Genomic DNA, 56,235 nt, shown 5'->3' with positions numbered 1-56,235 from the left:
AAACCGCAATCTCGGCCCTCTGGCGGCCGGCGCTGGTGCAAGCCTTCGTCAAGCTCGACCCACGCCAATTGCAGCGTGCGCCGGTGATGCTGGTGGTCGAACTGACGGCCATCCTGACCACTGTGCTGTGCTTCATTCCCGACAGCAGCGTGCCGACCTTTGTCGCCGCGCAAATCGCCTTGTGGCTGTGGTTCACCGTGCTATTCGCCAACTTCGCCGAAGCCTTGGCCGAAGGTCGCGGCAAGGCCCGCGCCGACAGCCTCAAGGCCGGCAGCGAAGGCTTGAGCGCCCGTCGTAAAACCAGCAACGGCACATTCCAGGTCGTGCCGGCCACGAATCTGCGCAAGGGCGATGTGGTGCGCGTCGAAGCGGGGGAAATGATCCCCGGTGACGGCGAGGTCATTGAAGGCATCGCGGCAGTCAACGAAGCGGCGATTACCGGTGAATCCGCACCGGTGATTCGTGAGTCCGGGGGTGACCGCTCGGCCGTCACCGGCAACACTCGCCTGGTGTCCGACTGGTTGCTGGTGAAGATCACTGCCAACCCCGGCGAGTCGACGCTGGACCGTATGATCGCGTTGGTCGAAGGCGCCAAACGCCAGAAGACACCCAACGAAGTCGCGCTCGATATTTTGCTGATCGGCCTGACCCTGATCTTTCTGCTGGTGGTCGTCACCCTGCAACCGTTCGCCCACTTTGCCAATGGCAGCCTGCCGCTGGTATTCCTCGTGGCGTTATTGGTCACGCTGATCCCGACCACCATTGGCGGTTTGCTGTCCGCCATCGGCATCGCCGGGATGGACCGTCTGGTGCGCTTGAACGTGATCGCCAAGTCCGGTCGGGCCGTGGAAGCGGCGGGGGACGTGCACGTCCTGTTGCTGGACAAGACCGGCACCATCACCTTCGGCAACCGTCGTTGCACGGCGGTGCATCCGGCACCGGGTGTCAACGCCAGGGAACTGGCCGAGGGCGCGTTGTTCGCCTCGCTGGCCGATGACACGGCCGAAGGTAAATCCATCGTCGAGTACCTGCGCGGCACTCAGCCTCAACCTGAACCCGCCACCGAATTGCTGACGGCCGTACCGTTCAGCGCTGAAACCCGCTTGTCCGGTGTCGACTATCAGGGCCGCGTGTATCGCAAGGGCGCGGTGGATTCGCTGCTGGCGTTCCTCGGTCTGAAACGCGCCGACCTGGCCGCGCCGCTGTCCCGGGAAATCGACAAAATCGCGCAGAGCGGCGGCACCCCGTTGCTGGTCTGTGCCGACGGTAAATTGCTCGGGGTGATTCACCTCAAAGACGTGGTTAAACCCGGCATCCGTGAGCGTTTCGCCGAGCTGCGCAAACTGGGGATTCGCACGGTCATGGTGACCGGCGACAACCCGCTGACCGCCGCCGCGATTGCCGCCGAAGCAGGCGTCGATGACGTGTTGGCCGAAGCCACACCGGAGAAAAACTCGCGCGAATCCGCCATGAGCAAAACGACGGTCGCCTGGTCGCCATGTGCGGTGACGGTGCCAACGACGCCCCGGCCTTGGCCCAGGCGGACGTTGGTATGGCGATGAACGACGGCACACAAGCGGCGCGCGAAGCGGCGAATATGGTCGACCTCGACAGCGACCCGACCAAGCTGCTGGACGTGGTGCAGATCGGCATGGAATTGCTGGTGACGCGCGGTGCGCTGACGACGTTTTCCATTGCCAACGACGTGGCCAAATACTTCGCGATTTTGCCGGCGCTGTTTGCCTCGATCTATCCGCAACTGGGTGTGCTGAACGTCATGCACCTGACCAGTCCGCAGAGCGCGATTCTGTCGGCCATCGTATTCAACGCCCTGATCATCGTGGTGCTGATTCCTCTGGCATTGCGCGGCGTACGCGTGCAGGCGGCCAGTGCGGCGGCGTTGCTGCGACGCAATCTGCTGATTTATGGGCTGGGCGGGATCGTGGTGCCGTTCGTGGGCATCAAGGCGATCGACATGCTGCTGACGGCGTTGCATCTGGTTTGACCGTGGCGAGCGCTTCGCGCTCGATCGCGAGCAAGCCTTGCACCTGCGACGCCAACCCGTAGGAGCAAAGCTTGCTCGCGATGAATGCACCTCGGTGCACCTGACTGAACGTTGTATTTGTTCTGCGAATTCGAGGATTTTGAAATGACCACAATGATACGTCCGGCCTTGAGCCTGCTGGTGCTGATGACCCTGATTGCCGGCGTTGCCTACCCATTGGTTGTCACCGGCGTCGCGCAGGTCGCGTTCCCGGATCAAGCCAATGGCAGTCTGGTGCGCGATGCCGACGGCAAGGTCCGGGGTTCGTCGCTGATTGCCCAGGACTTTGTCGGTGACGCCTGGTTCCACCCGCGTCCATCGGCCGGTGCCTTTGCCACGGTGTCGAGCGGCGCCAGCAACCTGTCGCCGAGCAATCCGGCGCTGGCCACTCGGGTGATCGACGAGGCCAACAAGCTTCTGGTGCCAGGGCAGGGACCCGTACCGTTGGCCTTGTTGACCACCTCGGGCAGCGGCCTCGATCCGCACTTGCCACCGGCCGCGATTGCCTATCAACTGGCGCGAGTTGCCGCAGCGCGTAATCTGCCGGTGTCTACGCTGCAACAATTGTTGGACGCGCACATTGAACAGCCGTTGGTGGGGCCGCCGGTGGTGAACGTGTTGGCGCTGAATATTGCGCTGGAAAAGTTGTAAATCGGTGGCGCTGTCAATCGCAGGCAAGCCCGCTCCCACATTGGAATGTATACCCTTTTTGTGGGAGCGGGCTTGCCCGCGATGACGGTAGAAAGGTCACCCCATCAACACCTGAATAAAGAGAGCAAGCATGAGTGACTCCGGCCGCGCCGACCGTGCTGTTAGCAGACCTGCCCCGCGATGGTCGAGGCCGGCTCAAGGTCTTCCTCGGCGCCGCGCCCGGGGTCGGCAAAACCTACGCCATGCTGCAAGCGGCACACACTCAATTGCGCCAGGGTGTGAAGGTCATGGCCGGTGTGGTCGAAACCCATGGCCGCGCCGAAACCGAAGCGCTGCTCGGCGGTTTGCCGCAGCAGCCGTTGGTGCGCTCGGAATACCGTGGGGTGATGCTCGAAGAAATGGACCTCGACGGTTTGCTCGCTGCCAAACCGAAACTGGTGCTGGTCGATGAGCTGGCCCACAGCAACGCCCCCGGCAGCCGCCATACCAAACGCTGGCAAGACATTCAGGAATTGCTCGCCGCCGGCATCGATGTCTTCACCACGGTCAACGTCCAGCACCTCGAAAGTCTCAATGACCAGGTCCGTGGCATCACCGGCGTACAGGTTCGTGAAACCCTGCCGGACTGGGTGCTGCAAGAGGCCTACGAACTGCTGCTGATCGACCTGCCTCCGCGCGAGCTGCTTGAGCGCTTGCGTGACGGCAAAGTCTACGTGCCGGAGCAGGCGCGAGCGGCCATCGATGCGTTTTTTACCCAGACCAACCTGACCGCCCTGCGCGAAATGGCGATGCAAACCGCCGCCGCCCAGGTCGACAACGACCTGGCCCAGGGTTATCGCCAACTCGGTCAGGCGGCGCCAGCGGTGCGTGGGCGATTATTGGTCGGCGTCGATGGCGATGCACAGGCCGAGCGCCTGGTGCGCCACGCCAGCCGCGTTGCCCAGCGCCGGCATTTACCGTGGAGCCTGGTGCATGTCGACAACGGCAGCGTGCGCGACGAGCAATCGCGCCTGCGTCTGCAAAGCGCCCAGCAATTGGCCGAACGCCTCGGGGGCGAGGTGGTGTTGTTGCGGGCAGGCGAGGTCGCAAAAACGCTGATCCAGCACGCCGCCGAACGCCGCGCCAGCCTGGTGTTGGTTGGCCAGTCCCGGCAACGTTTACGTCGGCGGTTGTTCGGCGGCGGCTTGGCGTCACGCCTGCTGCGTGATGCGCGCGGGCTGGAAATCAACGTCCTCGACAGTGCTCACACACCGCATCAGCCGCGCCAGCGGTCGGCGCAGACGCTGGTGTGGTTCGACTACGCGCTGGCGATGGTGGCGACGGTGTTGGCCAGCGCCTTGGCCTGGGGTGTGGCGAGTGTTTTGCCGCTGCCCAATATCTCGCTGGTGTTTCTCGCCGCCGTATTGCTGGTGGCGGTGCGCAGCAGCCTCGGCCCGGCGCTGGCCTGTGCGGCGCTGTCGTTTTTGACCTATGACTTCCTGTTCATACCACCGAACTTTTCCTTCAGCATCCAGCGCGAAGAAGACGTGCTGACGTTGCTGTTCTTCCTGTTGATGGCGGCGCTTACCGGCAACCTCGCGGCCCGGCAACGGCGGCAATTGCAGGCGCTGCGTGACACTCAGGAAGAGACCACCGAACTGCTCGACCTGTCGCGCAAGCTGACCGCCGCCACTGACCGCCAAGCCGTGGTCAGTGCCGCCGCACAACACCTCAATGGCTGGAGTGATCTGCAATTGTGCCTGCTCAATCAAGACGGGCAGGGTGGCTGGAAAGTTGAAACCGGCGGCCCGCTGGAGTTTTCCGAAGCCGAGCGCGCGGCCGCCGATTGGGCCTGGCAGCACGATCAACCCGCCGGTGCAGGCACCGGAACATTGCCAATGGGGCGTTGGTGGTGGTGGCCGTTGTCGGTGGAAGACGGGCCGTTGGCGTTGCTCGGCGTGTGCGCCAAAGAAGGCCAGACTTTAAGTGGCCAACGTCGGCGTTTGTTGACCGCGTTGAGCCAGCCGCTGGCGCAGGCGCTGGCCCGTGCGCAACTGGCCGAGGACCTCGAAGCGGCGCGACTGCATGGCGAAACCGAGCAACTGCGCAGTGCGCTGTTGGCCTCGGTGTCCCACGATTTGCGCACACCGCTGACGTCCATGCGCGGTAGCATCGACAGCCTGTTGGCCCTCGGTGAAGCCATTCCACTGGAGGATCGCCAGGAATTGCTCGAAGGCACCCGCGACGAAGCCGAGCGCCTGGATCGCTATATCCAGAACTTGCTGGACATGACCCGCCTCGGTCACGGCGCGCTGAAACTGGCGCGCGATTGGGTGTCACCGGCCGACATTGTCGGCAGTTCGCTCAATCGACTGCGCGCAGTGCTGACGCCATTGCAGGTCAGCACTGAAGTGCCGGCAGAGTTGCCATTGCTGTTCGTCCACGCGGCGCTGATCGAACAGGCACTGGTCAACGTATTGGAAAACGCTGCACGATTTTCACCGGCGCATGGGCGTTTGCAGTTGCGCGCCGGGGCCGACGACAGTGAGCTGTTTTTCTCGGTGAGTGATGAAGGGCCGGGGATTCCGCAGGAAGAGCGGGCGAAGATTTTCGACATGTTCTACACCGCCGCGCGCGGTGATCGGGGCGGGCAGGGCACCGGGCTGGGGCTGGCGATTTGTCAGGGGATGGTGGGAGCGCATGGTGGGCGCATCAGCGTCGGCGATGGCATCGATGGGCGTGGGACCTGCATCACCCTTCACTTGCCGTTGCAGGAACAGCCTGCATTTGAGGGTGAGCGATGAAAGTGAAGCCTGATACCCTTTGGACATCTTCACGCCGTGATCAGAAACCATGAGCCAGACCGCGACCATTTTGGTCATCGACGATGAGCCGCAAATCCGTAAATTCCTGCGTATCAGCCTGGTCTCCCAAGGCTATAAAGTGCTGGAAGCCGGCACCGGCACCGAAGGCCTGGCGCAAGCCGCGCTGAACAAACCGGACTTGCTGGTACTCGACCTCGGTCTGCCCGACATGGACGGCCAGCAAGTGCTGCGCGAGTTTCGCGAATGGTCGACAGTGCCGGTGCTGGTGCTGTCGGTACGCGCCAGTGAAGGGCAGAAAGTCGAGGCACTGGATGGCGGTGCCAATGACTACGTGACCAAGCCGTTTGGTATTCAAGAGTTTCTGGCACGGGTGCGCGCCTTGTTGCGTCAGGCACCGGTCGGGGAGGCTCAGCAAGCGGCGTTGACGTTCGGCCCGTTGACCGTAGACCTGGCGTATCGACGGGTGCTGCTCGATGGCAGCGAAGTCGCGTTGACCCGCAAGGAGTACGCAGTGCTGGCGCAGCTGGCGCGACATCCGGGGCGGGTGATTACGCAGCAGCAGTTACTCAAGGATATCTGGGGGCCGACCCATACCGAGGACAGTCATTACCTGCGGATTGTGGTGGGGCATTTACGCCAGAAGCTGGCGGATGATCCAACACAACCGCGGTTTATCGTGACCGAGGCGGGGGTTGGGTATCGGTTGCTTGATACCTGATCGCTGATCGTTCCCACGCAGCGCGTGAGAACAATCCTCAGAATCTCAGGGCTCGCGCTCATTCTCATAGCGGTCCAGCGTATCCCGCGCAATCTCCCGTCCCAGCGCGATCAGCTCCGGCGCCTTGTAGAACTCGAAAAACCGGCAGACCCGCTTCGGCACGTTGATCAGAATATCCGGCGGGTAACCGGCGATCTTGTACTGCGCCAGCGACGTTTGCATCACCTCGAAACTCTGGTTGATCAGGTCAAGCAGCGAGGCGGGGCCGACGTTGTCGATGATGAATGAGCCGGTGGCCGATTTCGGCGCACCGTCGCGTTCAGGGGCCGCGGCCGGTTGCTGCGCTGCGGGCTCGGCAGATTCGACCCAAGGGGTTGATCTCGGCCGCTTCTGCCATCAGAGCTTCCTTCTCCAGCAGCAGCAATTGTTCGGCCTGTTTGCGGCGGAAGGGCAATTTGGAACCCAGCGAATTGATCAAGCTGTCGAAGCGGGTCTTGAACGCCGCCGGGCGCTGAATGACCGGCAGTTGATAATGGCGCTGGTTGGTGGAGTTGAGATTGACCGCGATGATCAGGTCGCAATGACTCGACACCACCGGCACGATCGGTAAAGGGTTGAGAATGCCGCCATCGACCAGCATCCGGTTGCCCTGCATCACCGGGGTGAAGAGGCTGGGGATCGCCGCCGAGGCGCGCATGGCCTGGTGCAGGCAGCCTTCCTGGAACCAGATTTCCTGCTGGTTGGTCAGGTCCGTGGCCACGGCCGTGTAAGGAATGCGCAGGTCTTCGATATTGATCTCGCCGACGATCTTGCGGATCTGCCCGAAGACCTTCTCACCGCGAATCGCGCCAAGCCGAAAGCTGACGTCCACCAGGCGCAACACATCGAGGTAATCCAGGCTTTCGATCCAGTTGCGATACTCGTCAAGTTTGCCAGCGGCATAAATCCCGCCGACCACCGCGCCCATGGAACAACCGGCGATGCAGGCGATGTCGTAGCCACGCCGTTCGATCTCTTCAATGACACCGATATGGGCATAGCCTCGGGCTCCACCTGAGCCCAGTACCAGTGCGATACGCTTTTTCATGAATCGCCCTCGTCTGACAAGGTTCAACAATGCACCCATTGAAGGGCGGGCTTCAATCGCCAAGGTCGCTCGATGGGCCGGGCGCGTCGTTTTTTCGACACTCCGTGGCGGCACATGGCTATTCTTCGCACGCTATAGTTTTGTTTGCCTTGTGTGGCCAAGGCACTTTTCACGTGCCGGACCGTCATACCTGCACGACTGTTGACCTATCTTGAGGTGGTATTGATGAAAGCCTGGATTTGCGTACCTTTGATTGCATTGGCGCTCGCCGGTTGTGCCGGTAAAACGGCTTACCGCGAAAGCTGTGGAAGCCAGATCGATGCGGCGTGGCATGAGCTAGACTTGGCCAAGGCCGAAGGTTTCGCCGGGACCGTCAGCTACTCCAAGGCTCTGTCGTTGCTGACCGGTGCCAAGACCCAGCAACAATTCGAAGCTTACGAAGGCTGTGCCAGCAAGGCCCAGAAAGCACGGTTCTATATTCGTGAGTCTCGTGCCGGCCGTTGAAGGCATGACGTAGGCAAGAGGGGAAGTTCGACTCAGGGAGCAAGCGATGTCTGATTTGGTTGATCGGTTGGTGGCTCATGTCCTGGGCCTTGAAGTCCGCTTGTTGGCCTGTCAGGCACGCTTGAGTGCTCGCACTGACCCTGAAGCGTTACACGACCTGCGCACCACGGTTCGCCATTTGCGCAGCCTGTTGCGACCCTTGCGTGGGCTGCCCGGCGTCGAGCAGGTAGAGGCAGCGGCGGCGCGGGTCGGCGAACTGACCACGCCGTTGCGCGATCGTGAAGTACTGGCGGCCTATTTGCTTGAACACGGTCAATCCGAAGCCGCACATTGGCGGTTGGCGCAAATGGTCGAGGCTTATCCGGCGGTGGCGGTCAGCCCCGAGCTGGCGCAGTTGCTGATGATTTTCGACGCCTTTCCGCGTTTTTACGCGCGTCCCAGCGTCAGGGTTTGCTCAAGGGTTTGCGCAAGCGCATCGAAAAACGCTTGGGCAAACAGTGGAAGAAACTGGACGTGGCGTTGCACGATCCGGCCCATGACCGACACCGTTTGCGCCTGTTGATCAAGCGTGTGCGCTATGGCATCGAAGCCTATCCCGAGCTCGACCGTTTGCCGAAGTCCGCGTTGTCCCGATTGAAGTCGGCGCAGAGTGCCTTGGGTGATTGGCACGACAGCTGGCAATGGCTGGCCAGGGCGCAAGAGGAAGCTGATTTGCAGCCGTGTGTCGCCGTCTGGAAAACCACCTTGGCCGAGGCCGAAAGCCGCGCCGATCGCGTTCTCGACAAACTAAGCGCCCGCTGTTTCAAATCCTGAAAGCACAACCGATCAAAAATGTGGGAGCGGGCTTGCCCGCGATGGCGGCAGCACAGACACCTTAATAGTGACTGTCAGACCGCTATCGCGGGCAAGCCCGCTCCCACATTTGTTTTGTGTTGGGTGTGCAATCCGTGTTCGCACCAGTCACGGCCCTTCTGTCAGTGCTTTTGGCCGGAATAAGTGCTGTATCCACGTCGCTGGCTGGTTAAGATCCTCTCTACTTTTTTCCGTCTCTGAGGTTTTCATGCGCTTTTGCGATCTGCTCGACGCCGTCCGCCGGCAACCGCTGGAGCTGTCTATTCCGGCCGGATGGGCGCAGGGGCGTGCCAGTTTCGGTGGCCTGGTGGCGGCGTTGCAATACGAAGCCATGCGCGCAAAGTCCCGGCAGACCGGCCGGTGCGTTCGCTGGCGATCACCTTTGTCGGCCCTGTTGAGCCTGAAGTGCCTGTCAGCTTTGAAGTCGATGTATTGCGCGAAGGTAAGGCTGTCAGCCAGGTGCTCGGCCGGGCGATGCAGAAGGGGGAAGTGGTGACGTTGATTCAGGGCAGCTTTGGTGCCTCGCGGCCTTCCGAAGTGGCGATCGCGGCAAAACCGGCACCCGACATGAAGCACTGGGACGAATGCCAGGAGTTGCCCTTCATTCCCGGCGTGATTCCAGAGTTCATGCAGCATCTGGCGATGCGCTGGGCGGTAGGTGGCATGCCGTTCACCGGCAACGACTCTCGCGAAATGGGCGGCTGGGTGCGTTTGCGTGGGGACGTGAAGGAGGAGGCTGTCACTGAGTCACATATTCTCGCGCTGGTGGATGCCTGGCCGCCGTCCTTGTTGCCTCATTTGAAAAAGCCGGCAATGGGCAGCACGCTGACCTGGACCATCGAATTCGTCCAGCCATTGCTGCCATTGAGCACGCTGGACTGGTGTAAATACCGGGTGGAAACCGAGCACGGCGCAGACGGCTACGGCCATGCGGCTGCAAAACTCTGGAGCGCGGACGGTCAGTTGATCGCCATGAGCCGGCAGACGGTCACGATTTTCGCCTGATCAGTGCCGACGGTGGCGCTCACGCCAGGCGCGCCACCAGCCACCGCTCAGAAAAAACCGTGGGAACGTCAGGAACTGCTCGACCAGCAAGCGTGACACCGCGTCTTTGCGATCACTGAACGGCTCGGAGGCTTGCGCCTCCAGACGGTGACCGTGACGTTGCAGGGCCAGGGCCGCGAACAGGCCGACCACACCGATGGCGATGTTTGCCAGGCTCAGGTTGAACACGCCGGAAACAATCAATAGAAACGCCACAATGAACAGCGGCACGGCAATCAGGTGCAGCACCAGGTTGGTCGGGTGCTGATGATTGTTGGGGTACGCTCGCCATTGCCAGGCGGGTAGGTTGGGGTGACGTTTGCCCATGTTGGAATTCCTCAATCCGTGTTGACCATATGATTGAAGAATAGGCGGGGGGAGGACGGTCGGCGAATCGAGGTTGGCTATAGGGTTAATAGGTGGGCATGGCCAGGTTTGATGTGCCCCGGCTGACGCTATCGTCGGATCGCCGCCCGGACCAGGGCCCGCTCCCACTGTGTATGTGTGTTGTCACCTAACGAGTGGTCACTGAAATCACATGTGAGAGCGGGCGTGCCCGCGATGGGGCCCTTACAATTTGAGCTGTCCGATCGCCTTACTCAATTCCCCGGCCAACGCCGCCAGTTCATGACTGGTGGTGGCTGAGGTTATGGTCTGCTGCACGGTGTTCTCCGTCACATCCCGAATACTCACCACCGCCCGGTTCATCTCTTCCGCCACATGGCTCTGCTGTTCGGCTGCCACCGCAATCTGCGTGTTGCTTTCACGCATCTGCGCCACGGCGCCGGTGATCTCCGCCAGCGCGGCGCCGGCCTCTTGAGCCTGCTGCACGCAGTCGTCGGCCTTGAAGGAGCTTTCCTGCATGAAGTCCACCGCGTCCCGGGTCCCGGCCTGCAAGGCGGACACCATCAAGGTGATCTCGTCGGTGGAGGTCTGGACGCTTTTGGCCAGGTTGCGCACCTCATCGGCGACAACGGCAAAGCCCCGGCCCATTTCACCGGCCCGTGCCGCCTCGATGGCCGCATTCAGGGCCAGCAGGTTTGTTTGCTCGGCGATGCTGTGAATCACGCTGACCACACCGTTGATTTTCTGGCTGTCCTCGGCCAGACGTTGAATCATCTCGGCCGTCTGCTGCACGCCGCTGGACAGCCCGGCAATCGACTTCTGTACCCTGATGACCACTTCCTGCCCGCTGCCGGCCAGGGTGTCGGCGGTTTGCGAGAGGTCGCGGGTCGCGCCGGCATGCTGGGCGATGTGGTGGACCGTCGCGGTCATTTCGTTGATCGCCGTGGCGGCCTGATCGGTTTCGCTTTGCTGGCCGAGCATGCCGTGGCGCACGTCGTTCATGCTTGAGGCCAGGCGTGCGGCGCCGATATCCAATTGCCGAGCCGTGCTGGCGACGGTGGTTACCACCCGTTGGTAACCGGCCTGCATCGCGTTGAAGGCATGCGCCATCTGCCCGACTTCGTCCTTGCTAGCCAGTGGCACACGGGCTGACAGGTCGCCGGTTTTCTCGACGTGAAGCATCACATCTTTCAGGGTGTTGAGCTGACTCAGCAGGAAGCGGATGAGCAGTTGCGACGCCCCCAGCATTGCCAGCATCAGGATAAAAACGGCGACTGCGTAGTGGGTGAATCGCTCGCTGAATACCTGGTTCAGGCTCGGGCCAAAAGCGAGCAGCGCCACTTGTTGGCCATCGGGACGAGCGAACACTTCGGCGCCCATCAACGGGTTATCACCGAACAGCGGCATTGAGTTGATCTCGACCCAGCCATGGCTATCCGTCAGTTCCAGCAGCGGCTGACCGTTCAGCAGCGGCGCCTGCCCGCGCCCGAAGGTCAACAGGTTGTCGGCCTTGGGCAGCGGTTGCTCGGATGGCCAGGCGCTGAGCAATCGCACTTGCGCCTGAGCGCTCGCCTGAGCGGCATGACTGCGCGCCTGTTGTTCGAGCTGCACGGCGTACAGCACCAGCAACAGGGTCGTGAAGAAGGCAACCGCGTTGACCGCCCAAAATTTGTATTTCAGCGAGATGTTGCTAAGCCAGGCACCCATGGAGGTCTTCTCTGATAGCGGAAACAGCATTGGCAAGGTGCCAGCATTGTGTCGCTATCGAGGGGTTCTGCATTTGATATGGATCAACAACCCTCACCGTCCCCTGTAGGAGTGGTGGTTACTGGGCGATGGTGGGCAGACCGAAGAATGCTCGTGCACAGGCGGTGCTGTGGGCGGCGAGATCTTCTTCGCTTTCCCCGCGATGCAACGCCACTTCCCGTAAAACTTCAGTCAAATACGCCGGTTCATTACGTCCATTTTTTGGCTTGGGCCGCAGGCTGCGTGGCAGCAGATACGGAGCATCGCTCTCCAGCATCAAGCGTCCGCGCTTGATCTCCTTCACCAACGGATGCAGGTGCGTGCCGCGGCGTTCATCGCAGATCCAGCCGGTGATGCCGATGTGCAAATCCAGATCGAGGTAGCTGAACAAGGCTTTCTTTTCGCCGGTGAAGCAATGCACCACGGCGGCCGGCAATTGGTCACGGTAATCACGCAGGATTTCCAGCAGTCGCTGACTGGCGTCGCGCTCATGCAGGAACACCGGCAACTGCAACTCGACTGCCATCGCCAGGTGTTCTTCCAGGACTTTTTCCTGCTGTGGGCGGGGCGAGAAATCACGATTGAAATCCAGCCCGCATTCACCCACGGCCACCACGTTCGGCTCCTTGAGCAAACTGCGTAGACGCTGCGCGCTGTCAGCATTCCAGTCAGTCGCCGCATGGGGGTGAATGCCAGCAGTGGCGAACAGCCGTTGAGCTGTTTCGTCCAGTTGTTGGCACAGCTCCAGGGCTTGTTCACTGCCCTCGACATTGGTGCCGGTCAGTACCAATTGGCAGACCCCCGCGGCATACGCGCGGTCGAGTACGGCCTGGTGTTTGTCGGCAAAACTGGGGTTGGTCAGGTTGACGCCGATATCGATGAGTTGCATGGTGCTACCTCCGGACCAAAGGCCGGAAAGCATATCAGAGCTGTAGATTTATAAGAAAAGCCAAGAACTACAACGAGTTGAAGCTGTCTCTTGATGCCGCGAGACAGGTCAGGGTGGTCAAGGTGCCATCACTGTGCCAGTCTTTCGCACTTTGCCAGCGCTCATGGCGCTCTGTTTCTGTCGTTCGATTCCATGAAACTTGAGGAGTCGGCCCAGTATTCTTTCCGGAGAGTGGATGATACGTCCCTCGATATTGCTATTGCTGTGCTGTTCGTTGCTGCTGCCGATGCCGGCGGTTGCGCGTCTGGCCGGGCCGCTGCAAGCCGTGCCGGCGGCGCAGGTGCGCGACCTGGCAGAAATACGCAGCAGCCGCATATTGCGGGTGCTGGTCAACCAGAGCCGCAACAGCTCCGGCGAAGTCCAGGGCCAGGCCATCGGTGTCGAATACCACCGCTTGCGCGCCTTCGAGCAATACCTCAACGGCCATGCCCGTGACGGTCAGGAAGTCACCCTCAAGATCATCCCCAAAGCCAAGGATCAATTGCTCGGTGCCCTGCACGCGCGGAGAGGGGATCTGGTCGCTCCGGGGGAGTTGCTCGATTTACAGCCGGGCCACGCAGTCAGCAGCAGTGAGCCGATCGCCAGCAATATCCCGTTGGTGCTGGTGGGGATTAAAGGCGAGCGTCGCTACACCAAGGTCGAACAACTCTCCGGCAAAACCCTGGCGTTGCCCACGGGCAGTGCGGCCGGGGATGCGGTGAGCCAGATCAATTCCAAACTCGCACTGCACAAGCTGGCACCGATTACGATCGAGTGGGTCGATCCCAGTCTTGCCGTCGAAGATGTGCTGGAGATGGTTCAAGGCGGGATCTTTCACCTGACCATCGTCGAGCAACCGATTGCCGAGCGCTGGGGCAAGATCCTGCCCAAATTGCGCTTCGACAAACAGGTGCTGATCAGCGACCCGGGCGAAGAGTTCTGGTTTGTGCGCCGCGATGCGGCGATGCTGCGGGCGAGCATCGATCGGTTTTTGACGACGTACAAGAAGCCTTCAGACCAGGACGTGGCGTTTCTGCGGATCTATCGGCGTCTGTACCAAGTGCACTATCCACTGGCCAAGGCCGATCGCCAACGCCTGGAAAAACTGCGGCCGGTGCTGCAGAAACACGCCGATGCCCAAGGCATGGACTGGTTGAACCTGGCGGCGCTGGCGTTCAAGGAGTCAGCCTTGCAGCCCAATGCCCGCGGCAGTGGCGGTCCCACCGGCCTGATGCAAATCACCCCGTCCGCCGCGCAGCGGGTCGGGGTCAACAACATTCAGGAGCTCGACGCCAATGTCCAGGCCGGTGCCAAGTACCTGGCCATGATCCGTCGCAAGTTCTTCGCCAGCCCCAAACTCAACGAACGTGAGCGCATGGCGTTTGTACTGGCGGCCTACAACATTGGCCCGGAGCGGGTTCAGGGAATGCGCGCCGAAGCCCGGCGGCGTGGACTTAACCCTAATCAATGGTTTTTCCAGGTCGAGCGCATTGCCATGGAGCAGGTGGGAATGGGACCCGTCAGCTACGTTAATAGCGTCAACAAGTACTACTTGGCATTCGATCGTGAGAGGGAATCGCTGGAGCCGCAGGGGCAAAAAGTTGTTTCTCGTAAATGATCGACTACAGCTGATTGTTATGGTGCAATTATTGCGCTTTTAGCATTCGTTTTTATCGATTAATATGGCGCCCAACGAACACACACTGACAATGGATGACACAGCATGAGCTCACTGATCAACAAGGTACTGTTTACCCGCGCCGGTTTCGGCCTGACCGCCATACGGATCGTTGTCGGGATCATTTTTGCGGCTCATGGCGCACAGAAGCTCTTCGGCATGTTTGGTGGCTACGGCATCGCCGGCACCGCGCAATACATGGAAAGCGTGGGCCTTGCACCGGGTCATCTGATGGCGATTCTGGCCGGGGGGACGGAGTTCTTTGGCGGTCTGGCCCTGATTATCGGTCTGCTGACACGTCCTGCGGCACTGGGGCTGAGCATCCTCTCGCTGGTTGCGATTTTCTCCGTGCATATCCATAACGGCTTGTTCATGGCCAACAACGGCTATGAATTCGCCCTGGCCCTGCTCGGAGGCAGTATCGCGGTATTGATCGAAGGTGCCGGCAAGCTGTCGCTGGACGGTGCCATCACCGACTGACCGCTCTGGCTCAACTAAAAGGCTCGCACTGCGCGGGCCTTTTTTGTTGCTGCGTGATTCTTGACACTGCTGTGTCAGCTTCTCTAGGGATGCTGCTCATGCGCCGATTTAAACAGCTACTTGCGGGGCGCCAGGTGACTCATTCAGTTGCCGATAGAAGCTTGAAACAGGCTTCGAAATACCGCTAAAGCGCTTGAGTTCGGTGTTGCCTCTCACCTGCCATCGCAGACTTTTGAGGCAGAGACACGACTCGATGAACGCACTTAGCCCTGTTGTACGTCCCGCGCCGATCACGGCACATCTCACCCAGCGCAATCCAAAAATCCTGCTTGGCGGTCAACATCAGCCGACACTTCTGCGTTATCTCGATGGCTGGCCACGCCGTACCGGCGGCCCTGCGGCATTTCTGATCCAGTTTGTCGAAGACGGTGAATCGCTGGCTCGATTTTGCCAACGACAGCTTTGATCTGGCAGTGATTCAATCGCCGAGTCTTGAAGATGCCCCTGAAGTGATCAGGCAACTGACCCGCGTTGCCCGGCGAGGTTTGATTACCCGACGCTAAGGTTCAACAGGTACTCAATCGCCACGATATACACGCATTGCTCACCGGTAGGTGTCTGGACGCGAACTTCGGCGTCCAGCGCCTTGCCGATCAGCGCGCGAGCGAGCGGTGAGTCGATGCTGATCAGCCCCAGTTTCAGGTCTAGCTCGTCCGGGCCGACGATGCGGTAGCGCGACTCTTTGCCGTCCTCGTCTTCGATGGTGACCCAGGCGCCAAAATAGACTTTGTTCGGGTCGCTGGGTTTCTCGCTAACCACTTTGAGCGCTTCCAGCCGTTTGGTGAGGAAGCGCACACGGCTGTCTATTTCACGCAGCATTTTTTTGCCGTAGGTGTATTCCGCGTTCTCGGAGCGATCACCCTGAGCCGCGGCCTCGCTCACAGACTGCGTTACTTGCGGTCGCCGTACATGCCAAAGTTCGTGAAACTCGGCCCGCATCCGCGCTTCCCCTTCGGGGGTGATCAGCGCGGTGCCAGCGGTGCGGGGAGGGCGATAGCGGCTCATGACAACTTCTTGTGATGGAGAAGCCTTGAGTCTATCAACCCTCGCGCAACACTGTCAGTGGGCTGGCGTTCAAGGCCTCGACGCGTACCGAACACACCGGCGCCGCCAATCAGCACTGCGCCGATCAATGGCAGCACCAACAACCACGGATGCGGATGCCACGGCAGGTCGAAGGCATAGCGGTAGAGCACCAGGCTCACCAGTTCCGACCCCAGTGCTGCCAATAGCCCGCTGACTGCGCCGAGTAATCCGAACTCGATCCGTCGGGCTTTCCACCAGCAATTGCCGTTCGGCCCCCAGTGCTCGTAACAGGGCGCCTTGGCGAATGCGTTCATCGAGTGTTGCCTGCAAGCCGGAAAACAACACCGCCATCCCCGCTGCCAGTACAAACAGCAACACATATTCCACCGCCAGCGTGACTTGGGCGAGGATGCCGCGTAGCTGCTGCAGCAGGCTTCGACTTGCAGAATGGTGACCGCCGGGAAGCTGCGCGACAGGTCGACAATCTGCTGATCATGCCCGGCCGCCAGATAGAAACTGGTCAGGTAAGTCGCCGGCAAATCCTTCAGAGTGCCGGGCTGGAAGATCATGAAAAAGTTTGGCTGGAAGTTGTCCCAGTTGATGTCTCGCAGGCTGGTGACTTTCGCTTCACGGTTGACCCCGCCCACGGTAAACACCATGTGATCGCCGAGCTTGAGCTTTAGGCTTTCGGCGACTTTGCCAGTTTCAACAGAAACGCCAGGTACGTGCTTCGGGTGCCTGTTCGCTCCACCAGTTGCCCGCCGTCAGTTTGTTACCTGCCGGCAAGTCGGCCGCCCAGGTCAGGCTCAGGTCGCGCTGAATCGCTCGATCACCTGCCGAATCCTTGCTGACGATGTCTTGCACGGGCACGTCATTGATGCTGATCAGTCTCCCTGGCACCACGGGATAGAGCGGCGCGGACTGCGCCGACAGTTCGATCAGGCGATCAGTAAAGGCCTGTTTGTCCGCCGGCAGAATGTTCAGCGCAAAATAGTTCGGCGCATTTTTCGGCAGTTGATTTTGCCAGGTATCCAGCAGTTCGCCCCGCAGCAACGCGATCAGCGCCATGGACAGTAGAATCAGGCCGAAAGCCAAGGCTTGTCCCGCGGCCGCCAATGGATGACGCAGCAGTTGGCCGAGCCCCAGGCGCCAGGGTAGCGAAGCACGGGCCAGCAGCCGCCGTAGGCTTTTCAGCAGCAGCAGGAGCAAGCCGCCGAGCACCAGGGCGGCGATCACGCCACCGCCGAGCAGAGCGAAGGTCAGCACCAGGTCGAGGCTCAGGCGCCACATGATCAGGCCTAGGGCACCCAACGCAGCGCCATAAACCATCCAGGTGCTGGAGGGGATCGGCAGCATGTCCCGACGCAGCACCCGCAGCGGTGGCACGCGACCGAGTGCGGCGAGCGGCGGCAAGGCGAAACCGGCCAGCGCCACCAGCCCTGTACCGATCCCGGCGATGGCCGGCAGCAGACCTCCCGGTGGCACATCGGTCGGTAACAAGTCATGCAGCAGTGCAAACAGCCCAAGCTGTGCCAGCCAGCCCAGGAGAGCGCCACTGAGGCTGGCGAGCAGTCCCACGTATCGTCAACTGCAAACTGAACAGCACCATGGTTTCCCGGCGCGAGAGGCCCAGGCAGCGCAGCAAGGCACTGGCATCGAATCGGCGGGTAGCGAAGCGTGTTGCCGACAGTGCGACTGCCACGCCGGACAAAAGAACGGCCACCAGGCTCGCCATGTTGAGGTAGCGCTCGGCCTTGCCCAATGCGCCGCCAATCTGTCGGTTGCCGTCGCGGGCATCCTGCAGCCGCTGGTTGGCGGCCAATCCTGGCTTGATCAATTGACGATAGGTTTCCAGCGCCTCGGCTTTGCCGCGCCAGAGTTCGCGGTAGCTGACCCGGCTACCCGGTTGCACCACACCGGTGGCGGTTGGAGGTCGTCGAGGTTGATCAGCACGCGCATGGTGTCAGGCTGTAGAAGTTGCCCGCCCGGTCGGGTTCGTAGGTCAGCACCCGTGCCAGCTTCAGGGTTTTCAGGCCGACGTCGATGCTGTCGCCGATCTTCAGGTCCAGTGCTGTCAGCAAGCGTGCTTCGACCCAGGCTTCACCGGGTTTCGGTCCGCCACCGGGTTCTTCCGGGGCAAAGGGTGTCGGGGCGCTTTTCAGTTCGCCGCGCAGTGGGTAGACCGCGTCGGCCGCCTTGATGCTGGACAGTTGAATGCCATTGTCGGTGGCGATGACGCTGGAGAACTCCACCACTTGAGCGTGTTCGAGCCCCAATTCCAGGCCACTGTTGATCTGTTCGGGACGCGCCGGTGAACTGCCTTCGAGCAGCAGGTCGGCACCGAGAAACTCGGTGGCACGCAACATCATGGCGCCGTTCAGGCGGGCGCCGAAGTAACCGATGGCGGTGCTCGCCGCCACGGCCACCAGCAAGGCGAAGAACAACACCCGCAATTCACCGGCGCGGGCGTCGCGCAGCAGTTGGCGGATGGCAAGGCTGAACAGGCGCAACAGCGGCAGGCGTGCCATCAAGGCTCCAGAGGGGCGACCAGCAGGCCGGCTTCAAGGCGGATCAGACGCCGGCAGCGATGTGCCAGGCGTTCGTCGTGCGTCACCAGCACCAGCGTCGTGCCGCGTTCCTGATTGAGTTCGAACAACAGATCGCTGATGCGCTCGCCGGTGTGGCTGTCGAGGTTGCCGGTGGGTTCATCGGCAAACAGCACGTCGGGTTCGGCGGCAAACGCCCGGGCAATCGCCACACGTTGCTGTTCACCCCCGAGAGCTGGCGCGGCGAGTGCGTGAGGCGCTGGCCCAGGCCGACCCGTTGCAGCAATTCGGTGGCGCGCTCGCGGGCGTCTTTTCGGCCATCGAGTTCCAGCGGCAACATGACGTTTTCCAGCGCGTTGAGGCTGTCGAGCAACTGAAAGGACTGGAAAACAAAACCGATCATGCTCGGCCCGGATGCGTGCACGTTGATCCTCGTCGAGTGTGCTCAGCCCTTGCCCGGCCAGCGTGACTTCGCCGCTGCTGGGCAGGTCGAGGACCGGCCAGCAGGCCGAGGAGGGTGGATTTGCCGGAACCGGAGGGCGCCGACGATGGCCAGGCTGTCGCCCTTGTTCAGTTCCAGGCTGAGTTCGTGCAGGATAGTCAGTTCACCTTCCGCGCTGGGGACCACTTTGCTGAGGTTCTTCGCGGTGAGAATGCTTGCGCCCATGGAGAATCCGATGCGTGTGTGGTTTTTGAGTGCTGGCCTGGCCTTGATGTGCATGGCCCAGAACGCAGCGGCGGGTACTGTCCTGATCGTTGGCGATAGTATCAGCGCCGGTTTCGGGCTGGATACCCGGTTGGGGTGGGTCTCACTGCTTGAACAACGGCTCAAGCGCGAAGGTTTCGACGACAAAGTGATCAATGCGTCCATCAGCGGCGACACCAGTGCCGGAGGCCAGGCACGCCTGCCCGCGCTGCTTGCAGAGCATAAGCCTGAGTTGGTCATCCTTGAGTTGGGCGGCAATGACGGTCTGCGTGGATTGCTTCCGACGCAATTGCAACAAAACCTTGCGGCGATGATCGACAGCTCTCAGGACAGCGGTGCCAAGGTGTTGCTGTTGGGCATGCAATTGCCACCCAATTACGGCGTTCGATACACCGGAGGCCTTTGCCAAGGTCTACAGCAACCTGGCCAACGAAGAAAATCCGCTGGTGCCGTTTTTCTCGACGGTGTGGGCGGTCATCCAGACCTGATGCAGGCCGACGGCATACACCCGGCGGCCGGGGCTCCAGGACAAGTTGCTGGAAAATGTCTGGCCTACGCTAAAACCGCTGTTATGAGACTTTTCTAGAAGCAGGCTTTCGGCTAAGGTGGCGCCCCGATTTGGAGCCCCCGATGCCGCGTCCCGCCTGGTCACTTTTTGCCTACCAACTGATCGAGCCTGACGAACAGCTGGATCTGTTCGCCTGCCAGGAAGTGCGGGTGCATCTGGTGACGCGTCAGCTGGAACTGGGCGGCTCGGCGGACCGAACCTTGTGCGGCAGCCTGTTGCCGGCACAGCCACGCTGGTCGAGCGTCGACCGTCGTGTGTTTCAGGATCAGCGACTGTGCTCGCTGTGCCGAGCCATTCTGGAATCGCAAAAGCGCGGCACTTCGCCCATCTGGCCAGAGCTGCGATTCGAGCTCTAAGGCGTCAAGGATAGCTTGCTATCGACCAACTCCCGAATTTACGGGCGGCGGTGCACAATCGCGCTTTTACCCTAGTCGACCTGCGAAGGACTTTCCGGATGTTGCCGCGTTTTCCTGCCGTTACCCGCTGCCTGACTCTTGCTGCGTTGTTTGCGGCCGGTCCAGTTGCAGCATTGGAGTTTCCCCCTGCCACCGCCCGGTGAAGACATCATCGGTCAGGTGCAAGTGATCAAGGCCAAATACGAAGATACCTTCGCCGACCTTGGTACCGCCTACGACCTGGGTTACACGGAAATGGTCGCGGCCAACCCGGGAGTTGATGCATGGTTGCCTGGCGCCGGCACCGAAATCATTCTGCCAACACGTTTCATCCTGCCACCGGGACCGCGTGAAGGCATCGTGATCAACCTGGCCGAGTACCGCCTCTACTACTACCCGAAAGGCAAGAACGTGGTGTACACGTTCCCGTTGGGTATCGGTCGTGAGGGCTGGGGTTCGCCGATTGCCCACACCAGCATCACCGCGAAGACGCCGAACCCGACCTGGACGCCTCCAGCGTCGATCAAGGCCGAGCACGCCGCCGACGGCGATCCGCTGCCTAATGTGGTGCCGGCAGGCCCAGACAACCCTCTGGGGCCGTTCAAGTTCACTCTGGGTACACCGGGCTACCTGATCCACGGCTCTAACAAGAAGTTTGGCATCGGCATGCGTACCAGTCATGGCTGCTTCCGCATGTTCAACAACAACGTGCTGGAAATGGCTGGCATGGTGCCAGTCGGTACGTCGGTGCGGATCATCAACGACCCGTACAAGTTCGGTGTGAGTGCCGGCAAGGTTTATCTGGAAGCGCACACGCCACTGGATGACAAGGGCAACCCTTCGGTGGTCGACAAGCACACTGCGGTTATCAACGCGATGCTCAAGCGTGAAGACATCACTAACAACCTACGTATGAATTGGGATGTGGTGCGCGACGTGGTCGCCGCTGAAGATGGCCTGCCGGTGGAAATCGCTGTGCCGAACGGGGCTGCGCCAATGATGTCGAGTGCACCGCTCGATCCATTGCAGTAAGGCTTGAAAGAAACCCGCCGACGCAGGTTGCGTCGGCGGGTTTTTTATTGCCGGAAGAAAACACCCGGCAACAAAAAAGCCGACCCATAAAATGGGTCGGCTTGATAACAATCCCGAGGGATTATTACTTGCGGCTAGCTTTGTCCAGCATGCGCAGAGCACGCTCGTTAGCTTCGTCAGCAGTCTGTTGTGCTTTTTGAGCAGCAGCCAGAGCTTCATCAGCTTTACGGTAAGCTTCGTCTGCACGAGCTTGGGAGCGAGCTGCTGCGTCTTCAGTAGCGGTCAGACGTGCTTCTGTTTCTTTCGATGCGCTGCTGCAACCGGTAGCCAGAACTGCGGCCAGAGCCAGAGCAGAGAATTTCAGAACGTTGTTCATCGTGTTCCCCTTCAAGGACTTTCAATTAAGTAGCTGTCTCCTCAGAGTGAGGAAATAGCCGGCGTACATACTACCCATTACTACTCGTAAGTAAACTGACGTAAAGCAAGAAGCAAAAAAAATTGTAGGCGTTGATTCTTTTTCGAGCAACTTTTAACTGCATTGTTTAAAAAATATCCAGCTACGAGGCCCGAGCCTGAGCGAATCGTCGAGGAAAAGTTCCCGGCACTCACGGCGTTTTTTTTCAGTCTTGGCTAAAGTCTGGCTAGATGAACTCGTCCATACTTTCGTTCGAATTTTGCGCAGCGGCCCTCATAATCTTTATCCATGTAGAGGTGACTTTAAAATCGCGGGTTCGTCTTAAGTCTCAACATCCGGCAATGTTCAGGCTTTCGACCCGCAAAGACCGCCGGTCGAGCCGTCCCTGCGTTCCCTGAAGCAGCACCCGCCAGTTGAGCATGATGACGAGCGTACCTTGAGCATTTTTGCCAATGGTGCCTACTATTTGATACGTGCTCGGTTGCGCGAGATCGGTGCAGTTCTTCTCGGTGTCCATTGGCACGGGGTGGCGTAGATGTTCCTTCGCCGGAAAAACATCGGTAAGGTAGGGGTCAGAATTCAAGACCCGCGAGGAGTAGTGATGAGCGAGGCGTTGTCCATCCACCATGACCAGGCTGGTCATCAGTTCGAGACCAGTGTGGACGGTCATCGTGCCTACCTGACCTATATGGATCTGGGGAAACAGACCCTGGATATCTATCGCACATTCGTGCCCAACGCATTGCGGGGACGCGGCATTGCAGCAGCCTTGACCGAGAAGGCGTTGGAGTACGCAGACGAAATGGGTTACACCGTCATTCCATCGTGCTCCTACGTTGAGCGCTACATGGAGCGTCACCAACGGCACGCTGCCAAGCTGTGATCAAAACGAACGCATAAAAAAACGCCAGGTTTAAGCCTGGCGTTTTTGTGTGCGCTAAACGTTGATCAGTTGCGGTCACGTTTTGGCAGCACGTCCTTGAGCTTGGCATGCATGCTGCGCAAGGTGTTTTCGGTGGCGGACCAGTCGATGCAGGCGTCGGTGATCGATACGCCGTATTGCAGGTCGGCGAGGTCTTTCGGGATGGCCTGGCAGCCCCAGTTCAGGTGACTCTCGACCATCAAGCCGATGATCGACTTGTTGCCTTCCAGAATCTGGTTGGCGACGTTCTCCATCACCAGTGGTTGCAGGGCCGGGTCCTTGTTGGAGTTGGCGTGGCTGCAATCAACCATGATGTTTGGCTTGATCTTCGCCTTGTTCAGCGCTTGCTCGCAGAGCGCGACGCTGACCGAGTCATAGTTCGGCTTGCCGTTGCCGCCGCGCAAGACCACATGGCCGTAAGCGTTGCCCTTGGTGGTGACGATCGACACGCCACCCTCCTGGTTGATACCCAGGAAGCGGTGCGGGCTGGATACCGATTGCAGGGCGTTGATCGCCACTGTCAGGCCACCGTCGGTGCCGTTCTTGAAGCCGACCGCCGAAGACAGGCCGGAAGCCATTTCGCGGTGGGTCTGGGATTCGGTGGTGCGTGCGCCGATGGCCGACCAGCTGATCAGGTCCTGCAAGTATTGCGGGGAGATCGGGTCGAGGGCTTCGGTGGCGGTCGGCAGGCCTTTTTCGGCCAGGTCCAGCAACAACTGGCGACCGATGTGCAAGCCGTCCTGGATCTTGAACGAGTCGTCCAGGTAGGGGTCGTTGATCAAGCCTTTCCAGCCGACGGTGGTGCGTGGCTTCTCGAAATACACGCGCATGACCAGATACAGGGTATCGGACACTTCGGCGGCGAGCACTTTCAGGCGCTCGGCGTATTCGTGGGCGGCCTTGATGTCGTGGATCGAGCAAGGCCCGATGACGACGAACAGGCGGTGGTCGGTGCCATCCAGAATGTTGCGAATGACTTCGCGGCCCTTGGTGACGGTGCGCAGGGCAGCGTCGCTCAGGGGGATATCGCGCTTGAGCTGATCAGGAGTGATCAGAGTCTCGTTGGAGGCGACGTTTAGGTCGTTGATCGGTAAATCAGCCATCGTTTACTCGTCAGGTCACGGGTGCCGGCCGCCAGCGAACCCGCGCGGCGGAGCACAGCAAATTAAGCGCGTCGGGGAGCCGAACCTTAGCGCGTTATCCGCCTGCTCGACAATGGGTTTAATCCAGCATTGGCTGCGCAAATGCCTTGCGTACGGTGTCGTGAGAGAACTCGTCGGCGTGCTGCTGGACCCATTCGAGGGCCAGCGCCTGAATACCCTGCAAGTCGTCATGCGCGTCATGCAGGCGGCAATAGCGTTCGATCTGGCACACCTGCTCGCCCATCCGGGCGCTGAACAGCATCTGTTCATCGACGAAGGCAATACCCACCAGATAGCCGCGTTTGCGTCGCAGGCACCAAGCCACATAGCCCAGATAACGCATGTCGGGGTTCAAGGTGGGCATGCGCACTTCCAGCGCCGTGCCGTGGCGCCAGGCCCGGTGATAATTGCAAGCCATGCCCCCGAGGCTGATAGTGTGCAAGCGCTGTCGCGAGATGCACTCATGCGTCAGTAACGTTAATTCGACGGGCACATCGTCAGGATGAGGAATAAAACGTCCCATGAACACGGACTCCCTGTGTCGGCCATCTGACATTGTTTCCCCAGTATAGTGGTCGAATTGGAGCTGACCGATTTTCGATGCCGACCAACGGCTGCTGGCGATGAGCGGCGTATCCCTGGTGATTTTCACCAGCGTCGGTTGCGCCAGTTGCCGATTTGCCCGTGAGCAACTGCCAGGGCTCGATCTGAACGTTGATCGACTGTGCTGGATCGATGCCGGGAACAATGGCGGGGTGGTCGAGCGTTATCAGGTTTTTCATTTGCCAGCGCTGTTTGTCGTGCGCGACGGCGAGTTTTTCGGGGCACTAAAATCGCGCCTGACCGGTACCGAACTCAATGAGGCGGTCGGGCGGGCGCTGATGAAAAACAGCAGAGGAGTTGCCATGATGGGGGCAGTCACCAAGCCGACAATCGGTGTAATCGGAACCGGTGCAATCGGCGGGTTCTACGGGATGATGCTGGCGCGTGCCGGTTTCGATGTGCACTTCTTGCTGCGCAGTGAGTTTTCAGCGGTGGCCGAGCGCGGGCTGCAGCTCGACAGCGCGGTTCATGGCGCGCTGACATTGAACCCGGTGCAGGCCTATTCGTCGGCCGAAGACATGCCGCCCTGCGACTGGTTGCTGGTGGGCGCAAAAACCACCAGCAACGCGGACCTGGCACCGGCGATCCTTCAAGCCGCAGCACCCAACGCCAAGGTATTGGTGTTGCAAAATGGCCTGGACGTTGAAGACAGTCTGCGTGAGAGGCTTCCCGATTCGCTGCATGTGCTCGGTGGGCTCTGTTATATCTGCGTACATCGCGAGGGCCCGGGTGTCATTACCCATCAAGCCCTTGGCGCGGTGCATGTCGGTTACCACAGCGGCCTCGCGGCCGATGAGTTAACGCGCACCGCAATTGTCGAGGAGGGTGTTGGCCTGTTCCGTACGGCCGGCATCGATTCCCAGGCCATGGCTAACCTGCACCAGGCGCGCTGGCAAAAACTGGTCTGGAATATCCCTTACAACGGCCTGTCGGTGTTGCTGGGAGCCAGCACCACGCCTTTGATGGCCGATGCCGACAGCCGGGAACTGATCAAGGCCTTGATGGCCGAAGTGGTTCTGGGGGCAACCGCCTGTGGACACGACGTGCCGGCCGGTTACGCCGACCATTTGTTCATGGTGACCGAGAAAATGCCGGATTACTGGCCGAGCATGTACCACGATTTTCTGCACAAACGACCGCTGGAACTGGCCGCGATTTACGCACGGCCCCTGGCGGCGGCCAAGGCGGCGGGGTGCGAGTTACCGCTTATCGAGGCGTTGTATCGCAGTTTGAGTTTTATCGATCGACGTAACACCTGAGTCGATCAATCCGGGGGAAGGGCATGGTAAAGGGCATAGACGACAAACTGGTGCTGGCGATTTCTTCGCGAGCACTGTTCGACCTGAGCGAGAGCCACAAGGTGTACCTGTCGAGTGGCGTCGAGGCTTACCGGCAATATCAGATTGAACACGAAGACGAAATCCTCGAGCCCGGTGATGCCTTCCCTCTGGTGCAAAAACTCCTGAACCTCAATACCCATCTCGGCCGCGCACGGGTCGAGGTGATCCTGGTGTCGCGCAACAGCGCCGACACCGGTTTGCGGGTGTTTAACTCGATTCACCATTATGGGCTGGCGATTTCCCGCGCGGCGTTTGTCGGCGGGCGCAGTCCTTATCCGTATCTCAAAGCCTTTGGCTGCGACCTGTTTCTGTCGACGCATGCCGAAGACGTGCGCAGTGCGCTGGACGCCGGTTTCGCGGCAGCAACCATTTTGTCGGGCGGTGCCAGCCGCGCGGCCAGCGATGAATTGCGGATCGCCTTCGACGGTGATGCGGTGCTGTTTTCCGACGAGTCGGAGCGTGTCTACCAGTCTGGTGGCCTGGAAGCGTTTCAGGCCAGCGAGCGCGAAGCCGCCCGTGAGCCGTTGCGCGGAGGGCCGTTCAAAGGCTTCCTGGCGGCTCTCAATCTGTTGCAGCGCGAGTTTCCCGACGACGACTGCCCGATTCGCACGGCGTTGGTCACCGCGCGTTCGGCGCCGGCCCATGAGCGAGTCATTCGCACGTTGCGTGAATGGGACATCCGGCTGGACGAATCGCTGTTTCTGGGTGGCCTGACCAAATCGGCCTTTCTCGAAGCCTTTGCCGCCGACGTGTTTTTCGACGATCAGGCCGGTCACTGCGAATTGGCCCGCGAAGTCGTCGCCACCGGTCATGTCCCGCATGGCATAAGCAACGAGCAAAAGATTTAAGCCCATCGTTCAACGCGTTACGCGGAGCATCGCACTCGCCAAGGCACTGCTAAGCTGAATCAATCTCCACCATGTTGGCTCGCGAGGAGGTCATATGATTCGGTCGATGCTGTATGCCACTGACCTCGGCCTGTACGCACCGTTTGTAATGCAGCACGCCTTGGCGCTGGCGCGGACATTCAATGCCGATTTGTATGTGGTGCATGCGGTTGAACCTATGGGCCTGTTTGCCGAGTCGGTGCTTCAGAGTTATCTCGATGAGCAGGCGTTGAACGAGTTTCACAGTCAGGGCCTGAGCACGGTGATTGCCAATATCGAGCAGCGGGTGCTCGACAGTTTTCGCGAAGAGTTGGGGGACGAAGGGGAGCAGGACCTGGCGCGGATTCAAGCCGTGCGGGTGCTTCAGGGGGATCCGTCGCAAGTGATTCTCGACCAGGCGCAGAAACTCTCGGTGGATTTACTGATCGTAGGAAGTCATAGCCATGGGGCCGGCGCGGAAACGCCTTTGGGCAGGACCGCAGCGCGCGTGTTGCAGCTGGCGAGAGTGCCGGTCTATCTGGTGCCGCTGGTGGAGCGTCGCCGGCAAGGTGATCGCTAGAACACGAATAATAGTGGCAATTTGACAAAAAAGTTCTAGATTTATTCTTCACGCCATTAATATAGTTATATACCGTCGCTGATGCCCGTGGCGTCTACCTGCTTTGAGGGATTCATATGAAGCTTCAACAATTGCGCTACATCTGGGAAGTGGCGCACCACGACCTCAACGTTTCCGCTACCGCCCAAAGCCTTTACACCTCGCAACCGGGTATCAGCAAGCAGATCCGTCTGCTGGAAGACGAATTGGGGGTTGAGGTTTTCGCTCGCAGCGGCAAGCACCTGACCCGTGTCACCCCGGCCGGCGAACGCATCATCACGACCGCTGGCGAGATTTTGCGCAAGGTTGAAAGCATCAAGCAGATCGCCCAGGAATTCTCCAACGAGAAGAAGGGCACCCTGTCGATCGCCACCACGCATACCCAGGCGCGTTATGCGTTGCCGCCGGTGATCAGCAGTTTCATCAAGCAGTATCCGGACGTTGCCCTGCACATGCACCAGGGTTCGCCGATGCAGATCGCTGAAATGGCCGCTGACGGCACTGTGGATTTCGCCATCGCCACCGAAGCACTGGAGTTGTTCGGCGACCTGGTGATGATGCCGTGCTATCGCTGGAACCGCTGCGTCGTAGTGCCCCAAGGCCACCCGTTGACCAAGCTGTCGAAGCTGACCCTCGAAGCGCTCGCCGAATACCCGATCGTGACTTACGTGTTCGGTTTTACCGGCCGCTCGAAACTCGACGAAGCGTTCAGCCATCGCGGCCTGACACCCAAAGTGGTATTCACCGCCGCCGACGCTGACGTCATCAAGACGTATGTGCGCCTGGGCCTGGGCGTGGGTATCGTGGCGAAAATGGCGGTCGATGCCAAACTCGACAGCGATCTGGTGGTGCTCGATGCCAGTGAGCTGTTCGAATCCAGCATCACCAAGATCGGCTTCCGTCGCGGCACTTTCCTGCGTGGCTTCATGTGCGACTTCATCGAGAAATTTGCCCCGCACCTGACTCGCGAAGTCATGGCTAAAGCCATTGCGTGCCACAACAAGCAAGAACTGGAAGAGCTGTTCGACGGCGTCGAACTACCGGTTCACTAGACCACCTCGGTAACAGAAAACTGTTGCCGGGCACCCGCCACCAGAATCTCCACGTCATCCCCTTCGAATTTGCCCAGCAGGCTTTTGCCCAGCGGCGAACGGGGGGTGATGACGGTAATCCATTGCCCCACCAGATCGACCTTCAGACCAGCGGCATCGGGGGCCAGAAACAGCCATTGCTCGCGGCCTTTTTCGTCTTCCAGGCCAAGCAATGCGCCGACCTCGATGCCGCGCTGATCGTCATAGGGGCGCAATGTCAGGTTCTGGCACAGCGTCAGTGACTGCCTGATTTCTTCCACCCGTCTGGCCTGTCCGGCCGCCAGATAGGAGGCTTCCAGGCCCAGGGTGTCGTACTTGTTTTCGGCGATGTTCTCTTCGTGGGTCGCGGTTTCGTACGCGGTTTGCGCGGCACGTTCGGCGATGTCGAGATCAACCCGCAGCTTGTCGAGAATCAATTGGTGGACAGTCTGTTTGTTCATGGTCAATCGCAAAACTGCAGGATATTGGCGCGGCTTTTTTCGCTCGGCGCGGTATGGTCCTGTTGCAGCCAGAACTGGCATTTTGGATTGGACAGATTGCGGCTGCTGCTGCGGGCCTGATCCATGCGTACCTGCTGCTCGTTCTTGCGCAGGTTCTCTTCATATTGTTCGAACAGCGGGCTCTGCGGCGGAATGTCCGGTACCGGTTGCACCACGGGCGGTTTGGCCAATTGCTCCACGGCGGCGGCCACTGGCGCCAGTTGCTCGCTGAAAAACAGGCGAGAGACGAGCCAGCAAGTCAGCGCGATGGTGAGAAATCCCAGCCACAATCCGAGGGCAATGCTGCCGATCAGTTGCAAGGCATTAGGCTGGATCTGCAACGTGCGGCGCGGAGTGGGACGAAAGGGCATGGCTGCCTCCTGGCGGATGGTCGCGGGATAGTGGCGATTGTCGCACGAAGATTAATCGCCGTCGGCTCTTCTGCGCGAGGTAATTTATGCGGACAATTGGTGCCTTTGCCAACGGGAATCCGCAATGCCTGAACTGAAAACCCGCTGGGATATTTTTTGCACCGTGGTCGACAACTTTGGCGACATCGGCGTGACCTGGCGCCTGGCACGACAACTGGTGGCCGAGTACCCGGTCGACGTGCGTTTGTGGGTCGATGACCTGCGCGCCTTCGAACGCCTGTGCCCCCAGATCGATATCCATGCCGCGCAGCAATCGCAGGCCGGTGTCGACGTGCGCCAATGGCCAGCAGCGTGGTTGGCCACAGAGGCGGCGGATGTGGTCATCGCCGCGTTCGCCTGCCAGTTGCCAAGTGCCTACATGGACGCCATGGCCGCACGGGAAAAGCCGCCGCTGTGGATGAATCTTGACTATCTGAGCGCCGAGGATTGGGTGAGCGGTTGCCACGGTTTGCCGTCGGTGAAATACAAAACGGTGCAGAAGTACTTCTTCTTCCCGGGATTCCAAAAGGGCACCGGTGGTTTGTTGCGTGAAGAGGATTGCTTGAGCGTCGTCGACAGTTTCAGCAAAGTCGCGAGGCGCAACGAGAATTCCTTCAAGGCCTGGGAATAGATCCGGCCCCGAATGCCCAACTGATTTCGCTGTTTGCCTATGAAAATACCGGGCTGTCGAGTTGGCTGGATGTGATGGCGGCTGATCTGTTGCCGACCCATTTGCTGGTGCCCGAAGGGCGCATTCTCGGCGATGTCGAACGCTGGCTCGGTGTTGAAGGGTTGGCAGCAGGCGCCCGGCATGTCCGCGACGGATTGACCGTTCAGGTGCTGCCGTTCGTCCGACAGGATCAATACGATCATTTGCTCTGGTGCTGCGATTTCAACGCCGTGCGCGGTGAAGATTCCTTCGTCCGCGCCCAGTGGGCAGGCCGGCCAATGCTCTGGCACATCTATCAGCAGGAGGAAGACATCCACCTGGACAAGCTTGACGCCTTCCTCGAGTTGTACACAAAAGGCCTGTCCGCCCCTGCCAGCGAGGCGATCAGCGGTCTTTGGCGCGCGTGGAATGCGGGGCATGATATGTCCGCCCACTGGCGCATGGCCCGCAAACACTGGCCCCAGCTGCAAAAACACGCCGAGGCGTGGTGTCTGGAACAAGCCTTGCAGGCCGATCTTGCCGCGGCGCTGGTACAGTTTTATGTAAATTGGATATGATACGCGGCCTAGATTTTTGTAAATCCCATCCAAATTCGGATATTCGTAATGAAAACTGGTAAAGAACTGAAACCCGGGATGGTGATCCGTCTCGAAAACGATCCTTGGCTGGTTCAGAAAGCTGAATTCACCAAGTCGGGTCGTAACAGCGCGATCATGAAGACCAAGCTGAAAAACCTGCTGACCGGTTACAAGACCGAAATCGTTTACAGCGCCGACGACAAACTGGACGACGTAATCCTCGACCGTAAAGAAGCGACCCTGTCCTTCATCAGCGGCGACGCCTACACGTTCATGGACACCACTGACTACACCATGTACGAGCTGAACGCTGAAGACATCGAAGCCGTTCTGCCTTTCGTTGAAGAAGGCATGACCGATGTTTGCGAAGCGATCTTCTTCGAAGAGCGTCTGGTTTCCGTAGAACTGCCGACCACTATCGTGCGTCAGGTTGACTACACCGAAGGTTCCGCTCGCGGTGACACTTCCGGCAAGGTGATGAAGCCTGCCAAACTGAAGAACGGTACCGAGCTGTCGGTTGCTGACTTCATCGAAATCGGCGACATGATCGAGATCGATACCCGCGAAGGCGGTTCCTACAAAGGTCGTGCTAAATAAGCACTGCTTCAGGAATGAAAAAGCCCGGCCATTGAGCCGGGTTTTTTTATGCCTGAAAGGTAAAGATCATAAGATTCGCAGCCTCGTTTCACTCGACAGCTCCTACAAGGAAATGCAAAAACCATGTAGGAGCTGTCGAGCGAAGCGAGGCTGCGATGCTTACTTCATTTCAAATGTTGCTTGAGCTCTTGCGACGCCTGCAGCATCGCGGAGCGCACCGCTGGCACCTGACTCACCACGTTAAGCAAACCGTAGTCGTGGATCATGCCGTTGTAGCGAACCGACGTGACCGGCACCCCGGCTTCATCGAGTTTACGGGCGTAAGCTTCACCTTCATCGCGCAGAACGTCGGCGCCCGCTGTCTGCACCAGCGCAGGTGGCAAGCCCTTCAGTTGTGCGGTGGTAGCCCGCAACGGCGAGGCGTAAATCTCATTACGCTGCTTGGCGTCGGTGGTGTAGTTGTCCCAGAACCACTTCATCATGTTTTTGGTGAGGAAGTGCCCCTCGGCAAACTGGTTGTAAGACGCCGTCTCGAAGCTCGCATCCGTCACCGGCCACAACAACACCTGGTATTTGATAGCCGGCGAGCCCTTGTCTTTGGCCATCAGCGCAACGACTGCCGCCATGTTGCCACCGACACTGTTGCCGGCCACGGCCAGGCGTTTGCCGTCGACGTTGATCTCTTTACCGTGCTCGGCCACCCATTGGGTCGCCGCATAAGCCTGATTGATCGCCACCGGGTAGTGCGCTTCCGGGGACGGGGTGTAATTGACGAACACCGCCGCAGCCCCTGAGCCGACTACCAGATCACGGACCAGTCGTTCGTGAGTCGGGAAGTCCCCCAATACCCAGCCACCGCCGTGGAAGAACATGAACACTGGCAACTCGCCCTTGACTCCGGCCGGCCGGACGATGGTCAGGCGCAGCGGTTGGCCGTCGACTTGAATGGTCTTCTCGCTGACATCGGCTTTTGGCAGCGTCAGTTTTACCCCGGATTGCGCACCCACCAGTACGGCGCGCGCGTCTTTGGGGGTGAGCTGTTCCATCGGTTTGCCGGTGCCGGCATTCAGAGCGTCGAGGAATGCCTGGGTGTTGTGTTCAACACCCTCGCCCGCGAACGCGTTACCGATGGACAGGGCGAGAAGGGTGCCGGTCAAGACTTTGCTGAAAGTGTTCATGTTCGTTTCCTGTACGGGCCTTGGGATCAACGGTTAGACGGTAACGTGCAGGCGCACATCGACGTTGCCACGGGTGGCGTTGGAGTACGGGCAGACCTGGTGGGCGGCGTCGACCAGGGCTTGCGCATCGGCTTGTTCCAGGCCTGGCAGGCTGATGTGCAGGTCGATGTCCAGGCCGAAACCGCCAGGGATTTGGCCGATGCCGACATGGGCAGTGATCGAGGCGTCGTTCGGGATGCTGCGTTTGGTCTGGCTGGCGACGAACTTCAGTGCGCCGATGAAGCAGGCGGAGTAGCCGGCTGCGAACAGTTGTTCAGGGTTAGTCGCTGCGCCGCCGGCACCACCGAGTTCTTTCGGGGTGGCAAGTTTGACGTCGAGGATGTTGTCGCTGGAAACAGCACGACCATCACGGCCACCGGTGGAAGTTGCGATTGCGGTGTAGAGAGTTTGCATGGTGTGAGCCTCATTTTGGTTTGGGTGTTTTGCGCTAAATGTTTGCGCGCTAAGTAAGTGCGAAATGAATGTACCGCGCAAGTATTTAGTGCGCAAGATAAAATTTTGAAAAAGTTGTGTTCGAAATTTTGGCGGGTGATGTGAAGGGCCGAGCTAGAGCGGTTGAGGCGGGATTTTCAGGGGTGAAAATTTTTTCTGGGAGGGGGGCGAACGTGGCTGGAAGGGTCACCACAAAACCAATGTGGGAGATTCTATGTTGCAGGGGAACCCTGCAGCCTTAAATTTGGCTGGTATTCGCTCTGGTTTTTCATGAGAGCGAATGCCACCCGGCATAGCTTGCGGGCGAGGATCACCAGGGCTTGGGTTTTTGCCAAGCCTCTGACGAGATAGGACTCATAGTACGGTTTCCAGGTGGCAGACCGACAAGCCGCCATCGCCGCGTTGTGAGCCAGGCGCCGCAGCTCCGTATCGCCTTTTTTGGACAGGTGGCGAGGGCTGTTCTTCTTGCCTGAATCCTTTGCTCGCAAGTCCATCCCCAAAAAGCAATGAATGCATCGCCGTTGGCGAAGTGACCGCGCATGAATGCGGTCGCCAAGCCCATAGCCGTAAGCTCACCGATCCCCTCAATGGCTTTGCAGCGCTTGATGTTTTCGGTGATGCCTGCCTTTTTGCTGACTTTGTGCAGTAATTTCTGGATGGCTTGCTCCGCTTGTTTGAAGGACTTCAATTGCCGGGCCAATTCATCCTTCAGAAGCGGCTCACCTGACCAACTCAGCGTCATGCCCACACGCACATTGATAAGCTCTGCGCGTCTATGAAGCAGACTTTTCAACACCTTGTAGGCCTGCGGAGGTGGACTCCAGAGGCGCAGTCGATCCTGCTCGCTAGACAGGTAACGCGCGAGCAGGCGCGCATCACAAGGGTCGGTTTTCGCCCGTTGGCCAATGCTTTCGCGGTAGTGGCTCAGACGATAAGCATCCACAACGTAAACCCGGTGTCCCATTTCATGGGCCAGTTCGACCGTGTCCAAGTGGTAAATGCTGGTGGCTTCCAAAGCAATTGAGCTTTGCGCAGGCAGAGCTTTGAGCCAACGCCCAAGAGTCTCTCGGTCGTTGTTGATGTGTTGAGTGGTTTGCATGTCTTCGCGGTAAGCGACGATTTCGGCCTTGGCTACATCGATACCGATTACCGTTGGCGAGGTAAGGATTGTCATGACGAATCCTCGGAGCTAGGGTTTAAGGGCTTGTCGGGGTTTACCCTTGCGCTGGCTTGCCTCTATCGTCGGTTTTACCGATGAATTCCTTATCGGCGCTTCGGGTAGAAGGGGCGGGACGAGAAGTCTCCCACGGTCCGTACTGGCTAGAGTCGGAATCGAGCTTTTAGTCCCGCCCACCCCTTCAAGTCTAAACATACAAGCGGGCTTGCCCGCGATAGCGGTGTATCAGTCAACATCAATGCCGAATGTCAGACCGCTATCGCGAGCAAGCTCGCTCCCACAGGGGATCTATGTTGACTGGGGAATTAGAGGCTGTCTTGCAGATTGCTGCGCAGCACCTGCAGTTCCGCCTGCAGCTTTTGCAGTCGCTCCAGCGTCATTCCGCTGGCGCCGAGGATGCACTGAGGAATGCTGCGCGCTTTTTCCCGCAAGGCGCGGCCCTGTTCGGTGAGTTCGACGATCACCACCCGTTCGTCTTCGCGACTGCGGGTGCGGCTGAGCAAACCTTCGACTTCCAGGCGTTTGAGCAGTGGCGTCAGGGAGCCGGGATCGGTCAGCAGGCGCGTGCTGATTTCACCTACGGTCAGACCATCGCGTTCCCACAACACCATCATCGCCAGGTATTGCGGATAGGTCAGGCCCAGCGCTTGCAACAGCGGCTTGTAGACCTTGGTCATCAGCAACGAAGTCGAGTGCAGGGCGAAACACGCCTGATTATCCAGCAGCAGGTGGTCGCAGTTGTCCAGGGTGTCGCGTTCGGTGGTCATCTCAAAAGCCTTGATCGGTAATCTTCATGAATCTAGCGGGCGAATCTTTAATGCGCCAGATAATTTTCGACTAATGGCGGTCCAGCGTGCTTTGCAGCGCCAGGTCCCACGGTGGAATCGGGCTGAAGCGCGTCTTCAAGTATTCCAGCAGCAAACGGCTGCGTGAGTTGGGCTGTTGCGCCAGCCGCAGCGCATAGATGCCGGCGGACTCCGGTTTGGGCAGGCCCTTTTCGCAGAACAGCGACAGCAGCTCACCCCGCAGCAAGTATTCGCTTGCCAACCAGGTCGGCAGGTGGGCAATACCCAGTCCGGCCAATGCGCCGCAGACCAGCGCCTCGGCATTGTTGGCGCTCATGCGGATCCGCGCCGGGCGGTGCAGATGCATCTGCCCATCGCGTTCGAAGCGCCAGGCGAAGGGCGGGGCCAGGCCGTCCCAATCGAGGCCGTCGTGATCGACTAACTGCGCAGGCTCGGTCGGCACTCCGCGGCGTTGTAAATAGTCCGGGCTGGCGCAGGCAATACGCACCATGCTTGCCAGCGGTGTGGCGACCAGGCGGGTGTCGGCCATTTGCCCGGCGCGCAGCACCAGATCGACCTTGCCCAGGTTCAAGCCTTGCATGTCGACAAAGCTGTCGATCAGGTGCAGTTGCACATCGAGGCCGGGGTAAAGCATCAGGAAGTCGGCAATCACCGGTGCCAAATGCCGGCGTCCGAACGCCGCGGGCGCATCCACTCTGATCAAGCCTTCCGGGGCACTGCTCAGGGACACCGCTTCGGCCCGGGCCAGCCGAAGCTCGGCGACAATTCGCCGCGCGCGCTCGGCAAAGGCCAGGCCTGCCGGGGTCGCCATGACGGCATGTGTACTGCGAATGAACAGCTGGCTACCGACGGCCTTTTCCAGGCTGTCGATGCGCCGCGCCACGGCCGAAGGGGTCAGCGGATGTCGGCGCGAGGCAGCAGAAAAACTCCCGGATTCCAGCACATCCAGAAAAAGCCCGAGCTGTTCGGTCAATTGATTGGGGTTCATGGGGTGTCCGCGCTTGTGCGAAGTTGGCACAGCCATTGTGCGTTGCTGTGCGTTTCCGCGCTATCGCCGACTGCGTAGGATGAACACCCTGACAAAAGGGAAATCGCTTGTGATCGAGTTCGTGATGTATCTGGTGTTTGGCGCGGCGTTGGGCACCCTCGGCGGGTTGTTCGGCATTGGTGGCGGCTTGATCGCCATTCCATTGTTGGGTGTGCTGTTCGGTCTTGATCAACAGATCGCCCAAGGCACGGCGCTGGTGATGGTGGTGCCCAATGTGATGCTGGCGCTGTGGCGCTATCACCAACGCAATCGCATCGAATTGCGTCACGCCTTGCCTTTGGCGTCGATGGGGTTCTGTTTTGCCTGGATCGGTTCGATCTGGGCGGTCGGCATTGATGCGCAAACCATGCGGATCGGTTTTGTCGCGTTCCTGGTGGCCTTGTCGGCCTACAACCTGGTGCGAATGTTCGCTGCCAGCACGCCGGCCTCGGCGCAAATGCATTTCGCATGGCCATGGCTGGGCGTGCTTGGCGCCGCCTCCGGGACCATGGGCGGCTTGTTTGGAGTGGGTGGGGCGGTGGTGGCGACGCCGGTGCTGACCAGTGTGTTTGGCACCAGCCAGGTGGTGGCACAAGGCTTGTCGCTGGCGCTGGCCTTACCCAGTACCGGCGTCACCCTGGTGACCTACGCGGCGCACCATCAGGTGGACTGGCTGATCGGTGTGCCCTTGGCCGTCGGCGGTTTGATGAGCATCAGTTGGGGCGTGAAAATCGCCCACGCCCTGCCGGAGCGACTGCTGCGCGGGTTGTTCTGCGGTTTTCTGGTGGGCTGTGCGGTGATGCTCGCGTTTAAAGTTTGAAGCCATCGACGATGTGTTCGGCCAGACACTCGGTGATCGGTGACGGGTTGTGCAGGTTGCGCACGAGCATGATGCAGGCTTCCGGCAACAGCGGCAGGTCTTCGGCGGCACCGAGAATGCGCATGTCCGGCGTAATCAGGCTTTCAAGTTGCGCGGTCACGGCCAGGCCGGCACTGACCACGGCCATCAACGCTGACAGGCTCGAACTGTTGTAGGCAATGCGGTATTCGCGGCCCATGGCATCCAGCGCATTACACGCCCACAAGCGGCAGAAACAATCACTGTTGAACATCGCCAGGGGCAGGGGCGTCTGCTCATGGGCGTTGAAACATTGCGCCTCGGCCCAGACGAAGCGCTCCTTGCGCAGCAACTGGCCAATTTCGGTGCCGGGCTCGCGGGTCACGATGGACAGGTCCAGATCCTGACGTTGCAGCAATTGTTTTGATGATTCGCAGTGAACCTCGATCTGGATCAGCGGATAGCTCTTGGCGAAGCGCGACAAAATGCCCGGCAGAAAGCGCATCACGTAATCGTCCGGCGTACCAATGCGCACGGTGCCAATCATGTGCGGTTCGCGCAGCGTATTGAAGACTTCGCTGTGAAGTTTGAGGATGCGCCGCGCATACCCCAGCAAAACCTGGCCTTCGGCGGTCAGCTTGACCTGACGCCCATCGCGTTCGAACAACTGGCGCTGCAAGACGTCTTCTTCCAGACGCTTCATTTGCATGCTAACCGCCGACTGCGTGCGATTGACCATTTCACCGGCGCGGGTAAATCCGCCCTGGTCGGCGATCGCGACAAAGGTGCGCAGCACATCGGTATCGATACTGGGGTACGCCGACATCCATCAATCTCCGAGATGGTTACCATCAGAAACATTCGTTGGATTGATCTTAACGCTGGCGCGAGACTTGGGCCATCCCCAACGGAGGACAACGAGATGAAAGGTCATAACGAGGTTGTAACTGAACAAAAATTCTCAACCCATGTGGTATCTGATCTGCTGCACAAGTTTAGTCGCTGGTACGAACTTCATCGTGAACGCGAGCTGCTGGCGAGTTTGAGCGATGAAGCACTGAAGGACATCGGTATGAGTCGTGCGGATGTGGAACATGAATCGGTCAGGCCGTTCTGGGATGATCCGATGCATAAATGATGAGGCCATTGCTACACAAACTCCTCTCTGGTGAGGTAGGTTGCGAGCAGACACGGAGGTATTCATGCCCGCAACGCTGTCCTTTTCCAACCAACAGGCTCGACGTCTGGCACTGGCTGCCCAAGGGTTCAACGGGCGCCAGCCGCCAGCGACGATCAAACCGGTGCAACTCAACCGACTGATCGAGCGGTTGGGCATCCTGCAGATCGATTCGGTCAATGCGTTGGTGCGTTCGCACTACCTTCCCTTGTTTTCCCGCCTCGGTAACTACTCCTCCGATTTGCTAGACCAGGCCGCCTGGAGTCAGGGTCGACGTCGCACGCTGTTTGAATATTGGGGACATGAAGCCTCGTTGCTGCCGTTATCACTGTATCCGCTGATGCGTTGGCGCATGCAGCGCGCGACGCGTGGTGAAGACATCTATCAGCAACTGGCGAATTTCGGGCGCGAGCAGCAGGACACGATCCGCCGGGTATTGGCCTCGGTTGAACAACTGGGGGCGTTGGGTGCGGAAGCTTGTCAACCCGTCAGGAACGGGCAGGACCGTGGTGGGACTGGAGCGCTGAAAAGCATGCCCTGGAATGGCTGTTTGCCGCCGGAGAAGTGACGGTTGCCGGCCGCCGTGGTTTCGAACGACTTTATGATTTGCCCGAGCGGGTGATTCCTTCGGCGATTCTGCAGCAGCCATTGCTCAGTGAAACCGAGGCTCAGCGTGGGCTGTTATTGCACGCAGCGACGGCGTTGGGTGTCGGTACGGAAAAGGACCTGCGCGACTATTTTCGTTTGAACCCGACCGACAGCCGTCCGCGTCTGGCGGAACTGGTCGAGGCCGGGGAGTTGCTGACTTGCCAGGTGCAAGGCTGGCGGCAACTGGCTTATTGCCTGCCTGAGCCGAAAGTACCGCGCAAGGTCGAGGCCAGCGCGTTGCTTTCACCGTTTGACTCGCTGGTCTGGGAACGCAGTCGCACCGAGCGGCTGTTCGACTTTCGTTATCGGCTGGAAATTTACACGCCGCAAGACAAGCGTGTTTACGGGTATTACGTGCTGCCGTTCCTGCACAACGAACGGATTGCCGCACGCGTGGATCTGCGGGCTGAGCGGGCGTTGGGGCGGCTGGCGGTGCACGCCGTGCATGAAGAAGAGCCGGGGCTGGATGACGAAGGGATGCACGCTTTGGCTATCAATCTGCGGCAGATGGCGGATTGGTTGGGGCTTGCGCAGGTGCAGTTGAATTGTCAGCGGGTGAGTGCCAGCAGGTTAAGAGTGGCATTGGCTGGAATTGGCGGTACCTGAGCTAGCGCCTTCGCGAGCAAGCCCGCTCCCACATTCGACCGAGTTGCCCAGACGGACGCGGTCGAATGTGGGAGCGGGCTTGCTCGCGAAGGGGCGACGCGGTTTAGCGCCGAACCTGCTTCAAGGTCTCAGCAATCAAAAACGCCAATTCCAGCGACTGATCAGCGTTCATCCGCGGATCGCAATGGGTGTGATACCGATCCGACAGCCCGTCCTCGGTAATCGGCCGAGCGCCGCCAATGCATTCGGTGACGTTCTGCCCGGTCATCTCGATGTGAATACCACCGGCATAACTGCCTTCAGCTTCGTGCACCTGGAAGAACTGCTTCACCTCGCCCAGGATCTGCGCGAAGTCGCGGGTCTTGTAGCCGCTGCTCGCCTTGATGGTGTTGCCGTGCATCGGGTCGGAGCTCCACAGCACCTGCTTGCCTTCGCGCTGCACGGCGCGAATCAGCTGCGGCAGGTGATCGCCGACCTTGTTGGCACCCATCCGCGCAATCAGGTTCAGGCGGCCCGGATCGTTGTCCGGGTTCAGCACATCGATCAGGCGAATCAAGTCTTCAGGGTTCATGCTCGGGCCGACCTTGACCCCGATCGGGTTATTCACCCCGCGCAGGAACTCAACGTGCGCACCATCGAGCTGACGGGTGCGATCGCCGATCCACAGCATGTGCGCCGAGCAATCGTAGTAATCGTTGGTCAGGCTGTCGCGACGCACGAAGGCTTCTTCGTAGTTCAGCAGCAACGCTTCGTGGGCGGTGAAGAAACTGGTTTCGCGCAGCTGCGGTGAAGTGTCCATGCCGCAGGCGCGCATGAACGCCAGGGTTTCATCGATGCGATTGGCCAGGTGGCTGTACTTCTCGGCCAGCGCCGAGTTGGCGATGAAGTCCAGGTTCCACTTGTGCACCTGATGCAGGTCGGCAAACCCGCCTTGAGCGAACGCGCGCAACAGGTTCAGGGTGGCGGTGGACTGGTGGTAGGACTGGAGCAGGCGCTCCGGGTCCGGCACGCGGCTTTTCTCGTCGAAACCGATGCCGTTGACGATGTCGCCACGGTAAGCAGGCAGTGTCACGCCGTCGATGGTTTCGTCATTGGCGGAGCGCGGTTTGGCAAATTGCCCGGCCATGCGCCCGACTTTGACCACCGGGCAACCGGCGGCAAAGGTCATGACGATCGCCATTTGCAGCAAGACTTTAAAGGTGTCGCGAATTTTCGCGGCCGAGAACTCGGCGAAACTTTCGGCGCAATCGCCACCTTGCAACAGGAACGCGCGGCCTTGGGTGACCTCGGCAAACTGACGGCGCAACTCCCGGGCTTCACCGGCAAACACCAGTGGCGGATAGCTGGCCAGGGTTTGCTCTACCTGCTGCAAATGCGCAGCGTCAGGGTAGAGGGGTTGTTGCTGGATCGGCAAGGCGCGCCAGCTGTCAGGGCTCCAGGGTTGGCTCATCACGTTCTCTAGTGTTTTACGCTCGGACGGTCATGTTATCAGCAATTAGTGCGTGACCTGTTCCCGTTGCTTCGCGGACAATCGCGCCTTTGCCGCGCGCCTCGCGGTTTAAGTGCGCTGCTGTTTATTGCATGCAGGCCCGGTAACGATTCTGGAGACGAAATGACTGAGGAGCGCGTCGAGCATTTGCTCGCCGAGGTACAGGATGAGTTCGGCGTGATACGCGTGCTGGAAGTGGCCGATTACCGCTTTCTCGAGTTCGGTGACGCCATTGAACAGAGCTGCGTGTTTACCGCTGATCCGAGCTGGCTCGAGTACGACTACACCCGGGCGATGCTGATTGGCGCGTTGTGCCACGAACAACCGGAAAGCGCACTGTTTCTGGGCCTTGGTGCGGGCACGTTGACCCAGGCCTGCCTCAAGTTCCTGCCGCTGGAAGATGTCGAGGCGATCGAATTGCGCCCCGACGTCCCGCGCCTGGCAATCGAATACCTTGGGCTGGATGATGATCCGCGCCTGTATATCCGCGTCGGCGATGCCCTGGAACTGCTCGATACCGCTGAGTCGGCGGACTTGATTTTCGTCGACCTTTATACCGATGTCGGGCCTGGTGTCGGGCATCTGGCCTGGAGCTTCCTGGAGAACTGTCAGAAACGCCTGAATCCGGGTGGCTGGCTGGTGATCAATCAGTGGGCCACCGATGACGGCAAACCGTTGGGTGCGGCGTTGCTGCGCGGGCTTTATCACCGGCACTACTGGGAGCTGCCGGTGAAGGAGGGCAATGTGATTTTGATCGTGCCTTCGGAGCTGGATCAGGTGCTGGACATGGACGGCTTGATGGCCCGGGCGGAAGGATTGGCGCCGCAATTGGGTTATTCGTTGCAGTCGTTGATCAAGGCGATTCGTCCGGCGACATAACGTGTTGTCTGCAATGGCCTCATCGCGGGCAAGCCTTGCTCCTACAGGGGACGCGCAACCTGTAGGAGCATGGCTTGCCCGCGATGGCATTTTCCGCATCAACACAAATCTCAGACTCCTTTGAAGATCCCGGGTCGCTTCTCAATCATCGATCGCACACCTTCCTTGGCATCCTCACTGTTCAACAACTTCTTCACCATCGCCGGCAAGCCCTGTGCCGCAGCGGTTTCTCCTTCATAGCGCGCCTGCCGGGCAGACATCAGCGTCGCCTGTACCCCGAGCGGTGCCTGTCGGGCAATCCGCTCGGCCAATTCAATCGCCCTTGGCAGTAAGTCCTCGCTGGCCATGACTTCCTGCACCAGCCCCAGACGCAAGGCGTCATGCGCATCGAACTCATCCCCGGTCAGCAACCAGCGCATGGCATTGCCCCAGCCAGCCAATTGATGCATGCGCAAAGTGGCACCGCCGAACGGGAAGATTCCGCGCTGGACTTCCATTTGGGCGAACCGGGTGTTGCTGGCGCACAGGTTGATGTCGGCGGCCAGCATCAACTCGATGCCGATGGTCAGGCAATAACCCTGAGCGGCCACTATCACCGGTTTGCTGACGCGGGGGCCGGCAAAAACACCCCACGGATCGCAGCCTCCTGCCGGTGCTTGCCAGCCTTCGGCCAATGCCGCGCTGGCGTTGACCAGATCGAGCCCGGCGGTGAAGTGTTCCCCATGGCCAAACACCACGGCCACCCGCGCCTCGTTGTCCGCTTCGAACTCGCCATAGGCCAGGCTCAGCTCGTTGAGCAGGTCGAGGTCAAAGGCGTTGCGTTTGGCGACCCGATCCAGGCCGATCAGCAGCACATGGTCACGTCGTTCACGGGTTACACGACTGGAACAGGGCTGATTCATGCTGCATTTCCTCGGGAGGGAAGGGTGTGTCAGACCTCAGGTCTGCGTGATAACAGTGAACCGTTTTAGCGCCATCGCCAGCAGGGCCGGGCCTTTGCAAAATAGACTGCTGCACGATTATCCGCAAAGCCTGTGACACAACGGTGTATCCGTCAGTTTTCCGACAAATAATGCTCCCTTTTTGGGCGAATTCCGGTATAGTGCGCGCCGGCCTTTAACCGGGCCGCGTTTAGGTAGCGCAATTCCCCGAAGTCAGCTTCGGCTGCACGTCCGCACAGCGGACTCTTCCTTGACGAATCTTTTTCATTCATTCGTTTTCGCAAATCCCCGCCGACAAAGCAGCCAGGGCGACTCTTGAGTCTTACACGGCATGCGCAGCTTTGGAGCATGGGTCTTTGCGGATGCACTTAGAGGCAGACCCATGACCCAGGAAACCGGCGGCTTCGCCGCTTTTAATCTTAATCCGAATATTCTTGCAGCCGTCATTGCGACTGGCTACGAAGAGCCTTCGGCTATTCAGCAGCAATCGATCCCGATCATCATGGCCGGCCAGGACATGATTGGTCAGGCGCAAACCGGTACGGGTAAAACCGCCGCGTTCGCTTTGCCTATCCTGCATTGCATCGATCCTGCCAAGCGCGAGCCGCAAGCCCTGATCCTGGCGCCAACCCGTGAGTTGGCGCTGCAAGTAGCAACCGCTTTCGAAACCTATGCCAAGCAAATGCCGGGCGTTACCGTTGTGGCCGTTTACGGCGGCGCCCCTATGGGTCCACAACTGAAAGCAATCCGTAATGGCGCACAGATCGTTGTCGCCACTCCGGGCCGTCTGTGCGACCACCTGCGTCGTGACGAAAAAGTCCTGTCGACCGTGAACCACCTGGTCCTCGACGAAGCTGACGAAATGCTCAAACTGGGTTTCATGGACGACCTCGAAGTTATCTTCAAGGCCTTGCCTGCAACCCGTCAGACCGTATTGTTCTCGGCCACCCTGCCGCAGTCGATCCGTGCCATTGCCGAACGCCATCTGCGCGACCCGCAACACGTGAAGATTCAGACCAAGACTCAGACCGTTACCGCGATCGAACAGGCTCACCTGTTGGTTCACGCTGACCAGAAGACCTCGGCTGTATTGAGCCTGCTGGAAGTGGAAGATTTCGACGCCCTGATCATGTTCGTGCGCACCAAGCAAGCGACCCTGGACCTGGCCAGCGCCCTGGAAGCCAAAGGCTACAAAGCCGCTGCGCTGAACGGTGACATTGCCCAGAACCAGCGTGAGCGCGTGATCGACTCCCTCAAGGATGGCCGTCTGGACATCGTTGTGGCGACCGACGTTGCTGCTCGTGGCCTGGACGTTCCGCGCATCACTCACGTGTTCAACGTTGACATGCCGTACGATCCGGAATCCTACGTTCACCGTATCGGCCGTACCGGTCGTGCCGGTCGCGAAGGTCGTGCACTGCTGCTGGTGACTCCACGTGAGCGCCGCATGCTGCAAGTGATCGAGCGTGTAACCGGTCAAAAGGTTGCCGAAGTTCGCCTGCCGGACGCTCAGGCCGTTCTCGATGCCCGCATCAAGAAACTGACCAACAGCCTGTCGCCGCTGGTTGGCGATGCCGAATCGACTCACGGTGATCTGCTGGATCGCCTGACTGCCGACATTGGTTGCACCCCGCGTGCACTGGCCGCAGCCCTGCTGCGCAAGGCAACCAACGCTCAAGCCCTGACCCTGGCCGCGATCGAGAAAGAACGTCCATTGGTGCCGAACAACGCTCCGCGCGGTGATCGTCCAGAGCGTACTGGTGATCGTCCGGACCGTGGTGATCGTGAGCGTCGTGCTCCGGTTCCATTGGCTGAAGGTCGTGCTCGTTGCCGTACCGCGCTGGGTGCGCGTGACGGTATCGCTGCCAAGAACCTGCTGGGCGCCATCCTGAACGAAGGTGGCCTGGCTCGTGAAGCGATCGGTCGCATCCAGGTGCGCGACAGCTTCAGCCTCGTCGAGTTGCCGGAAGATGGTCTGGAGAAGCTCCTGACCAAACTGAAGGACACTCGCGTTGCCGGTAAGCAATTGAAGCTGCGTCGCTATCGCGAAGATTAATCCGCTCTTGAGCTGATTGATCGCACATAAAAAATCCCCGACTGGTTCGGGGATTTTTTTGCCTGCGTGATCAGCCGAAGCGATAAATGTCCATGCCCAGCGCCCCCATGGTGAAACCCTGGTGGGCAACGCTGAACTCGCCCCCGGCACTGCGGGCGAAATACAGTGGCAGTAAATGCTCGTCGCTAGGGTGGTTGCGCACTGCGTTTGGCGCTTGCTGGCGATAATCGTGCAGGGCCGTTTCGTCGTTGGCGGCCAGTTTCTCTACGATCCAGTCGCGAAATGCCTTGGCCCAGGGCTCGACGCTTTCCGGGCCGGCCTGCCAATCCAGTTCGCGCAGGTTATGGGTGATGCTTCCAGAGCCGATCAGCAGCACGCCGTGTTCACGCAGGCTGGCCAGCGCGTGGCCAACACGGGTTTGCAGGGCAGGGCCGCCACGGGTGGGCAATGAGACTTGCACCACCGGGATATCGGCTTGCGGGTACATCAAGGTCAAAGGCACCCACGCTCCGTGGTCGAAGGGGCGCTTGGTATCGATGCGCGCCGGCAGGTCGGCGGCCTTCAGCATTTCGACGACGTCCGCTGCCAATTGAGGATTTCCGGGGGCCGGGTATTGAACGTCGAACAGCGCCTGTGGGAAGCCACCGAAGTCGTGCCAGGTTTCCGGTTGTGGATGGCCGCTCACCAGCAGTTCGTGGCTTTCCCAATGCGCGGAAACAATGACGATAGCCTTGGGTTTCGGTAATTCTGCGGCCAGGCGCGCAAGGGCTGGCCCGCTGGCGCCGGGTTTCAGGGCCAGCATGGGGGAGCCGTGGGATATGTACAGGCTAGGGAACATGAATCAGCTCCTGAGAGTAAGATGGCATCATCTTCAGTCAGATCATTGATCTAAATCTAATATAAGTTTTAGCGTCTTTTGATCGAATTTTTGGGATTAATTATGCAGCCGGAGTTTTGGCACAAGCGGTGGACGACGAATCAGATCGGCTTTCATCTGCCGGAAGTGAATCCTTATCTGCAGCGGCACTGGCCGCAATTGGGCCTGGAAGCGGGCGCGCGCGTATTGGTGCCACTGTGTGGGAAAAGTCTGGATCTGTTGTGGCTGGGAAAATGCGGTCACGAGGTGTTGGGCGTTGAGTTGTCCGAAAAGGCGGTGGAAGACTTTTTTCGCGAGCATCAATTTGATCCGGACGTCAGCGATCAAGGCCCCTTCACAGTCTATCGGGCTGGTTCGATCGAGGTCTGGTGCGGTGATTTCTTCGCATTGACCGCCGGCGACGTTGCTGACTGTGGCGCCTTGTACGACCGAGCGGCGTTGATTGCACTACCACCGGTGATGCGTGAGCGATATGCAGCGCACCTGATACGAATTTTGCCGAAGGAGTCTCAAGGGTTGTTGATCACCCTGGATTACGACCAGGCGCAAATGGACGGCCCCCCGTTTGCTGTGCTGGATGACGAAGTGCAGCGCTTATTGGGCGGATCGTGGGACCTGAAGACTCTGGAAGATCAGGATGTTTTGAGCGAGAGCGGGAAGTTTCTCGACGCAGGTGTCACTCGACTTGAAGAGCGGGTGTATCGAGTGTCCAGTCGAGGAATAAAATAGACAAAAAAAGGCCCGCATTTCTGCGGGCCTTGATTTATTGCTGAACGATCAGCGCTGAAGACGATGCAGGGCGTTGATACGTTCTTCCAGCGGTGGGTGGCTCATGAACATCCGGGCGAACCCTTGTTTGATGCCACCGTTGATGCCGAAGGCGTTCAGGGTGTCCGGCATGTGCACCGGCAGGCCCTGTTCGGCGCGCAGGCGTTGCAGGGCGCCGATCATCGCGGCAGTACCGGCCAGGCGTGCACCGGCTTCGTCGGCACGGAATTCACGCTTGCGCGAGAACCACATGACGATGGAGCTGGCCAGAATGCCCAGGACCAGTTCGGCGAAGATGGTTGCCACGTAGTAGGCGATGCCTTGGCCTTCTTCGTTCTTGAAGATCACCTTGTCGACAAAGTTGCCGATGATCCGTGCGAAGAACATTACGAAGGTGTTCACCACGCCCTGAATCAACGCCAGGGTGACCATGTCGCCGTTGGCCACGTGGCCAATTTCGTGGGCCAGAACGGCTTTCACTTCATCGGGCGAGAAACGCTCCAGTAACCCCTGGCTGACCGCGACCAGTGCGTCGTTCTTGTTCCAGCCCGTGGCGAAAGCGTTCGCCTCATAGGCCGGGAAAATCCCGACTTCAGGCATCTTGATCCCGGCTTCCCGGGACAATTGCTCGACGGTTTGCAGCAGCCATTGCTCGTGACGGGTGCGCGGCTGGGTGATGATCTGGGTGCTGGTGCTCATCTTCGCCATCCACTTGGAGATGAACAGCGAGAACAGCGAACCGGCAAAACCAAAGACCGCACAGAAAATCAGCAGCTGATTGAGGTTCAGATCAACCCCGTTGGCCGCCATGAACCCGTTGAAGCCAAAAAGGCTCAGGGTGATGCTGGCAATCAGCACGACCGCCAGGTTAGTGGCCAAAAACAGCAGGATGCGCATCATGGTTGTAGAAGTCTCCTCGTGCTAAAGATGTAGCGTACTGCGGGGTATATAAGGTGATGCACCGGGCTATTCAACCGGGTGACTATTTCAAACTGTGTCCTACATCAACACTTTAGTCAGTTGCAGGGCTTTTCCGACTTTTTTGCAGGAGATTTTTGTAGGCCTAATGCAGTCGCTACCCCCGCCGTTGTTAGGCGAGAGCGGGAGGTGTGTCATCAGCCGTCGGTTCGAGTGGTGAAAGCCGGCCGGGACAGCAGATATGTTGCTGAATCAATCAACGTGCGACTTTAACCCAAAGTCGCACGTAGACCCGCCGCTTACTGGCGATAGGTCTTGAGGAAGCTGCCGATACGTCCGATGGCCATCTCCAGCTCATCCACTCGCGGCAAGGTCACCACACGGAAGTGGTCCGGCCAAGGCCAGTTGAAGGCCGTGCCCTGAACAATCAACAGCTTCTCGGAGAGCAGCAGGTCGAGGACGAACTTCTCATCGTTGTGGATCGGGCAGACTTTCGGGTCGATCCGCGGGAACGCATACAGCGCGCCCATCGGCTTGACGCAGCTCACGCCCGGAATGTCGTTGAGCAGTTCCCAGGTGCGATTGCGCTGTTCCAGCAAGCGGCCCTGTGGCAGTACCAGATCATTGATGCTCTGGTAGCCGCCCAATGCGGTCTGGATCGCGTGCTGGCTCGGCACGTTGGCACACAGGCGCATGTTCGCCAGCATGTCGATGCCTTCGATGTAGCTTTGGGCGTGGTGTTTCGGGCCGGAGATGGCGATCCAGCCGGAACGGAAACCCGCCACGCGATAGGACTTGGACAGACCATTGAACGTCAGGCACAGCAGGTCCGGAGCCAGGGAGGCGGTGCAAATGTGCACGGCATCGTCGTACAGGATCTTGTCGTAGATTTCGTCGGAGAACACCACCAGGTTGTGCTGGCGGGCCAGCTCCAGCATGCCCAGCAGGACTTCCTTGGAATAGACGGCGCCGGTCGGGTTGTTCGGGTTGATGATCACCAGGGCCTTGGTATTCGGCGTGATCTTGGCCTTGATGTCGGCCAGGTCCGGCCACCAGTTGGCTTGCTCGTCGCACAGGTAATGCACCGGGTTGCCACCCGACAGGCTGACCGCGGCCGTCCACAGCGGATAGTCCGGGGCCGGCACCAGTACTTCGTCGCCATTGTTGAGCAGGGCCTGCATCGACATCACGATCAGTTCGGAAACGCCGTTGCCCAGGTAGATGTCTTCGATGCCGACGCCTTCCACCTGCTTTTGCTGGTAGTACTGCATCACGGCCTTGCGCGCACTGAACAGGCCCTTGGAGTCGCTGTAGCCCTGGGCCGTCGGCAGATTGCGGATTACGTCCTGAAGGATTTCATCCGGCGCTTCGAAACCAAACGGTGCCGGGTTGCCGATGTTCAGCTTGAGGATGCGATGACCTTCCTCCTCCAGGCGTTTGGCGTGCTTGAGCACTGGGCCGCGAATGTCGTAGCAGACGTTGGCGAGCTTGTTCGATTTGCTGACCTGCATGGCGATGTGTTCCCGAAAATGAACGATCCAGGCGGCGTATGAACAACCGTGCTGGGAATCCTGCGTATTCACACAGGCCTGACGCCTTCAGTGGCGGCACTCATAAATCCGTTTGAATGCGCGTGGTCTGGCTGCCAGACTGGCGTTTGACGAGGCGCAATCATACGTGCCGCCCGATCCGTGGAAAAGGTACAGATCGGGCTTTTTCAGCTGCTGAGGTGTGATGATGGAAAAGTTGGAAAAAACCCTGGAAGAATGGAGAGCAATGCTCGATCCAGAGCAGTACAACGTCTGCCGTCTCAAAGGCACCGAGCGACCGTTCTCGGGCAAATACAACGCAACCAAAACTGACGGTGTCTACCACTGCATCTGCTGTAACGAGCCGCTGTTCGACTCCAGGACCAAGTTTGACTCTGGCTGCGGCTGGCCGAGCTTCTACGCGCCGATTGGCGACAGCGCGATGACCGAAATCCGCGATGTCAGCCACGGCATGATCCGCACCGAAGTGGTCTGCGCCAAATGCGATGCACACTTGGGACACGTATTCCCGGATGGCCCGCCGCCGACCGGCCTGCGTTATTGCATCAACTCGGTGTGCCTGGACCTGGTGCCGCGCGAATAATGTGAGCCCTGTAGGAGCACGGCTTCCCGGCGATGGCAATCTCAAGGACGCCATCGCCGGCAAGCCGTGCTCCTACAGGGGTTTTCGTGCTCCCATTGATTTATTAAATTGCACACAATTCAATTGCTCGCTATGTTTGTCTCAATCTATCCCATACAGAGTCAGAAACCATGAGCGACAACCTGCTGAACATCCCTTGCACCACCATCAAGGGTGAACAAAAGACCCTGGCTGATTTCGCCGGTAAAGCAGTGCTGGTGGTCAATACGGCGAGCAAGTGCGGCTTCACTCCGCAATACAAAGGGCTGGAAGAGTTATGGCAAACCTACAAGGACCAGGGGCTGGTCGTCCTTGGTTTTCCGTGCAACCAGTTCCGTAAACAGGAGCCAGGCAACGAAGAGGCGATTTCCGAATTTTGTGAGTTGAACTTTGGTGTCAGCTTCCCGCTGTTCAAGAAGATTGAAGTCAACGGTGCAGGCGCCCATCCGTTGTTCGTTCAACTGAAAAAACGTGCTCCGGGGGTGCTGGGCTCGCAGGGCATCAAGTGGAACTTCACCAAGTTCCTGATCGGCAAGGACGGTCAGTTGGTCAAGCGCTTTGCTCCGGCGACCAAACCGCAGGACTTGAGCCGCGAGATTGAAGCTCTGCTCAAATGAACAGCGTGTCAGTTGATTCGTTGAAGCTGGACAGCCAGCTCTGCTTCAAGCTGTACGCCGCGTCCCGGGCGGTGATCCGGGCCTACAAGCCGATGCTCGATCAGCTCGGCCTGACTTACCCGCAATACCTGGCCATGCTGGTGTTGTGGGAATGGCAGGAGGCCGCCCCCGAGCAACCGACGGTCAAGGCGCTGGGCGAGCGTCTGGCGCTGGATTCCGGCACCTTGACGCCGTTACTCAAACGTCTTGAGCAACTGCAACTGGTGCAGCGTCAACGTTCGGCCCGGGATGAGCGAGAGGTGCACCTGAGTCTGTCGCCTTCTGGCAAGGCATTGCGTGATCAAGTCGGCCCACTCAAGGCGAGCCTGCTGTGTGACAGCGGAGTGGATCTGGACCGCCTGAATGATCTGCGCGAGGGGCTTGACCATTTGCTGGGGCAGATCAAAGCGCTGTCGTAGTGGGAATCCACAAATCGAGCAGGGCGGCCAGCTCTTCGCGGCGGAAGGGTTTGGCCAGGTAGTCGCTCATGCCCGCCGCACGGCAGCGTTCGCGTTCTTCGGACATGGCGTTGGCGGTCAGCGCGACGATGGGCAATTGTGGCCAGCGTCCGCTGTGGCGAATTTGCCGACTGGCTTCGTAGCCATCCATCACCGGCATGTTGCAGTCCATCAACACCAGATCGAAATCGCTGTATTCAAGCTGATCCAGGGCTTCGGCGCCGTGAGCGGCGACGATGACCTCGCAGCCGAGTTTTCCGAGCATGCCCTTGGCCACCAACTGATTGACCGGGTTGTCCTCGACCAGCAACACGCGCCCGCGCCGCTGATGGGGAAGGGCTTCGATGCGCGCTCCATTGATTGTCGTGGTTTGCGCAAACAAGACCCGTTGCAAGGCTTGGTATAGCGCATTGCGCGCCAGCGGACGTGCCTGTTGCTGCAGCGGCGCGAGGGCGCTCACCTGTTCGCTGGGCATGAAGTTGCCATAAGCGGTCACCAGCAGAATCGGCGCGGCAAGGGTAGGGCGCAGGCCAAACAGGCATTCGGGGCAGTCGGTGATCAGTACATCAGGCTCAAGCCCCAGTAACGAGTCATCAATGGAGCGCTGTTGATAGTCGAGCCCCCAGGCGGGTAACAGGGTTTTCAGCAGTTCAGCCAGACCGCTGCTGGCGGCGGTGATCGCAATGACCTTCCCGGGCAGCGGTGCCGGAGATACTGCGCGGGTGTGGACGGGCAGCGGCAGGTCGGCGCAGAACTGGCTACCGAAACCGGCTTCCGAGCTGATGGTCAGACGTCCCTGCATGGCTTCGCAGAGGTTATAGGTGAGGGCCAGGCCCAGTCCCGTACCGCCGAACTGTCGGGTAATACCTGCGCCTGCCTGGGTAAACGGCTGGAAGATCTTGACCTGGGCATCGTGGGCGATCCCGATACCGGTGTCGCAGACTTCGATTCTGACGCCGTCTTCGAACGTGGACAGGCGTAAATCGACCCGACCGAAGCGGGTGAACTTGAGCGCGTTGGACAACAGATTGCTGACGATCTGCCGCACGCGAGTCGGGTCCCCCAATACCAGCGCCGGAAATTGCGGCTCGATCAGGCACGTCAGCTCTACACTTGGCGCCGCATTCTGAGACAGCAGGTTGGCGGTGTCTTCGACCAAGGCGCCAAGGTCGAACGGAATGTGTTCGAGTTCCAGCTGACCGGCATCGAACTTGGACAGGTCGAGAATATCGTTGAGCAGTTCCACCAGCACTTTGCCCGAGTCATGGGCAATCGACAGTTGCTGCTGTTGCTCGGCCGTAAGTGGACCGTCCAGCGACAACGCGATCATCCCCAACAGGCCGTTAAGGGGGTGCGAATTTCATGGCTCATGTTGGCCAGAAATACCGAGCGTGCTTCTGCCATCTCGATGGCGGTGGTGCGAGCGGTTTCCAGTTCCTGATTGGATTGGCTGAGCCGGGCATTGATCGCCTTGAGTTCCGCTGTGCGTGCCGAGACGATGTTTTCCAGTTGACTGAGGTAGTCGGTCAGGCGGTTTTCGGCGTTGCGTCGTTGCTGGATTTCGGTGGCGATGTTTTCGAATTGTTGGTTGGCGACTTTGACCAATACACCGATTTCGTCGTGTTCATGCCCCGCCGGGTATTCCAGCCAGGTCGGCTGCGCGCTACGCGGATCGCGGCCACTGAGTTCGCGAATGACCCGCACCAAGGGCTTGGTCAGCATCACGTAGAACAGCGCCAGAAGAATGCCTGTCAGGATCAGGCTTCGCGCAAAACCGTTGAGTAGCGTCACTTCGGCCCGACGCAGGAAGCGGCTACCGAAGGCGTAGGTATCGACTTCAAGTTGCAAGGTCCCAAGGGATTCGTCCGGCAGATGATCGAGAAAGAGGCGGTCTTCGAACTGCCGATTGGCTCCAAACAGGAAGTCGCTGATCACTCGATAACCGCTTTGCAGACCCGGGCGCTTGACGCTGGCGAGCACGACATTGTTGTTGTCGGTCAGTTTCGCGCCGATGATTGCCGGCGAGCGCATCAGGCCCATGGTCAGTTCCTGGGCGAGTTCGGCGTCGATGTTGTAGGCGATGCGTGAGGCTGGGTTGTGGCTGATTTCCAGCAAAGACAATATTTCGCGGTTGATGGAGGCGTCTTCGCTGGCATAATCGATGCCTATTTGCAGCAGGCTGAGCAGCGTGCCCAGAATGAAACCGACCAGCACAGTCAGCCGGGCTTGCTTGTATGACAGCCGGTGGGTGAATTTGATATCCATGGGGTGTTGAACCACTTCCGTTTCCTTTCGCTGCTCAAGCATAGTCGATCATGCATGGATTCCGATGTTCTCGCGAACCCCTGAGCCTGGGATGAACCGGGCACCGAACGCTGTGTAGTCGTCGCTGTATCGCCATCATTACTGTGAACGTGCCCGAGGAGAAGACGTGGACGCCCGATTGAATGCTTTTCTTGAACGCGCCGATGCCGTCCTGGCCCGTATCGAACCGCTGTTGCCGGCCCACCGGCAAGCCATCGACTGGAATCAGTGCCTGGCGGCGCGCTGGCAACGAGAGGGGCGCAGCGGTTTTCTGTTGCCGCTGCACGTCAGCCTCGACATGCGCCTGTCCGACCTGATCGGCGTGGATCGTCAATTGGAGCAGTTGGGTCGAAATACCCAACAGTTCCTCGACGGCATGCCGGCCAACCACGCCTTGCTCTGGGGCTCGCGCGGCACCGGTAAATCGTCGCTGGTGCGTGCCTTGCTGGCCGAGCACGCCAACGCCGGCCTGCGCCTGATCGAGATCGAGCGCGATCACTTGGCCGACTTGCCGCGAGTGGTCGAGCAGATCGCCAAGTTGCCACAGCGTTTTGTGCTGTTCTGCGATGACCTGTCGTTTGAGTCGGGTGAGGGCGACTATCGCGTGCTCAAGAGTGTACTCGACGGTTCCCTCGAGCAAGCGCCGGACAACGTTTTGCTGTACGCCACTTCCAACCGTCGCCATTTGGTACCGGAGAAGGAAAGTGATAACGAAAACTGGAAGCGCGTCGACGGCGAACTGCACCCCAGCGAGGCAGTGGAAGACAAGATCGCGTTGTCGGACCGCTTCGGCTTGTGGCTGTCGTTTTATCCGTTTACTCAGGAACATTTCCTCAACGTCGTTGAACACTGGATCGGTCAACTGGCCGGCAAGGCCGGCCTTGAGTGGCAGCGTGACGAAGCACTGGACATCCTCGCGGTGCGTTGGGCCGGCGGCCGAGGCAATCGCAATGGACGTTGCGCTTATCAATTTGCCCGCTATTGGGTCGGGCTCAAGCTGTTGGAGCACAAAGCATGATTGATTTACAGAAGAGCGGCCAAGGCCTGGATGGTTACGGCATGTTGTGGGCGCAGCTGGAATCATTGCTGGCCGATGAGCGTGATTTCATTGCCAATGCGGCACAGTTCTCGGCATTCCTGTTCAACCAGCTCGATGACTTGAACTGGGCCGGTTTCTACCTCAATCGCAATGAAGAACTGGTGCTCGGTCCGTTCCAGGGCCAGATCGCTTGTGTACGCATTCCATTCGGCAGGGGGGTGTGCGGCACAGCAGCGGCAACATTGCAGACCCAGCTTGTTGAAGATGTGCACGCATTTCCCGGTCACATCGCTTGTGACAGTGCGTCGAACAGCGAGTTGGTGGTGCCCTTGGTCAAGGACGGTCGATTGATCGGTGTGCTGGACCTCGACAGCCCGAAGCTTGCGCGTTTTACCGCTGAAGATCAGGCCGGTATCGAACGGTTGGCAGCGATATTCCTGCGCCTGACCGATTGCTGATCATGCTGTCAGGCCTGCCTTGGCCAGCAGGCTTGACGAGTCGACGGCGTCAATCTGCGCCGGATCGAGAAATCGTTTCGCGTACTGCAAATAGATTTGTGAGTTGATGAATAGCCCGAACAGCTCTGGGTCAATGTGGGCGTCACGGCACATGAAGGCCATGATGCCCAGCGCTTCGCTCAGGGTTTTGGCCTTCTTGTAGGGGCGGTCGGCAGCGGTCAGCGCTTCGAAAATATCGGCAATCGCCATCATCCTCGCCGGCAGGCTCATTTCTTCTCGTTTCAATTGTTTTGGATAACCGGTGCCGTCCATTTTCTCGTGATGGCCGCCGGCGATTTCCGCGACGTTGTTGAGGTGCGCGGGGAAGGGCAGGTGGCTGAGCATCAGGATCGTTTGCACCATGTGATGATTGATGATGTAACGCTCCTCGCGCGTCAGCGTGCCTCGAGTAATGCTCAGGTTGTAGAGTTCGCCGCGGTTGTACTTGTAGTGCGGTACATCGAGTTTGAAACCCCATGGGTTATCAGCCGGGATCAGCTCGCTTTCGGCGCGTTCGAACACGTGCTCGGGTTTGTCCGCCAGCAACGGCTCGCTGACCGGTAGCGTCGGCGCCGGAGTACGTGACTGGCGGCGATTCTCCTCCCATGAAACCCCGAGCCGATCATCCAGGGTTCGGGTCCAGGTGCGTTCAGCAATGCTGTGCAAACGTTGCAGGTCGGATTCAGCCATGGCCTCGCCGCCCAGATTGCAGTGGGCGATGAAGGCAAAATCATCATCCAGCCCTGTCAGGCGAGTATCGCGCAATTCGCTAAGCTGGCGTTCGTCGCCGCCCTGGACGATGGCCTGCCAGTAGTTGACCCAGGCATCGCGCTTGAGCACTTCGAAACGCGTGCGGATTTCGTGGATGCGGTCGTTCAGGGTTTCAAGTTTGGTGGCTTTGTCGACCACGTACTCAGGGGTCGTGACCTTGCCGCAATCGTGTAGCCAGGCGGCAATGTGCAGGGCTTCCCATTCATCTTCCGTGGGCTGATAGCCACTGAAGGCCGGCTCCTGACTGGCGGCGGCAGCCTGAGCGAGCATCAGCGTCAACGCGGGCACCCGCTGACAATGCCCACCGGTGTAAGGACTCTTGGCATCGATGGCGCCAGCCAGCAGTTGAATAAAGGAGTCCAGCAGCTGTTTTTGTCTGGCCTGCAGGCGCTGGCTTTCAATACTCACCGCCGCTGCGCCGGACACTGCCTGGAGAAACGCGATGCGGTCAGGACGAAGCTTTTCCAGGTCGCTTTGTGTGCCGCTGTCGGCCAACAGGAAGATCAGCAGGCCTACGGTTTCGTTATGCCGATTGTGCAACCGGATGCCGATCAGATGAACCCGTGGGCATTCCAGTACGAGCATCACTTTTTGCAGGTCGGCGGCATTTTCGTAGCCCAGGCTAGTGACGACGTTGTCGGCGCTCGACAACTGCTGCATCCACTGAGGGCTCTGTGGGTCATGAAGTTTGTGGCCTTCAATGCCGAACGCCTGCAACGCCTGGGAGGTATCGTTGATCACCAGACCATGAGGCTCCATGCGATCGCCATCCTGTTCGCGCAGGTAGATCAGACCCGCCTGGGCCTGCCCGATTTCCACGGTTTCGAACAACACTCGTTGCAGCAGTGGGGCGAAACGGGTCTCGGCGCTCAAGCTGTCAGTGATCTGGAAAAAGCTCGCCAGGGTGTCCTTCATGCGCGCCATCGACACACTCAATTGGTCAACTTCAAGTACTGGCGAGCGCCGGCTGACGGGAAAGTTGAAATCGAAACTGCGGATCGCATCGGCTTCCTGCACCAGTGCGCGCAGGGGCTTGACCAGAATCCTCGAGGTAAGCCAACCCAGCGGCAGGCACAACAGCAACGTGGCCAACGTCACCAGCGCCCCTTGCCAGCGCATGCGGTAGGCATCGACGAGCAATTCATCTTCCGGCACCAACAGCGCCAGCTGCAATCCTTCAGGCCCGCCTTCCTGCATGCTGCTGCGGGCCACGATCCATTGGCGACCGGCCGCGTCCAGGCGATTACCTTCGGGTGGATGGGTGAGAAAGGCAGCGAGTGCCGGGTTCAAATCGGTCGCCTTGATCAAGCGTGCGGTCTGGTCGTCGACGATCAGCCTGCTGCTATCGGGGTAGGCAACGGCATTGCCCTTGCTATCGAAGAGGACGATCTCGGTATGCGGCGTCACCACATGCTTGGCCAGCGTCGCGGAGAGTTCGGCGAGGGTAAGGTCGGCGCCCATTACCGCGTTCTCGCCACTGCGCAGGGCGAGGGTGGTGCCGACATTGTGGGTGGA

45 protein-coding genes and 13 pseudogenes (2 of these 58 only partly in view) are annotated in these 56,235 nt (G+C 59.5%); 31 read left to right on the top strand and 27 right to left on the bottom strand.

All coding sequences use genetic code 11. The features are described 5' to 3' along the window. The 4 genes and pseudogenes from kdpB to AB4N76_RS05445 all read left to right on the top strand — a co-directional run. Window positions 1-2,005, top strand: a pseudogene (gene kdpB, locus AB4N76_RS05460) (potassium-transporting ATPase subunit KdpB) (it extends 52 nt beyond the left edge of the window). 144 nt (window positions 2,006-2,149) lie between these two features. Further along, on the top strand, window positions 2,150-2,695 hold the full coding sequence (kdpC, locus tag AB4N76_RS05455) for a potassium-transporting ATPase subunit KdpC (RefSeq protein ID WP_460164245.1): 546 nt from the start codon (window positions 2,150-2,152) through the stop codon (window positions 2,693-2,695). A gap of 130 nt (window positions 2,696-2,825) precedes the next feature. Beyond that, window positions 2,826-5,478 (top strand): annotated as a pseudogene (locus tag AB4N76_RS05450) (DUF4118 domain-containing protein). A gap of 49 nt (window positions 5,479-5,527) precedes the next feature. Beyond that, window positions 5,528-6,217, top strand: a complete 690-nt coding sequence (locus AB4N76_RS05445; RefSeq protein ID WP_046031781.1) for a response regulator — start codon at window positions 5,528-5,530, stop codon at window positions 6,215-6,217. A gap of 45 nt (window positions 6,218-6,262) precedes the next feature. Here AB4N76_RS05445 and AB4N76_RS05440 read toward each other — a convergent pair. Continuing rightward, window positions 6,263-7,304: pseudogene (locus AB4N76_RS05440) on the bottom strand (patatin-like phospholipase family protein). Window positions 7,305-7,529: 225 nt separating this feature from the next. Here AB4N76_RS05440 and AB4N76_RS05435 point away from each other — a divergent pair. The 3 genes and pseudogenes from AB4N76_RS05435 to AB4N76_RS05425 all read left to right on the top strand — a co-directional run bounded on the left by AB4N76_RS05435 (window position 7,530) and on the right by AB4N76_RS05425 (window position 9,665). Next, window positions 7,530-7,808 carry a hypothetical protein gene (locus tag AB4N76_RS05435; protein ID WP_046031783.1) on the top strand — a complete coding sequence of 93 codons (279 nt, stop codon included), beginning with the start codon at window positions 7,530-7,532 and terminating at the stop codon, window positions 7,806-7,808. A gap of 46 nt (window positions 7,809-7,854) precedes the next feature. Beyond that, window positions 7,855-8,621 (top strand): annotated as a pseudogene (locus AB4N76_RS05430) (CHAD domain-containing protein). A gap of 247 nt (window positions 8,622-8,868) precedes the next feature. Then, a pseudogene (locus tag AB4N76_RS05425) lies at window positions 8,869-9,665 on the top strand (acyl-CoA thioesterase). Here AB4N76_RS05425 and AB4N76_RS05420 read toward each other — a convergent pair. The 3 genes from AB4N76_RS05420 to AB4N76_RS05410 form a co-directional block, all read right to left on the bottom strand. After that, window positions 9,666-10,031 carry a DUF962 domain-containing protein gene (locus AB4N76_RS05420; RefSeq protein ID WP_046031786.1) on the bottom strand — a complete coding sequence of 122 codons (366 nt, stop codon included), beginning with the start codon at window positions 10,029-10,031 and terminating at the stop codon, window positions 9,666-9,668. A 243-nt stretch (window positions 10,032-10,274) separates the two neighbouring features. Continuing rightward, the gene (locus AB4N76_RS05415) at window positions 10,275-11,756 is read right to left on the bottom strand and encodes a methyl-accepting chemotaxis protein (RefSeq protein WP_460164244.1); all 1,482 of its coding nucleotides are present in this window, start codon (window positions 11,754-11,756) and stop codon (window positions 10,275-10,277) included. A 118-nt stretch (window positions 11,757-11,874) separates the two neighbouring features. Then, the gene (locus AB4N76_RS05410; RefSeq protein WP_046031788.1) at window positions 11,875-12,684 is read right to left on the bottom strand and encodes a TatD family hydrolase; all 810 of its coding nucleotides are present in this window, start codon (window positions 12,682-12,684) and stop codon (window positions 11,875-11,877) included. Between the two features lie 235 nt (window positions 12,685-12,919). Between AB4N76_RS05410 and AB4N76_RS05405 the strand changes: the two genes are divergently transcribed. The 3 genes and pseudogenes from AB4N76_RS05405 to AB4N76_RS05395 all read left to right on the top strand — a co-directional run bounded on the left by AB4N76_RS05405 (window position 12,920) and on the right by AB4N76_RS05395 (window position 15,444). After that, window positions 12,920-14,341, top strand: a complete 1,422-nt coding sequence (locus AB4N76_RS05405; protein ID WP_460164243.1) for an MltF family protein — start codon at window positions 12,920-12,922, stop codon at window positions 14,339-14,341. A 105-nt stretch (window positions 14,342-14,446) separates the two neighbouring features. After that, window positions 14,447-14,881, top strand: coding sequence for a DoxX family protein (locus AB4N76_RS05400; protein WP_046031790.1), 435 nt, complete (start codon window positions 14,447-14,449; stop codon window positions 14,879-14,881). Between the two features lie 253 nt (window positions 14,882-15,134). Beyond that, a pseudogene (locus AB4N76_RS05395) lies at window positions 15,135-15,444 on the top strand (class I SAM-dependent methyltransferase). On the opposite strand, the gene greB reads toward AB4N76_RS05395, so the two are convergent. From greB to AB4N76_RS05370, 5 genes and pseudogenes are all read right to left on the bottom strand, one after another. Next, window positions 15,431-15,946, bottom strand: a complete 516-nt coding sequence (gene greB, locus AB4N76_RS05390; protein ID WP_460164242.1) for a transcription elongation factor GreB — start codon at window positions 15,944-15,946, stop codon at window positions 15,431-15,433. The pseudogene AB4N76_RS05395 and the gene greB sit on opposite strands and share 14 nt — an antisense overlap. 34 nt (window positions 15,947-15,980) lie before the next feature. After that, window positions 15,981-18,495 (bottom strand): annotated as a pseudogene (locus AB4N76_RS05385) (ABC transporter permease). Next, window positions 18,495-18,725, bottom strand: a complete 231-nt coding sequence (locus AB4N76_RS05380; protein WP_460164241.1) for a hypothetical protein — start codon at window positions 18,723-18,725, stop codon at window positions 18,495-18,497. Before AB4N76_RS05380 ends, AB4N76_RS05385 begins: the two are co-directional and overlap by 1 nt. Next, window positions 18,726-18,962 (bottom strand): annotated as a pseudogene (locus AB4N76_RS05375) (hypothetical protein); the annotation flags it as partial. Continuing rightward, on the bottom strand, window positions 18,959-19,180 hold the full coding sequence (locus AB4N76_RS05370) for a hypothetical protein (protein ID WP_460164240.1): 222 nt from the start codon (window positions 19,178-19,180) through the stop codon (window positions 18,959-18,961). The pseudogene AB4N76_RS05375 and the gene AB4N76_RS05370, both read right to left, overlap by 4 nt. A 10-nt stretch (window positions 19,181-19,190) precedes the next feature. Here AB4N76_RS05370 and AB4N76_RS05365 point away from each other — a divergent pair, with 10 nt between their 5' ends. The 3 genes and pseudogenes from AB4N76_RS05365 (at window position 19,191) to AB4N76_RS05355 (ending at window position 21,214) form a co-directional block, all read left to right on the top strand. After that, window positions 19,191-19,805 (top strand): arylesterase, encoded by a 615-nt coding sequence (locus AB4N76_RS05365; protein WP_460164239.1) that lies wholly within the window; start codon window positions 19,191-19,193, stop codon window positions 19,803-19,805. A 44-nt stretch (window positions 19,806-19,849) separates the two neighbouring features. Next, window positions 19,850-20,143, top strand: a complete 294-nt coding sequence (locus AB4N76_RS05360) for a hypothetical protein (RefSeq protein WP_003226812.1) — start codon at window positions 19,850-19,852, stop codon at window positions 20,141-20,143. Window positions 20,144-20,241: 98 nt separating this feature from the next. Next, window positions 20,242-21,214: pseudogene (locus AB4N76_RS05355) on the top strand (L,D-transpeptidase family protein). A gap of 124 nt (window positions 21,215-21,338) precedes the next feature. Here the strand turns inward: AB4N76_RS05355 and oprI are convergent. Beyond that, a complete protein-coding gene (gene oprI, locus AB4N76_RS05350; protein WP_003199355.1) occupies window positions 21,339-21,590 on the bottom strand; it encodes an outer membrane lipoprotei OprI in 252 nt (83 codons plus the stop codon). A gap of 640 nt (window positions 21,591-22,230) precedes the next feature. Here oprI and AB4N76_RS05345 point away from each other — a divergent pair. After that, complete coding sequence (locus tag AB4N76_RS05345) at window positions 22,231-22,512, top strand: GNAT family N-acetyltransferase (protein WP_046031797.1); 282 nt, start codon at window positions 22,231-22,233, stop codon at window positions 22,510-22,512. Window positions 22,513-22,577: 65 nt separating this feature from the next. On the opposite strand, the gene AB4N76_RS05340 is transcribed toward AB4N76_RS05345, so the two are convergent. Beyond that, on the bottom strand, window positions 22,578-23,654 hold the full coding sequence (locus AB4N76_RS05340; protein WP_046031798.1) for a 3-deoxy-7-phosphoheptulonate synthase: 1,077 nt from the start codon (window positions 23,652-23,654) through the stop codon (window positions 22,578-22,580). A gap of 118 nt (window positions 23,655-23,772) precedes the next feature. Beyond that, entirely contained in the window at window positions 23,773-24,216 is a 444-nt protein-coding gene (locus AB4N76_RS05335; protein ID WP_046031799.1) for a PilZ domain-containing protein, read from the bottom strand. Window positions 24,217-24,598: 382 nt separating this feature from the next. Here AB4N76_RS05335 and AB4N76_RS05330 point away from each other — a divergent pair, with 382 nt between their 5' ends. From AB4N76_RS05330 to cysB, 4 genes are all read left to right on the top strand, one after another. Further along, window positions 24,599-25,555, top strand: coding sequence for a putative 2-dehydropantoate 2-reductase (locus AB4N76_RS05330; RefSeq protein ID WP_046031801.1), 957 nt, complete (start codon window positions 24,599-24,601; stop codon window positions 25,553-25,555). 23 nt (window positions 25,556-25,578) lie between these two features. Beyond that, the gene (locus tag AB4N76_RS05325; RefSeq protein ID WP_046031802.1) at window positions 25,579-26,484 is read left to right on the top strand and encodes a 5'-nucleotidase; all 906 of its coding nucleotides are present in this window, start codon (window positions 25,579-25,581) and stop codon (window positions 26,482-26,484) included. A 94-nt stretch (window positions 26,485-26,578) separates the two neighbouring features. Further along, window positions 26,579-27,082, top strand: coding sequence for a universal stress protein (locus AB4N76_RS05320; RefSeq protein ID WP_046031803.1), 504 nt, complete (start codon window positions 26,579-26,581; stop codon window positions 27,080-27,082). A 116-nt stretch (window positions 27,083-27,198) separates the two neighbouring features. Further along, entirely contained in the window at window positions 27,199-28,173 is a 975-nt protein-coding gene (gene cysB, locus AB4N76_RS05315; protein WP_046031804.1) for an HTH-type transcriptional regulator CysB, read from the top strand. Here cysB and AB4N76_RS05310 read toward each other — a convergent pair. Next, complete coding sequence (locus AB4N76_RS05310) at window positions 28,170-28,652, bottom strand: GreA/GreB family elongation factor (RefSeq protein ID WP_077431597.1); 483 nt, start codon at window positions 28,650-28,652, stop codon at window positions 28,170-28,172. The two genes, cysB and AB4N76_RS05310, sit on opposite strands and share 4 nt — an antisense overlap. 2 nt (window positions 28,653-28,654) lie before the next feature. Beyond that, window positions 28,655-29,062, bottom strand: a complete 408-nt coding sequence (locus AB4N76_RS05305) for a hypothetical protein (protein WP_460164238.1) — start codon at window positions 29,060-29,062, stop codon at window positions 28,655-28,657. Between the two features lie 124 nt (window positions 29,063-29,186). Here AB4N76_RS05305 and earP point away from each other — a divergent pair. Then, a pseudogene (gene earP, locus AB4N76_RS05300) lies at window positions 29,187-30,328 on the top strand (elongation factor P maturation arginine rhamnosyltransferase EarP). A gap of 48 nt (window positions 30,329-30,376) precedes the next feature. Beyond that, window positions 30,377-30,946: an elongation factor P gene (locus AB4N76_RS05295; protein WP_046031806.1), complete on the top strand. Its 570-nt coding sequence runs from the start codon at window positions 30,377-30,379 to the stop codon at window positions 30,944-30,946. Window positions 30,947-31,110: 164 nt separating this feature from the next. Here the strand turns inward: AB4N76_RS05295 and AB4N76_RS05290 are convergent, their stop codons facing one another. The 5 genes and pseudogenes from AB4N76_RS05290 to AB4N76_RS05270 all read right to left on the bottom strand — a co-directional run bounded on the left by AB4N76_RS05290 (window position 31,111) and on the right by AB4N76_RS05270 (window position 35,587). Next, window positions 31,111-32,124: an alpha/beta hydrolase gene (locus AB4N76_RS05290; protein WP_046031807.1), complete on the bottom strand. Its 1,014-nt coding sequence runs from the start codon at window positions 32,122-32,124 to the stop codon at window positions 31,111-31,113. A gap of 33 nt (window positions 32,125-32,157) precedes the next feature. Further along, window positions 32,158-32,577 (bottom strand): organic hydroperoxide resistance protein, encoded by a 420-nt coding sequence (locus tag AB4N76_RS05285; protein ID WP_046031808.1) that lies wholly within the window; start codon window positions 32,575-32,577, stop codon window positions 32,158-32,160. A gap of 251 nt (window positions 32,578-32,828) precedes the next feature. After that, window positions 32,829-33,790: pseudogene (locus AB4N76_RS05280) on the bottom strand (IS110 family transposase). Between the two features lie 308 nt (window positions 33,791-34,098). Further along, window positions 34,099-34,560: a MarR family winged helix-turn-helix transcriptional regulator gene (locus AB4N76_RS05275; protein WP_046032417.1), complete on the bottom strand. Its 462-nt coding sequence runs from the start codon at window positions 34,558-34,560 to the stop codon at window positions 34,099-34,101. A 70-nt stretch (window positions 34,561-34,630) separates the two neighbouring features. Then, complete coding sequence (locus AB4N76_RS05270) at window positions 34,631-35,587, bottom strand: LysR family transcriptional regulator (protein ID WP_046032416.1); 957 nt, start codon at window positions 35,585-35,587, stop codon at window positions 34,631-34,633. A gap of 109 nt (window positions 35,588-35,696) precedes the next feature. On the opposite strand from AB4N76_RS05270, the gene AB4N76_RS05265 reads away from it, so the two are divergent. Further along, the gene (locus AB4N76_RS05265) at window positions 35,697-36,446 is read left to right on the top strand and encodes a sulfite exporter TauE/SafE family protein (protein ID WP_077431601.1); all 750 of its coding nucleotides are present in this window, start codon (window positions 35,697-35,699) and stop codon (window positions 36,444-36,446) included. On the opposite strand, the gene AB4N76_RS05260 is transcribed toward AB4N76_RS05265, so the two are convergent. Then, window positions 36,436-37,290, bottom strand: coding sequence for a LysR substrate-binding domain-containing protein (locus tag AB4N76_RS05260; RefSeq protein ID WP_046032414.1), 855 nt, complete (start codon window positions 37,288-37,290; stop codon window positions 36,436-36,438). The genes AB4N76_RS05265 and AB4N76_RS05260 overlap by 11 nt on opposite strands. A 96-nt stretch (window positions 37,291-37,386) precedes the next feature. On the opposite strand from AB4N76_RS05260, the gene AB4N76_RS05255 reads away from it, so the two are divergent. Together AB4N76_RS05255 and AB4N76_RS05250 are read left to right on the top strand one after the other, a co-directional pair. Then, entirely contained in the window at window positions 37,387-37,602 is a 216-nt protein-coding gene (locus AB4N76_RS05255) for a DUF1127 domain-containing protein (protein WP_046032413.1), read from the top strand. Window positions 37,603-37,666: 64 nt separating this feature from the next. After that, window positions 37,667-38,895 (top strand): annotated as a pseudogene (locus AB4N76_RS05250) (winged helix-turn-helix domain-containing protein). Between the two features lie 103 nt (window positions 38,896-38,998). Here the strand turns inward: AB4N76_RS05250 and AB4N76_RS05245 are convergent. Next, the gene (locus AB4N76_RS05245; protein ID WP_046032411.1) at window positions 38,999-40,345 is read right to left on the bottom strand and encodes a class II 3-deoxy-7-phosphoheptulonate synthase; all 1,347 of its coding nucleotides are present in this window, start codon (window positions 40,343-40,345) and stop codon (window positions 38,999-39,001) included. Window positions 40,346-40,507: 162 nt separating this feature from the next. Between AB4N76_RS05245 and AB4N76_RS05240 the strand changes: the two genes are divergently transcribed. Continuing rightward, a complete protein-coding gene (locus AB4N76_RS05240; protein ID WP_046032410.1) occupies window positions 40,508-41,263 on the top strand; it encodes a spermidine synthase in 756 nt (251 codons plus the stop codon). 110 nt (window positions 41,264-41,373) lie between these two features. On the opposite strand, the gene AB4N76_RS05235 is transcribed toward AB4N76_RS05240, so the two are convergent. Beyond that, window positions 41,374-42,165, bottom strand: coding sequence for a crotonase/enoyl-CoA hydratase family protein (locus AB4N76_RS05235; RefSeq protein ID WP_046032409.1), 792 nt, complete (start codon window positions 42,163-42,165; stop codon window positions 41,374-41,376). A gap of 421 nt (window positions 42,166-42,586) precedes the next feature. On the opposite strand from AB4N76_RS05235, the gene AB4N76_RS05230 reads away from it, so the two are divergent. After that, window positions 42,587-44,260, top strand: a complete 1,674-nt coding sequence (locus AB4N76_RS05230; protein ID WP_046032408.1) for a DEAD/DEAH box helicase — start codon at window positions 42,587-42,589, stop codon at window positions 44,258-44,260. Between the two features lie 70 nt (window positions 44,261-44,330). Here AB4N76_RS05230 and AB4N76_RS05225 read toward each other — a convergent pair whose 3' ends face one another. Beyond that, window positions 44,331-45,098 (bottom strand): DODA-type extradiol aromatic ring-opening family dioxygenase, encoded by a 768-nt coding sequence (locus AB4N76_RS05225; RefSeq protein ID WP_460164237.1) that lies wholly within the window; start codon window positions 45,096-45,098, stop codon window positions 44,331-44,333. Between the two features lie 102 nt (window positions 45,099-45,200). Between AB4N76_RS05225 and AB4N76_RS05220 the strand changes: the two genes are divergently transcribed. Continuing rightward, window positions 45,201-45,866: a thiopurine S-methyltransferase gene (locus tag AB4N76_RS05220; RefSeq protein ID WP_046032406.1), complete on the top strand. Its 666-nt coding sequence runs from the start codon at window positions 45,201-45,203 to the stop codon at window positions 45,864-45,866. Between the two features lie 48 nt (window positions 45,867-45,914). Here AB4N76_RS05220 and htpX read toward each other — a convergent pair whose 3' ends face one another. Both htpX and AB4N76_RS05210 read right to left on the bottom strand, forming a co-directional pair. Beyond that, window positions 45,915-46,805, bottom strand: a complete 891-nt coding sequence (htpX, locus tag AB4N76_RS05215) for a protease HtpX (protein WP_027925729.1) — start codon at window positions 46,803-46,805, stop codon at window positions 45,915-45,917. A gap of 317 nt (window positions 46,806-47,122) precedes the next feature. Beyond that, window positions 47,123-48,334 (bottom strand): pyridoxal phosphate-dependent aminotransferase, encoded by a 1,212-nt coding sequence (locus AB4N76_RS05210; RefSeq protein ID WP_046032405.1) that lies wholly within the window; start codon window positions 48,332-48,334, stop codon window positions 47,123-47,125. A 226-nt stretch (window positions 48,335-48,560) separates the two neighbouring features. Here AB4N76_RS05210 and msrB point away from each other — a divergent pair, with 226 nt between their 5' ends. From msrB to AB4N76_RS05195, 3 genes are all read left to right on the top strand, one after another. Then, on the top strand, window positions 48,561-48,956 hold the full coding sequence (msrB, locus tag AB4N76_RS05205; protein ID WP_077432199.1) for a peptide-methionine (R)-S-oxide reductase MsrB: 396 nt from the start codon (window positions 48,561-48,563) through the stop codon (window positions 48,954-48,956). Between the two features lie 170 nt (window positions 48,957-49,126). Then, window positions 49,127-49,612 carry a glutathione peroxidase gene (locus AB4N76_RS05200; RefSeq protein ID WP_046032403.1) on the top strand — a complete coding sequence of 162 codons (486 nt, stop codon included), beginning with the start codon at window positions 49,127-49,129 and terminating at the stop codon, window positions 49,610-49,612. Next, window positions 49,609-50,070 carry a MarR family winged helix-turn-helix transcriptional regulator gene (locus AB4N76_RS05195; RefSeq protein WP_046032402.1) on the top strand — a complete coding sequence of 154 codons (462 nt, stop codon included), beginning with the start codon at window positions 49,609-49,611 and terminating at the stop codon, window positions 50,068-50,070. Before AB4N76_RS05200 ends, AB4N76_RS05195 begins: the two co-directional genes overlap by 4 nt. Here AB4N76_RS05195 and AB4N76_RS05190 read toward each other — a convergent pair. Beyond that, a pseudogene (locus AB4N76_RS05190) lies at window positions 50,054-52,374 on the bottom strand (hybrid sensor histidine kinase/response regulator). The gene AB4N76_RS05195 and the pseudogene AB4N76_RS05190 overlap by 17 nt on opposite strands. A 166-nt stretch (window positions 52,375-52,540) precedes the next feature. Between AB4N76_RS05190 and AB4N76_RS05185 the strand changes: the two are divergent. Both AB4N76_RS05185 and AB4N76_RS05180 read left to right on the top strand, forming a co-directional pair. Then, a complete protein-coding gene (locus AB4N76_RS05185; RefSeq protein ID WP_046032400.1) occupies window positions 52,541-53,431 on the top strand; it encodes an ATP-binding protein in 891 nt (296 codons plus the stop codon). Then, window positions 53,428-53,910 carry a GAF domain-containing protein gene (locus AB4N76_RS05180; protein WP_046032399.1) on the top strand — a complete coding sequence of 161 codons (483 nt, stop codon included), beginning with the start codon at window positions 53,428-53,430 and terminating at the stop codon, window positions 53,908-53,910. Before AB4N76_RS05185 ends, AB4N76_RS05180 begins: the two co-directional genes overlap by 4 nt. On the opposite strand, the gene AB4N76_RS05175 is transcribed toward AB4N76_RS05180, so the two are convergent. Beyond that, window positions 53,911-56,235, bottom strand: partial view of an HD domain-containing phosphohydrolase gene (locus AB4N76_RS05175; protein WP_460164236.1) — the 3' portion only. The gene runs 624 nt beyond the window's last position; 2,325 of the gene's 2,949 nt are visible here — the last part of the coding sequence; the start codon falls outside the window, past its right edge; the stop codon is at window positions 53,911-53,913. It lies immediately after the preceding gene.

The sequence above is a fragment of the Pseudomonas sp. S2_F03 genome, assembly GCF_054668335.1.
This window is presented reverse-complemented; position numbering and strand designations above follow the sequence as displayed.

What these genes read in the sequence shown, in the direction of transcription:
- AB4N76_RS05200 (WP_046032403.1), top strand. Translation starts at nt 49,127, where the DNA reads ATGAGCGACAACCTGCTGAACATCCCTTGCACCACCATCAAGGGTGAA.
- AB4N76_RS05405 (WP_460164243.1), top strand. Translation starts at nt 12,920, where the DNA reads ATGATACGTCCCTCGATATTGCTATTGCTGTGCTGTTCGTTGCTGCTG.
- AB4N76_RS05370 (WP_460164240.1), bottom strand. Translation starts at nt 19,180, where the DNA reads ATGGGCGCAAGCATTCTCACCGCGAAGAACCTCAGCAAAGTGGTCCCC.
- AB4N76_RS05195 (WP_046032402.1), top strand. Translation starts at nt 49,609, where the DNA reads ATGAACAGCGTGTCAGTTGATTCGTTGAAGCTGGACAGCCAGCTCTGC.
- AB4N76_RS05260 (WP_046032414.1), bottom strand. Translation starts at nt 37,290, where the DNA reads ATGTCGGCGTACCCCAGTATCGATACCGATGTGCTGCGCACCTTTGTC.
- AB4N76_RS05340 (WP_046031798.1), bottom strand. Translation starts at nt 23,654, where the DNA reads ATGGCTGATTTACCGATCAACGACCTAAACGTCGCCTCCAACGAGACT.
- msrB (WP_077432199.1), top strand. Translation starts at nt 48,561, where the DNA reads ATGGAAAAGTTGGAAAAAACCCTGGAAGAATGGAGAGCAATGCTCGAT.
- AB4N76_RS05295 (WP_046031806.1), top strand. Translation starts at nt 30,377, where the DNA reads ATGAAAACTGGTAAAGAACTGAAACCCGGGATGGTGATCCGTCTCGAA.
- AB4N76_RS05345 (WP_046031797.1), top strand. Translation starts at nt 22,231, where the DNA reads ATGAGCGAGGCGTTGTCCATCCACCATGACCAGGCTGGTCATCAGTTC.
- AB4N76_RS05270 (WP_046032416.1), bottom strand. Translation starts at nt 35,587, where the DNA reads ATGAACCCCAATCAATTGACCGAACAGCTCGGGCTTTTTCTGGATGTG.
- AB4N76_RS05415 (WP_460164244.1), bottom strand. Translation starts at nt 11,756, where the DNA reads ATGGGTGCCTGGCTTAGCAACATCTCGCTGAAATACAAATTTTGGGCG.
- greB (WP_460164242.1), bottom strand. Translation starts at nt 15,946, where the DNA reads ATGAGCCGCTATCGCCCTCCCCGCACCGCTGGCACCGCGCTGATCACC.
- AB4N76_RS05420 (WP_046031786.1), bottom strand. Translation starts at nt 10,031, where the DNA reads ATGGGCAAACGTCACCCCAACCTACCCGCCTGGCAATGGCGAGCGTAC.
- AB4N76_RS05330 (WP_046031801.1), top strand. Translation starts at nt 24,599, where the DNA reads ATGATGGGGGCAGTCACCAAGCCGACAATCGGTGTAATCGGAACCGGT.
- AB4N76_RS05320 (WP_046031803.1), top strand. Translation starts at nt 26,579, where the DNA reads ATGATTCGGTCGATGCTGTATGCCACTGACCTCGGCCTGTACGCACCG.
- cysB (WP_046031804.1), top strand. Translation starts at nt 27,199, where the DNA reads ATGAAGCTTCAACAATTGCGCTACATCTGGGAAGTGGCGCACCACGAC.
- AB4N76_RS05235 (WP_046032409.1), bottom strand. Translation starts at nt 42,165, where the DNA reads ATGAATCAGCCCTGTTCCAGTCGTGTAACCCGTGAACGACGTGACCAT.
- kdpC (WP_460164245.1), top strand. Translation starts at nt 2,150, where the DNA reads ATGACCACAATGATACGTCCGGCCTTGAGCCTGCTGGTGCTGATGACC.
- AB4N76_RS05325 (WP_046031802.1), top strand. Translation starts at nt 25,579, where the DNA reads ATGGTAAAGGGCATAGACGACAAACTGGTGCTGGCGATTTCTTCGCGA.
- AB4N76_RS05220 (WP_046032406.1), top strand. Translation starts at nt 45,201, where the DNA reads ATGCAGCCGGAGTTTTGGCACAAGCGGTGGACGACGAATCAGATCGGC.
- AB4N76_RS05255 (WP_046032413.1), top strand. Translation starts at nt 37,387, where the DNA reads ATGAAAGGTCATAACGAGGTTGTAACTGAACAAAAATTCTCAACCCAT.
- AB4N76_RS05225 (WP_460164237.1), bottom strand. Translation starts at nt 45,098, where the DNA reads ATGTTCCCTAGCCTGTACATATCCCACGGCTCCCCCATGCTGGCCCTG.
- AB4N76_RS05285 (WP_046031808.1), bottom strand. Translation starts at nt 32,577, where the DNA reads ATGCAAACTCTCTACACCGCAATCGCAACTTCCACCGGTGGCCGTGAT.
- AB4N76_RS05435 (WP_046031783.1), top strand. Translation starts at nt 7,530, where the DNA reads ATGAAAGCCTGGATTTGCGTACCTTTGATTGCATTGGCGCTCGCCGGT.
- AB4N76_RS05445 (WP_046031781.1), top strand. Translation starts at nt 5,528, where the DNA reads ATGAGCCAGACCGCGACCATTTTGGTCATCGACGATGAGCCGCAAATC.
- AB4N76_RS05365 (WP_460164239.1), top strand. Translation starts at nt 19,191, where the DNA reads ATGCGTGTGTGGTTTTTGAGTGCTGGCCTGGCCTTGATGTGCATGGCC.
- AB4N76_RS05305 (WP_460164238.1), bottom strand. Translation starts at nt 29,062, where the DNA reads ATGCCCTTTCGTCCCACTCCGCGCCGCACGTTGCAGATCCAGCCTAAT.
- AB4N76_RS05180 (WP_046032399.1), top strand. Translation starts at nt 53,428, where the DNA reads ATGATTGATTTACAGAAGAGCGGCCAAGGCCTGGATGGTTACGGCATG.
- htpX (WP_027925729.1), bottom strand. Translation starts at nt 46,805, where the DNA reads ATGATGCGCATCCTGCTGTTTTTGGCCACTAACCTGGCGGTCGTGCTG.
- AB4N76_RS05360 (WP_003226812.1), top strand. Translation starts at nt 19,850, where the DNA reads ATGCCGCGTCCCGCCTGGTCACTTTTTGCCTACCAACTGATCGAGCCT.
- AB4N76_RS05240 (WP_046032410.1), top strand. Translation starts at nt 40,508, where the DNA reads ATGACTGAGGAGCGCGTCGAGCATTTGCTCGCCGAGGTACAGGATGAG.
- oprI (WP_003199355.1), bottom strand. Translation starts at nt 21,590, where the DNA reads ATGAACAACGTTCTGAAATTCTCTGCTCTGGCTCTGGCCGCAGTTCTG.
- AB4N76_RS05290 (WP_046031807.1), bottom strand. Translation starts at nt 32,124, where the DNA reads ATGAACACTTTCAGCAAAGTCTTGACCGGCACCCTTCTCGCCCTGTCC.
- AB4N76_RS05230 (WP_046032408.1), top strand. Translation starts at nt 42,587, where the DNA reads ATGACCCAGGAAACCGGCGGCTTCGCCGCTTTTAATCTTAATCCGAAT.
- AB4N76_RS05275 (WP_046032417.1), bottom strand. Translation starts at nt 34,560, where the DNA reads ATGACCACCGAACGCGACACCCTGGACAACTGCGACCACCTGCTGCTG.
- AB4N76_RS05335 (WP_046031799.1), bottom strand. Translation starts at nt 24,216, where the DNA reads ATGGGACGTTTTATTCCTCATCCTGACGATGTGCCCGTCGAATTAACG.
- AB4N76_RS05245 (WP_046032411.1), bottom strand. Translation starts at nt 40,345, where the DNA reads ATGAGCCAACCCTGGAGCCCTGACAGCTGGCGCGCCTTGCCGATCCAG.
- AB4N76_RS05310 (WP_077431597.1), bottom strand. Translation starts at nt 28,652, where the DNA reads ATGAACAAACAGACTGTCCACCAATTGATTCTCGACAAGCTGCGGGTT.
- AB4N76_RS05400 (WP_046031790.1), top strand. Translation starts at nt 14,447, where the DNA reads ATGAGCTCACTGATCAACAAGGTACTGTTTACCCGCGCCGGTTTCGGC.
- AB4N76_RS05210 (WP_046032405.1), bottom strand. Translation starts at nt 48,334, where the DNA reads ATGCAGGTCAGCAAATCGAACAAGCTCGCCAACGTCTGCTACGACATT.
- AB4N76_RS05410 (WP_046031788.1), bottom strand. Translation starts at nt 12,684, where the DNA reads ATGCAACTCATCGATATCGGCGTCAACCTGACCAACCCCAGTTTTGCC.